General features: G+C 72.4%; 51 protein-coding genes. 28 read left to right on the forward strand and 23 right to left on the reverse strand.

All coding sequences use genetic code 11. The annotated features are described in order from the left end of the window. On the reverse strand, positions 1-292 hold a 292-nt coding region (locus IF28_RS36695; RefSeq protein WP_037894654.1), incomplete at its 3' end, for a cbb3-type cytochrome c oxidase subunit I. Further along, positions 289-1,281: a cytochrome c oxidase subunit II gene (coxB, locus tag IF28_RS0134215; RefSeq protein ID WP_394818134.1), complete on the reverse strand. Its 993-nt coding sequence runs from the start codon at positions 1,279-1,281 to the stop codon at positions 289-291. The genes coxB and IF28_RS36695, both read right to left, overlap by 4 nt. 295 nt (positions 1,282-1,576) lie before the next feature. Here coxB and IF28_RS0134220 point away from each other — a divergent pair, with 295 nt between their 5' ends. Further along, the gene (locus tag IF28_RS0134220; RefSeq protein ID WP_030228936.1) at positions 1,577-2,965 is read left to right on the forward strand and encodes a cysteine desulfurase/sulfurtransferase TusA family protein; all 1,389 of its coding nucleotides are present in this window, start codon (positions 1,577-1,579) and stop codon (positions 2,963-2,965) included. Positions 2,966-3,492: 527 nt separating this feature from the next. On the opposite strand, the gene IF28_RS0134225 is transcribed toward IF28_RS0134220, so the two are convergent. Then, on the reverse strand, positions 3,493-4,467 hold the full coding sequence (locus tag IF28_RS0134225; protein ID WP_030228939.1) for a carbohydrate kinase family protein: 975 nt from the start codon (positions 4,465-4,467) through the stop codon (positions 3,493-3,495). Between the two features lie 129 nt (positions 4,468-4,596). On the opposite strand from IF28_RS0134225, the gene IF28_RS0134230 reads away from it, so the two are divergent. Both IF28_RS0134230 and IF28_RS0134235 read left to right on the forward strand, forming a co-directional pair. Then, complete coding sequence (locus IF28_RS0134230; protein WP_030228941.1) at positions 4,597-4,806, forward strand: hypothetical protein; 210 nt, start codon at positions 4,597-4,599, stop codon at positions 4,804-4,806. Between the two features lie 150 nt (positions 4,807-4,956). Next, a complete protein-coding gene (locus IF28_RS0134235) occupies positions 4,957-6,840 on the forward strand; it encodes a hypothetical protein (RefSeq protein ID WP_030228942.1) in 1,884 nt (627 codons plus the stop codon). Between the two features lie 79 nt (positions 6,841-6,919). Here the strand turns inward: IF28_RS0134235 and erpA are convergent, their stop codons facing one another. After that, positions 6,920-7,276 carry an iron-sulfur cluster insertion protein ErpA gene (erpA, locus tag IF28_RS0134240; protein ID WP_030228943.1) on the reverse strand — a complete coding sequence of 119 codons (357 nt, stop codon included), beginning with the start codon at positions 7,274-7,276 and terminating at the stop codon, positions 6,920-6,922. 287 nt (positions 7,277-7,563) lie between these two features. Between erpA and nadA the strand changes: the two genes are divergently transcribed. Continuing rightward, positions 7,564-8,748 carry a quinolinate synthase NadA gene (gene nadA, locus IF28_RS0134245; RefSeq protein ID WP_030228946.1) on the forward strand — a complete coding sequence of 395 codons (1,185 nt, stop codon included), beginning with the start codon at positions 7,564-7,566 and terminating at the stop codon, positions 8,746-8,748. A 69-nt stretch (positions 8,749-8,817) separates the two neighbouring features. On the opposite strand, the gene IF28_RS0134250 is transcribed toward nadA, so the two are convergent. From IF28_RS0134250 to IF28_RS0134270, 5 genes are all read right to left on the reverse strand, one after another. Continuing rightward, positions 8,818-11,934: an efflux RND transporter permease subunit gene (locus IF28_RS0134250; RefSeq protein ID WP_030228947.1), complete on the reverse strand. Its 3,117-nt coding sequence runs from the start codon at positions 11,932-11,934 to the stop codon at positions 8,818-8,820. 177 nt (positions 11,935-12,111) lie between these two features. Beyond that, the gene (locus IF28_RS0134255; protein ID WP_030228949.1) at positions 12,112-12,798 is read right to left on the reverse strand and encodes a response regulator; all 687 of its coding nucleotides are present in this window, start codon (positions 12,796-12,798) and stop codon (positions 12,112-12,114) included. Positions 12,799-12,829: 31 nt separating this feature from the next. Continuing rightward, complete coding sequence (locus IF28_RS0134260; RefSeq protein WP_030228951.1) at positions 12,830-14,053, reverse strand: sensor histidine kinase; 1,224 nt, start codon at positions 14,051-14,053, stop codon at positions 12,830-12,832. 81 nt (positions 14,054-14,134) lie between these two features. Then, positions 14,135-14,419, reverse strand: coding sequence for a PspA-associated protein PspAA (gene pspAA / locus IF28_RS0134265; RefSeq protein ID WP_030228954.1), 285 nt, complete (start codon positions 14,417-14,419; stop codon positions 14,135-14,137). Positions 14,420-14,439: 20 nt separating this feature from the next. Beyond that, positions 14,440-15,225, reverse strand: coding sequence for a PspA/IM30 family protein (locus IF28_RS0134270; RefSeq protein WP_267883080.1), 786 nt, complete (start codon positions 15,223-15,225; stop codon positions 14,440-14,442). A 262-nt stretch (positions 15,226-15,487) separates the two neighbouring features. Between IF28_RS0134270 and IF28_RS0134275 the strand changes: the two genes are divergently transcribed. Further along, positions 15,488-16,132 carry a DUF3043 domain-containing protein gene (locus tag IF28_RS0134275; RefSeq protein ID WP_078621636.1) on the forward strand — a complete coding sequence of 215 codons (645 nt, stop codon included), beginning with the start codon at positions 15,488-15,490 and terminating at the stop codon, positions 16,130-16,132. A gap of 86 nt (positions 16,133-16,218) precedes the next feature. Beyond that, a complete protein-coding gene (locus IF28_RS0134280) occupies positions 16,219-16,887 on the forward strand; it encodes a methyltransferase domain-containing protein (RefSeq protein WP_030228961.1) in 669 nt (222 codons plus the stop codon). Between the two features lie 123 nt (positions 16,888-17,010). Here IF28_RS0134280 and IF28_RS0134285 read toward each other — a convergent pair whose 3' ends face one another. Next, a complete protein-coding gene (locus tag IF28_RS0134285) occupies positions 17,011-17,223 on the reverse strand; it encodes a hypothetical protein (RefSeq protein ID WP_030228963.1) in 213 nt (70 codons plus the stop codon). A gap of 84 nt (positions 17,224-17,307) precedes the next feature. On the opposite strand from IF28_RS0134285, the gene IF28_RS0134290 reads away from it, so the two are divergent. Next, entirely contained in the window at positions 17,308-18,507 is a 1,200-nt protein-coding gene (locus tag IF28_RS0134290; protein WP_030228966.1) for a bifunctional adenosylcobinamide kinase/adenosylcobinamide-phosphate guanylyltransferase, read from the forward strand. An 11-nt stretch (positions 18,508-18,518) separates the two neighbouring features. On the opposite strand, the gene IF28_RS0134295 is transcribed toward IF28_RS0134290, so the two are convergent. Next, positions 18,519-19,568, reverse strand: coding sequence for a class I SAM-dependent methyltransferase (locus IF28_RS0134295; protein ID WP_030228969.1), 1,050 nt, complete (start codon positions 19,566-19,568; stop codon positions 18,519-18,521). 241 nt (positions 19,569-19,809) lie between these two features. On the opposite strand from IF28_RS0134295, the gene cobT reads away from it, so the two are divergent. Further along, positions 19,810-20,868, forward strand: coding sequence for a nicotinate-nucleotide--dimethylbenzimidazole phosphoribosyltransferase (cobT, locus tag IF28_RS0134300; protein ID WP_037894657.1), 1,059 nt, complete (start codon positions 19,810-19,812; stop codon positions 20,866-20,868). A 129-nt stretch (positions 20,869-20,997) separates the two neighbouring features. Here the strand turns inward: cobT and IF28_RS0134305 are convergent, their stop codons facing one another. Further along, positions 20,998-21,747, reverse strand: a complete 750-nt coding sequence (locus IF28_RS0134305) for a hypothetical protein (RefSeq protein WP_030228976.1) — start codon at positions 21,745-21,747, stop codon at positions 20,998-21,000. A 60-nt stretch (positions 21,748-21,807) separates the two neighbouring features. Here IF28_RS0134305 and IF28_RS0134310 point away from each other — a divergent pair, with 60 nt between their 5' ends. Together IF28_RS0134310 and IF28_RS0134315 are read left to right on the forward strand one after the other, a co-directional pair. Then, positions 21,808-22,593, forward strand: coding sequence for an adenosylcobinamide-GDP ribazoletransferase (locus tag IF28_RS0134310; RefSeq protein ID WP_030228978.1), 786 nt, complete (start codon positions 21,808-21,810; stop codon positions 22,591-22,593). A gap of 92 nt (positions 22,594-22,685) precedes the next feature. Then, positions 22,686-23,291, forward strand: a complete 606-nt coding sequence (locus IF28_RS0134315; RefSeq protein ID WP_234325405.1) for an RDD family protein — start codon at positions 22,686-22,688, stop codon at positions 23,289-23,291. On the opposite strand, the gene IF28_RS0134320 is transcribed toward IF28_RS0134315, so the two are convergent. Continuing rightward, on the reverse strand, positions 23,251-24,060 hold the full coding sequence (locus IF28_RS0134320) for an endo alpha-1,4 polygalactosaminidase (RefSeq protein ID WP_030228983.1): 810 nt from the start codon (positions 24,058-24,060) through the stop codon (positions 23,251-23,253). The two genes, IF28_RS0134315 and IF28_RS0134320, sit on opposite strands and share 41 nt — an antisense overlap. Positions 24,061-24,386: 326 nt before the next feature. Between IF28_RS0134320 and IF28_RS0134325 the strand changes: the two genes are divergently transcribed. From IF28_RS0134325 to IF28_RS0134355, 7 genes are all read left to right on the forward strand, one after another. Further along, complete coding sequence (locus tag IF28_RS0134325) at positions 24,387-25,913, forward strand: leucyl aminopeptidase (RefSeq protein ID WP_030228986.1); 1,527 nt, start codon at positions 24,387-24,389, stop codon at positions 25,911-25,913. A gap of 526 nt (positions 25,914-26,439) precedes the next feature. Beyond that, positions 26,440-27,828 carry a dihydrolipoyl dehydrogenase gene (gene lpdA / locus IF28_RS0134330; protein WP_030228989.1) on the forward strand — a complete coding sequence of 463 codons (1,389 nt, stop codon included), beginning with the start codon at positions 26,440-26,442 and terminating at the stop codon, positions 27,826-27,828. Between the two features lie 62 nt (positions 27,829-27,890). Beyond that, the gene (sucB, locus tag IF28_RS0134335) at positions 27,891-29,669 is read left to right on the forward strand and encodes a 2-oxoglutarate dehydrogenase, E2 component, dihydrolipoamide succinyltransferase (RefSeq protein WP_030228991.1); all 1,779 of its coding nucleotides are present in this window, start codon (positions 27,891-27,893) and stop codon (positions 29,667-29,669) included. Positions 29,670-29,888: 219 nt separating this feature from the next. After that, complete coding sequence (locus tag IF28_RS0134340) at positions 29,889-30,512, forward strand: GntR family transcriptional regulator (protein ID WP_030228993.1); 624 nt, start codon at positions 29,889-29,891, stop codon at positions 30,510-30,512. Positions 30,513-30,886: 374 nt separating this feature from the next. Next, positions 30,887-33,592, forward strand: a complete 2,706-nt coding sequence (gene aceE, locus IF28_RS0134345; RefSeq protein WP_030228997.1) for a pyruvate dehydrogenase (acetyl-transferring), homodimeric type — start codon at positions 30,887-30,889, stop codon at positions 33,590-33,592. A gap of 63 nt (positions 33,593-33,655) precedes the next feature. After that, complete coding sequence (locus tag IF28_RS0134350) at positions 33,656-34,663, forward strand: helix-turn-helix transcriptional regulator (protein WP_030228999.1); 1,008 nt, start codon at positions 33,656-33,658, stop codon at positions 34,661-34,663. A gap of 143 nt (positions 34,664-34,806) precedes the next feature. Continuing rightward, complete coding sequence (locus IF28_RS0134355; RefSeq protein ID WP_030229002.1) at positions 34,807-35,325, forward strand: DUF4240 domain-containing protein; 519 nt, start codon at positions 34,807-34,809, stop codon at positions 35,323-35,325. A gap of 15 nt (positions 35,326-35,340) precedes the next feature. Here IF28_RS0134355 and IF28_RS0134360 read toward each other — a convergent pair whose 3' ends face one another. Continuing rightward, positions 35,341-36,153: a peptidoglycan recognition protein gene (locus tag IF28_RS0134360; RefSeq protein WP_234325406.1), complete on the reverse strand. Its 813-nt coding sequence runs from the start codon at positions 36,151-36,153 to the stop codon at positions 35,341-35,343. A gap of 315 nt (positions 36,154-36,468) precedes the next feature. On the opposite strand from IF28_RS0134360, the gene IF28_RS0134365 reads away from it, so the two are divergent. Further along, the gene (locus tag IF28_RS0134365; protein ID WP_030229009.1) at positions 36,469-37,650 is read left to right on the forward strand and encodes a MarP family serine protease; all 1,182 of its coding nucleotides are present in this window, start codon (positions 36,469-36,471) and stop codon (positions 37,648-37,650) included. A 28-nt stretch (positions 37,651-37,678) separates the two neighbouring features. Here IF28_RS0134365 and IF28_RS0134370 read toward each other — a convergent pair whose 3' ends face one another. Continuing rightward, positions 37,679-38,170, reverse strand: a complete 492-nt coding sequence (locus IF28_RS0134370) for a GNAT family N-acetyltransferase (RefSeq protein ID WP_030229011.1) — start codon at positions 38,168-38,170, stop codon at positions 37,679-37,681. A gap of 71 nt (positions 38,171-38,241) precedes the next feature. Between IF28_RS0134370 and IF28_RS0134375 the strand changes: the two genes are divergently transcribed. Continuing rightward, on the forward strand, positions 38,242-39,150 hold the full coding sequence (locus tag IF28_RS0134375; protein WP_030229013.1) for a TIGR01777 family oxidoreductase: 909 nt from the start codon (positions 38,242-38,244) through the stop codon (positions 39,148-39,150). Positions 39,151-39,347: 197 nt separating this feature from the next. Continuing rightward, positions 39,348-40,751, forward strand: a complete 1,404-nt coding sequence (locus IF28_RS0134380; RefSeq protein WP_030229016.1) for an NAD(P)/FAD-dependent oxidoreductase — start codon at positions 39,348-39,350, stop codon at positions 40,749-40,751. A 264-nt stretch (positions 40,752-41,015) separates the two neighbouring features. Here the strand turns inward: IF28_RS0134380 and IF28_RS0134385 are convergent, their stop codons facing one another. Further along, the gene (locus IF28_RS0134385) at positions 41,016-42,473 is read right to left on the reverse strand and encodes a hypothetical protein (protein WP_030229018.1); all 1,458 of its coding nucleotides are present in this window, start codon (positions 42,471-42,473) and stop codon (positions 41,016-41,018) included. 287 nt (positions 42,474-42,760) lie between these two features. On the opposite strand from IF28_RS0134385, the gene lipB reads away from it, so the two are divergent. The 4 genes from lipB (at position 42,761) to IF28_RS0134405 (ending at position 45,903) form a co-directional block, all read left to right on the forward strand. Then, positions 42,761-43,561 (forward strand): lipoyl(octanoyl) transferase LipB, encoded by an 801-nt coding sequence (lipB, locus tag IF28_RS0134390; protein WP_030229021.1) that lies wholly within the window; start codon positions 42,761-42,763, stop codon positions 43,559-43,561. 152 nt (positions 43,562-43,713) lie between these two features. Beyond that, complete coding sequence (gene lipA, locus IF28_RS0134395; protein ID WP_030229025.1) at positions 43,714-44,679, forward strand: lipoyl synthase; 966 nt, start codon at positions 43,714-43,716, stop codon at positions 44,677-44,679. A 266-nt stretch (positions 44,680-44,945) separates the two neighbouring features. Next, entirely contained in the window at positions 44,946-45,161 is a 216-nt protein-coding gene (locus IF28_RS0134400; protein WP_030229027.1) for a hypothetical protein, read from the forward strand. Between the two features lie 37 nt (positions 45,162-45,198). After that, complete coding sequence (locus tag IF28_RS0134405) at positions 45,199-45,903, forward strand: DUF4191 domain-containing protein (RefSeq protein WP_030229030.1); 705 nt, start codon at positions 45,199-45,201, stop codon at positions 45,901-45,903. Positions 45,904-45,987: 84 nt separating this feature from the next. Here IF28_RS0134405 and IF28_RS0134410 read toward each other — a convergent pair whose 3' ends face one another. Then, the gene (locus tag IF28_RS0134410) at positions 45,988-46,458 is read right to left on the reverse strand and encodes an RDD family protein (RefSeq protein ID WP_030229033.1); all 471 of its coding nucleotides are present in this window, start codon (positions 46,456-46,458) and stop codon (positions 45,988-45,990) included. Positions 46,459-46,668: 210 nt separating this feature from the next. On the opposite strand from IF28_RS0134410, the gene glnA reads away from it, so the two are divergent. Continuing rightward, complete coding sequence (gene glnA / locus IF28_RS0134415; protein ID WP_030229035.1) at positions 46,669-48,078, forward strand: type I glutamate--ammonia ligase; 1,410 nt, start codon at positions 46,669-46,671, stop codon at positions 48,076-48,078. A 184-nt stretch (positions 48,079-48,262) separates the two neighbouring features. Continuing rightward, entirely contained in the window at positions 48,263-48,520 is a 258-nt protein-coding gene (locus tag IF28_RS0134420) for a hypothetical protein (RefSeq protein ID WP_030229037.1), read from the forward strand. 83 nt (positions 48,521-48,603) lie between these two features. Here IF28_RS0134420 and IF28_RS0134425 read toward each other — a convergent pair whose 3' ends face one another. From IF28_RS0134425 to IF28_RS0134450, 6 genes are all read right to left on the reverse strand, one after another. Further along, positions 48,604-51,168: an FtsX-like permease family protein gene (locus IF28_RS0134425; RefSeq protein ID WP_030229040.1), complete on the reverse strand. Its 2,565-nt coding sequence runs from the start codon at positions 51,166-51,168 to the stop codon at positions 48,604-48,606. Further along, positions 51,165-51,935: an ABC transporter ATP-binding protein gene (locus IF28_RS0134430; protein ID WP_051713978.1), complete on the reverse strand. Its 771-nt coding sequence runs from the start codon at positions 51,933-51,935 to the stop codon at positions 51,165-51,167. The genes IF28_RS0134425 and IF28_RS0134430 overlap by 4 nt, the downstream gene beginning before the upstream one ends. Positions 51,936-51,958: 23 nt before the next feature. Then, complete coding sequence (locus IF28_RS0134435) at positions 51,959-52,390, reverse strand: hypothetical protein (RefSeq protein WP_030229044.1); 432 nt, start codon at positions 52,388-52,390, stop codon at positions 51,959-51,961. A gap of 169 nt (positions 52,391-52,559) precedes the next feature. Beyond that, on the reverse strand, positions 52,560-53,234 hold the full coding sequence (locus tag IF28_RS0134440) for a response regulator (protein ID WP_030229046.1): 675 nt from the start codon (positions 53,232-53,234) through the stop codon (positions 52,560-52,562). After that, on the reverse strand, positions 53,234-54,481 hold the full coding sequence (locus IF28_RS0134445; RefSeq protein WP_030229049.1) for a sensor histidine kinase: 1,248 nt from the start codon (positions 54,479-54,481) through the stop codon (positions 53,234-53,236). Before IF28_RS0134445 ends, IF28_RS0134440 begins: the two co-directional genes overlap by 1 nt. 181 nt (positions 54,482-54,662) lie before the next feature. After that, positions 54,663-54,971, reverse strand: coding sequence for a hypothetical protein (locus IF28_RS0134450; protein ID WP_030229051.1), 309 nt, complete (start codon positions 54,969-54,971; stop codon positions 54,663-54,665). Positions 54,972-55,203: 232 nt separating this feature from the next. Here IF28_RS0134450 and IF28_RS0134455 point away from each other — a divergent pair, with 232 nt between their 5' ends. Both IF28_RS0134455 and IF28_RS0134460 read left to right on the forward strand, forming a co-directional pair. Next, positions 55,204-55,575, forward strand: coding sequence for an arsenate reductase family protein (locus IF28_RS0134455; protein WP_030229055.1), 372 nt, complete (start codon positions 55,204-55,206; stop codon positions 55,573-55,575). A gap of 99 nt (positions 55,576-55,674) precedes the next feature. Further along, positions 55,675-56,334: a hypothetical protein gene (locus tag IF28_RS0134460; protein ID WP_030229057.1), complete on the forward strand. Its 660-nt coding sequence runs from the start codon at positions 55,675-55,677 to the stop codon at positions 56,332-56,334. The last annotated feature ends 236 nt before the right edge of the window (positions 56,335-56,570 follow it).

Below are 56,570 nucleotides of genomic sequence, written 5' to 3' on the forward strand. Positions count from 1 at the left end.
ACATCAGCAGCATGATCGTGCCGTGCATCGTGAACGCCTGGTTGAACTGCTCGTTCGACATGATCTGCAGGCCCGGACGGGCCAGCTCGGCACGCATCACGAGCGCCATCACGCCACCGATGACGAAGAAGACGAACGACGTCACCAGATACAGCGTGCCGATCGTCTTGTGGTCCGTGGTCGTCAGCCACTTCACCACGACGTTGCCGGGACTCTTGCGCCGTACCGGCAGCTCGTTCTCGTACGAGTCCTCAGCTGCGGCGGCACCCTGGGGTTCGTTGAGGATGCTCACAGGTTGTTCGTCTCCCGGTTCTTCTCGTGGCTCGTCTGCGCGATGCCGGCGGGAACGTAACCGGTCTGCCCCTTCTTCACGAGGTCCTTGAGGTGCTGCTCGTAGCGCTCGGGGGAGACGACCTTCACGTTGAACAGCATCCGGGAGTGGTCGACGCCGCACAGCTCCGCACACTTGCCGAGGAAGGTGCCCTCACGGCTGGGGGTCACCTCGAAGGCGTTGGTGTGGCCCGGGATGACGTCCTGCTTCATCAGGAACGGCACCACCCAGAAGGAGTGGATGACGTCGCGCGAGGTCAGCACGAAGCGGACCCGCTTGCCCTCGGGCAGCCACAGGGTGGGGCCCGGGTTGTTGGTCTGCGGGTTCCGCGTGCCGGGCGTACCGCAGTCGTAGACACCGCCGGCGTCGGCCGGGAAGGCGTCCTTGTAGCGGTCCGGGATCGCCTCGAGTTCCTCGGACTTCTTCGCGTCGCCCGTGGAACCGTCGACGTTCTCGACGTAGTTGAAGCACCAGCTCCACTGGAAGCCGACCACGTTGACCGTGACGTCGGGGTTCTTCTCGAGCTTCATCAGCTCGGATTCGTCACGGGCCGTGAAGTAGAAGAACACCGAGACGATGATGAGTGGGACCACGGTGTACAACGCCTCGATGGGCATGTTGTACCGGGTCTGCGGAGGTACCTCGACCTTGGTGCGGCTGCGCCGGTGGAAGAAAGCACTCCACAGGATCAGGCCCCACACCAGCACGCCGACGGCGAGCGCGGCAGCCCAGGAACCCTGCCACAGGGAGAGGATCCGCGGAGCCTCTTCCGTGGTCGGGGTGGGCATACCGAGGCGGGGGAAGTCCTCCCATGTGCAACCGGTGGCGGTCGCAAGGACCAGGCCCGCGGTCAGTGCCTGCAGCAGCTTCCGCCGCATGGGGCGCCGCGGCTTGGGGGTACCGCCCACGCCCTTCAGGCCGTGGGGGAGGTCGGAGCCGTTGGGACTCACGTAGCGCCTTCCCGAGAGTCTCGCCCGCGCTGATTGGCTGCGGCCTGCCTTCTCGCTGGTCGGTCGCCGCCCTGCGTCGGGCAGGGGTTTGGATGTTTATGCGGACCAAACCCTAGCCGACGCCCTCCGGGGGGTTACGGGGAGGGGGGCCATACGCGCCGCGGGTTAGACCGAGCGCCTCAACACCCGGGGTGTGCGGGTGCGCACGGCGGCCGCGCCGCCGTCGTATCGCGCCCGCGCGGCGGAGCCGCACATCGGCACGGCCCCGCGTCCCCGGGGGCGTTAGCGTTGCCGTGTGCCCTATTTCGACGCCGCTTCGGCCGCCCCTCTTCATCCCGTTGCCCGGCAGGCTCTGATGGCCTCTCTGGACGAGGGGTGGGCGGATCCGGGCCGGCTGTACCGGGAGGGGCGGCGGGCCCGGTTGTTGCTGGACGCCGCTCGGGAGGCGGCTGCCGACGTGGTGGGGTGCCGGGCGGACGAGTTGGTGTTCACCGGGTCCGGCACCGGTGCGGTGCACTCGGGGATCGCGGGGGCGCTGGCGGGGCGGCGGCGCACCGGGCCTCACCTGATCGTGTCAGCGGTCGAACACTCTTCTGTACTCCATGCGGCGGAAGTTCACCGGGACGGCGGAGGATCGGTCACCGAGGTCGCGGTGGAGCGTACGGGTGCCGTGCGTCCGTCCGGTTACGCCGAGGCGCTGCGGCCGGACACCGCGCTGGCGTGTCTGCAGTCGGCCAACCATGAGGTGGGGACGGTGCAGCCGGTGGCCGAGGTGGCCGAGGTGTGCCGGGCGGCGGGGGTGCCGTTGCTGGTGGACGCGGCGCAGTCGCTGGGGTGGGGGCCGGTGGAGGGCGGCTGGTCGCTGCTGGCGGCGAGCGCGCACAAGTGGGGCGGTCCGTCGGGGGTGGGGCTGCTCGTCGTACGCAAGGGGGTGCGGTTCGCGCCCCAGGGGCCCCGGGACGAGCGGGAGTCGGGGCGGGCGGCCGGGTTCGAGAACCTGCCGGCGATCGTGGCGGCGGCGGCTTCGCTGCGGGCGGTACGGGCGGAGGCGGCCGAGCAGGCGGTACGGCTGCGGGAACTGACGGAACGGATCCGGGCGCGGGTGCCCGGGCTGGTGCCGGACGTGGAGGTGGTCGGGGACCCGGAGCGGCGGCTGCCCGGGATCGTCACGTTCTCCTGTCTCTACGTCGACGGGGAGACGGTGCTGCACGAACTGGACCGGGCCGGCTTCTCGGTGTCGTCCGGGTCGTCGTGTACGAGCAGCACGCTGACGCCGAGCCATGTGCTGAGGGCGATGGGGGTGCTCAGCGAGGGCAATGTCCGGGTGTCGCTGCCGCCGGGCACACGGGAGGAGGACGTCGAGCGCTTCCTGTCCGTGCTGCCGGAGGTGGTGGCGGGGGTGCGGGAGAAGCTGGGCGCACCGGCGTCCCCGCCCCCCGCCCCGGCGGAGGAAGGGACCGAAACCCTGGTGATCGACGCGGTGGGCCGCCGCTGCCCGATCCCGGTCATCGAACTGGCCAAGGCCATCGGAACGGTCCCCGTCGGCGCCACGATCCGAGTCCTGGCGGACGACGAAGCGGCCCGCCTGGACATCCCGGCCTGGTGCGAAATGCGCAACCAGGAGTACAGCGGCGAAGAACCGACCCCCCAGGGAACGGCCTACCTGATCCGCAGAACCAACTGAACCCCCTGGGGCCGCGGGCAACAGCGCGTTTCCAGGGCCGCGGGGAGCAGCACGTCTTCCAGGACCGCGGGAACGGCGCGTCTCTTCTGGGGCCGCGGGGAACAGCGCGTCTCTTCCAGGACCGCGGGAACGGCGCGTCTCTTCTGGGGCCGCGGGGAACAGCGCGTCTCTTCCAGGACCGCGGGGAACAGCGCGTCTCTTCCAGGACCGCGGGGAACAGCGCGTCTCTTCCAGGACCGCGTCTCTTCTGGGGGCGCGGGGAACTGCGCAACGTCCAGAGAAGCGAGGCCCGGCCTCACCAGGGGCCGCGGGGAACAGCGCGTCTTTTCAGGGGCGCGGGGAACTGCGCGACGCCCACAGAAGCGAGGCCCAGCCTCACCAGGGGCCGCGGGGAACAGCGCGAGCACCCACAGAAGCGAGGCCCGGCCTCACCAAGGGGCGCGGGGAACTGCGCACCCCCGAAGGGCAGGGGGCCGCACTCCACCGCGTGGGCCAGCCGACCCCACCCCACCTCACCCCCGGAGGGCTCAGCCGAGGTGCCCCCGGACCTCCTCCGCCGCCTCATCCCCGTACGCCTTCATGAACCGCTCCATGAAGTGCCCCCGCCGCAACTGATACTCCTGCGTCCCCACCGTCTCGATGACGAGAGTCGCCAGCATGCACCCCACCTGCGCGGCCCGCTCCAGCGAAACCCCCCACGCCAGCCCCGACAGGAACCCCGCCCGGAACGCGTCACCGACACCCGTCGGATCGGCCTTGCGCTCCTCGTCCGGGCACCCGACCTCGATCGGCTCCTCGCCCGCCCGCTCGATACGGACGCCGCGCGCCCCGAGCGTGGTGACCCGGTGGCCGACCTTGCCCAGGATCTCCTCGTCGCTCCAGCCGGTCTTCGTCTCGATGAGCCCCTTCTCGTACTCGTTGGAGAAGAGGTAGGTCGCCCCGTCCAGCAGTATCCGGATCTCCTCGCCGTTCATCCGGGCGATCTGCTGGGAGAAGTCGGCGGCGAAGGGGATGCCGCGCGAGCGGCACTCCTCGGTGTGCCGGAGCATGCCCTCCGGGTCGTCGGCGCCGATGGAGACCAGGTCGAGGCCGCCGACCCGGTCGGCGACGGTCTTCAGCTCGATCAGCCGGGCCTCGCTCATCGCGCCCGTGTAGAAGGAGCCGATCTGGTTGTGGTCGGAGTCCGTGGTGCACACGAAACGGGCGGTGTGCAGCGTGTCGGAGATCCGGACGGACTCGGTGTCGACGCCGTGCCGGTCCAGCCAGGCCCGGTACTCGTCGAAGTCGAAGCCGGCGGCGCCGACAAGGATCGGCCGGGTGCCGAGCTGGCCCATGCCGAAGGCGATGTTCGCGCCCACGCCGCCCCTGCGCACGTCGAGGTTGTCGACCAGGAAGGACAGCGAGACCGTGTGCAGCTGGTCCGCGACGAACTGGTCGGCGAAGCGTCCGGGGAAGGTCATGAGGTGGTCGGTGGCGATGGAGCCGGTGACTGCGATGCGCACGGCGTCGATACTCCTGAGGGAGGGGGTCTGACCCTTCACGCTACCGGCTGGGACGGGCCCGTAGAAGCAGCCGGAACTACCCGATAGTAGGTCTTTCTTCGTGACCTTGGACGTGCATACGGTGCCGGTATGACGAACCTCAAGGTCCACTCCCCCGCTCCCGGGGACCTCGAAGGCGGCCTGGCGTCGCTGCGCGGCGACTGTGCCCGGATGGTCCCCCACTGGGCGGCCCCCGACCGGGTGACCGCCCGGCCGGTCCCCCCGTCCTCGATCCACGGCGTGACCGTTCCGCCCGGATCGGCGCGGCTGCTGGACGCGATGTCGGAGTACGGCGACTGAGCCGTCGCGGCCCCCGGGGAACCGCGCGCTCCTCCGCTGCGTCCCATCGCCGTCCCCCGTAAAGGGGATGCGGGATACGACCCCGAGCAGTCCCGGCACGACCGGGAAAGGGTCCTTCCGGGACAGCTGCGCAGCCGAAGGAGCGATGCGGTGAACACCGAGCGACCCGACAACGACGACGAGGCGCGCCCGCCCACGGGCGGCGCGCCCGGCTCCGGGGGCGCATCGGAGGAGCCGACGGCAACCGGACCCGAGCCGGACCGGTCCGACGCCTCCGAGCCCGGCACCGGGAGCGCTGGTGAGGAGCGGAAGGAACACCAGGACCCGGTGGCGTCCGGGCCCGGCCCGGACGCCGCCCCGGCCTCCGACCGGCCCCACGACACCACGCCCGACGCCGCTGCCGGCAGGCCGGCCGAGCCGGTGGCCCGGGGGCCCCGTGCCGTGGACGGGCGTCCCGGTGGCGCCCGCGAGGACACCGAGGCTTCCTCCCCCGACGGGCCCGGGGACGCCACGCCGGGCCCCGAAGCCGCCCCCGAGCCGGACCCGGTACCCGACGAGCCGGTGGTCGGGGCGTCCCCCGCTCCCCGCCCGGACGGGGCCGGGCCGTCCCCCCGGCGCCGCTCCCCCGTCCTCATCGCCTCCGTCGCCGCGGCCGTACTGCTGGTCGGAGGGGGCGGGGCCTATCTCGCCGTCGGTGCCTCCGGTGGTTCCGACGGTTCCGGCGGCGGTACGACGCCGGGGGCGAACGGGGACACCTCTCCCCCGCCGCTCGCCCTGGACGGCTACTCCGAGGACGCCTCGAACGGGATCGCGCCCGGCGAGCCCAACCCGTACGGCGCCGTCTACCGCGCCGACGGCACGCTCCCGGACGGTCCCGGCGCGGCGCCGGTGTACCGGATCCGGGGGGAGGTGTCCCGGGAGCAGGTGGTGACGCTGGCGGAGTCCCTCGGGATGGAGGGCGAGCCGGTCGCGGAGGGCGGGTCCTGGCGGATCGGCGGCAAGGACGGTTCCGGGCCCACGCTGCGGGTCGACCGGGACGCCCCGGGCGCCTGGACGTTCAGCCGGAACACTCCCGGCACCGACAACTGCAAGGGCGCGACCTGCAAGGCCCCGTCCGGCGGCGACGGACCGGTGGTGAGCGAGGACGCCGCGAAGAAGGCCGCCGCGCCCGTGCTGAAGGCGGCGGGCCAGGACGAGTCGAAACTCGACACGGGCCAGGTCATGGGCGGCACCCGTGTGGTGAACGCCGATCCGCGGGTCGGCGGGCTGCCCACGTACGGCTGGACGACCGGGGTGGTCGTCGGCGCCAAGGGCGAGGTGGTCGGCGGAAACGGCCGGCTCGGGGAGCCCGTGAAGGGCGACAGCTATCCGGTGGTGAGCGCCGCCGACGCGCTGAAGCGGATGAACGAGGCGCCGGGCGCGGGCGACCGCGCGGAGATCGGCGGCTGCGCGAGCCCCGTACCGCTGGGCGGGGAGTCGTGCGCGACGCCCGAGCCGCCGAAGGGCGACACCGTCACGGTCGGCGACGCGGTGTTCGGGCTGGCCTCGCACTCGGTGGACGGGCGTCCGGCGCTCGTACCGTCCTGGCTGTTCGAGGTACGGCCCGAGGGCACGGAGAGCACCTTCACGGTGACGTATCCGGCGGTCGATCCGGAGTTCCTGGCGCCGCGGGCGGGGTCCGGTGAGGCCAGCCCGGCGCCCACGAAGCCCGGTGACGAGCCGACGGCGGCCCCGTCGGCCCGGGACGTCGACGTCGAGGGCTACACCGCCGAGGGCGACGAGCTGACCGTGACCTTCACCGGCGGTGTGTGCGCCGACTACAAGGTGACGGCGCGCGAGGACGGCGGCCGGGTGACGGTGCGGGTGACCGAGACGCCGTGGCCGGACAAGGTGTGCATCATGATCGCCAAGGGGTACCAGCAGACGGTACGGCTGGACACCCCGCTGGGCGACCGTGAGGTCGTGGGCACGGACGGCGATCCGGTCCCGCTGCACAAGGACGGCGCCCGGCTCCCGGCACCGCCCACCCGCTGAACGACGAGGAAGGCGGCGGCCCCCTTCATGGGGACCGCCGCCTTCTTCCTGTCCTGCCGGCCTGGTGGAAGGGCCCGGCTCAGCTGAAGGAGTCGCCGCAGGCGCAGGAGCCCGTGGCGTTCGGGTTGTCGATCGTGAAGCCCTGCTTCTCGATGGAGTCGACGAAGTCGACGGTGGCGCCGCCCAGGTACGGGGCGCTCATACGGTCGGTGACGACCTTGACACCGCCGAAGTCCTTCACCACGTCGCCGTCGAGCGAGCGCTCGTCGAAGAAGAGCTGGTAGCGCAGGCCGGAGCAGCCGCCGGGCTGGACGGCGACGCGCAGGGCGAGGTCGTCACGGCCTTCCTGGTCGAGCAGGGCCTTGACCTTGGACGCGGCGGCGTCGGTCAGGACGATGCCGTCGGTGACGGTGGTGGTCTCGTCCGATACGGACATCTACATCTCTCCCGGGTTGTACGGAGACTGCTTGCCGACGGTTGCAACCGGCGGGACCGCGGATTCATTCCGGGCCGGGCGCGTGGATTCCTCGCCTCCCTCCTCATGCTCGCACACGCGGTCCGGCGCGGAAACCGGCCCTTGTGGGGGCCTTCCGGGAACGCGTCACCGGGCGGCGGGATTCACGTCACATGGACGCTATGGCCGTCGTCAAAGTGACGTGAACCGGTTATGATAGATAGCGTCATTTCGACGAGAAGTCGCCAGAAACAGAAAGGGTGCGTGCCGTGACCACCGCCCAGACCCAGGAGCTCGACGTACAGCCGACGCCCCTCGCCCTGCTGCTCCTCGGCCGTGAGGCCGACCCGAGGAGCGAGCGCGGAGTGGAGTGTCCCGGCGACCTCCCCTCGCCGTCCGACCCGAACCTGGTGGAGCGGGCCCGCGCCGCCAAGGAGAAGCTCGGGGACAAGGTCTTCGTGCTCGGCCACCACTACCAGCGTGACGAGGTCATCCAGTTCGCGGACGTCACGGGCGACTCCTTCAAGCTGGCCCGCGACGCCGCCGCCCGGCCTCAGGCCGAGTACATCGTGTTCTGCGGTGTGCACTTCATGGCCGAGTCCGCGGACATCCTCACCGGCGACGACCAGAAGGTCGTCCTGCCCGACCTCGCGGCCGGCTGCTCCATGGCGGACATGGCCACCGCCGAGCAGGTCGCCGAGTGCTGGGACGTCCTCACCGAGGCCGGGGTGGCCGAGCAGGTCGTCCCCGTCTCGTACATGAACTCCTCGGCCGACATCAAGGCCTTCACCGGCAAGCACGGCGGCACCATCTGTACGTCGTCCAACGCGAAGCGGGCCCTCGACTGGGCCTTCGAGCAGGGCGAGAAGGTCCTCTTCCTCCCGGACCAGCACCTGGGCCGGAACACCGCCGTCCGCGACATGGGCATGTCCCTGGAGGACTGCGTCCTCTACAACCCGCACAAGCCGAACGGCGGGCTGACGGCGGACGAACTGCGCGCCGCGAAGATGATCCTGTGGCGCGGCCACTGCTCGGTGCACGGCCGCTTCAGCCTGGACTCGGTCGACGACGTGCGCGCCCGCATACCGGGCGTGAACGTGCTGGTGCACCCCGAGTGCCGGCACGAGGTCGTCGCCGCCGCGGACTACGTCGGCTCGACGGAGTACATCATCAGGACGCTGGAGGCCGCCCCGGCCGGCTCCAAGTGGGCCATCGGCACCGAACTGAACCTGGTCCGCCGCCTGGCGAACCGTTTCGCGTCCGAGGACAAGGAAATCGTCTTCCTCGACAAGACGGTCTGCTTCTGCTCCACGATGAACCGCATCGACCTCCCCCACCTGGTCTGGGCGCTCGAGTCGCTCGCCGAGGGCAACCTGGTCAACCGCATCGAGGTGGACAAGGAGACGGAGGCGTTCGCGAAGCTGGCCCTGGAGCGCATGCTGGCGCTGCCGTAGGACCGCACCACATGAAGGGGCGCCCCCGTGACGGCTTCACGGGGGCGCCCCTTCGTCGTGCGACGGCTGTCAGACCTCGACCGGCTTCGGCTCCTGGGGAGTCCCGGCCTGTGCGGCCGCTTCCCTCTTCGCCGCCCGCTTCTTCGCGCGCCGCTCCTTGCGGAGTTCCAGCATCGCGTAGAGCGTCGGGACCAGGAGGAGGGTGAGCAGGGTCGACGTGATCAGACCGCCGATCACCACGACCGCCAGAGGCTGGGCGATGAAGCCGCCCTCGCCGGTGACGCCGAGGGCCATCGGGAGCAGGGCGAAGATGGTCGCCAGCGCCGTCATGAGGATCGGCCGCAGACGGTGGCGGCCACCCTCGAGCACGGCCTCGACGACGCCGTAGCCCTGCTTGCGGTACTGGTTGATCAGGTCGATCAGCACGATCGCGTTGGTGACCACGATGCCGATCAGCATCAGCATGCCGATCATCGCCGGGACACCCATCGGGGTGCCGGTGACCAGCAGCAGACCGATGGCGCCGGTCGCCGCGAACGGGATGGAGACCAGCAGGATCAGCGGCTGGGCGAGCGAGCGGAAGGTGCCGACCAGCAGCATGAAGACGATCGCGATCGCGGCCAGCATCGCCAGGCCCAGGTTGACGAACGCCTCGTCCTGGTCGGAGGTGACGCCGCCGATCTCCGCCGTCGCGCCCGCCGGGAGGGTCAGCGCGTCGATCTTCTTCTGCAGGTCCGCGCCGACGGCGCCCGTGTTGTCACCGGTCGGCTTCGCCGTGACGGTGGCGGCGCGCTGGCCGTCGATCCGGGTCATGGAGACGGGGCCGTCCACCACCTCGACGGTGGCGATGTCACCCAGCTTCACCGGGCCGAGGGCGAGGTTCTTCAGCTGGTCCACGGTGGTGGCCGGCTTCGCCGAGCGGATGACGACGTCGCGCTCGGTGTCGTCGAGGACCGCCTTGGCGGCCGGGGTGCCCTTCACCGACTGGGCGACGGCCGCACCGAGGGTCTGGTCGGTGAAGCCGGCCGCGGCGGCCTTGTCGTTGGCCTTGACCGAGATACGGGGCACGCTCTGCGCGAGGTCGCTGGTGACGTCCGTGACGTCGTCCAGGGAGGCCACCGCGTTCTGGACCTGGTCCGCGGCCTTGCGCAGCGCCTGCGCGTCGGCCGCCTTGACGACGACGCTCAGGTCCTGGCTGCCGAAGCCGTCACCGGCCGCGATGGTGGTGGTGCCGAGGCCGTCGAGCTTCTCCAGCCCCTTCTCGAGGCTGTCCTGGACGTCCTCGGAGGACGCGTCGTCCTCCAGCATCACCTGGTAGGTGGCCTGGTTGGTGTCCGTACCGCCGCCGAAGGCCGCCATCCAGCCGGACGAGCCGATGGTGACCTGGAAGTCCTTGACGCCCTCGGTGTCGCCGAGGAGGTTCTCGACCTTCTTCGCCTGGGCGTCGGTCGCGGCCAGGCTGGTGCCGGGCTTCAGCTCCTGCTGGACGGTGAGGACCTGCTGCTCGCCGGCGTCGAAGAAGTTGGTCTTCAGCAGCGGCGCCATGGCGAACGTGACGATCAGGACGACGACCGCGATGGCCACGCTGGTCAGCCTGCGCCGGGTGGCGAAGCGCAGCACGGGCACGTAGGCGCGCTGGAGGCGGCTCTTCGCCTCCTTCTCCTCGGCGATCCTGCGTGCTTCCTCCGCGTCCTCGGGGGTGCCCTTGGGGGCGCGCAGGAACCAGTACGACAGGACGGGCACGACCGTCAGCGACACCAGCAGGGACGCCAGCAGCGCCGCCGTGACGGTGAGGCTGAAGGAGCCGAACAGCTCGCCCACCATGCCGCCGACCAGGCCGATCGGCAGGAACACGGCGACCGTGGTGAGCGTCGAGGACGTCACCGCCCCCGCGACCTCACGTACCGCGTTCATGATCGCGGAGTGGCGCTCCTCGCCGTAGCCGAGGTGCCGCTTGATGTTCTCCAGGACCACGATCGAGTCGTCGACGACCCGGCCGATGGCGATGGTCAGCGCGCCCAGCGTCAGCATGTTCAGCGACAGGTCGCGCGTCCAGAGCACGATCAGGGCGAGGACCACGGACAGCGGGATGGAGACCGCGGTGACGAGGGTCGAGCGGATCGACGCCAGGAAGACGAGGATGACGAGGACGGCGAAGACCAGACCGAGGGCGCCCTCGGTGGTCAGGCCCTCGATGGCCTTGGAGACCGCCGGGCCCTGGTCGCTGACGACGGTGAGGGTGGCGCCGTCGCCGAGGTCCTTGCGCAGGTCGGGCAGCTTGTCCGCGACGGCCTCGGAGATCGCGACGGCGCTGCCGTCGTGGTCCATGGTCGCCATCACGGCGAGGCTGGGCTCGCCGTTGGTGCGGGTGAGGGAGTCGGCCCTGGCCTCCTGCTGCCGCACCGTGGCGACGTCACCGAGGCGGGTGGGCTTCCCCTGGCCGGGCTCGCCGGCGACCATCAGGTCCTCGATCTGCCCGAGCGAGGTGAAGCCGCCGCCGACCTGGACGGTGCGGTTGGCGCCGTCCTCGTCGAAGGAGCCGGCCGGGACGGTCGCGCCGCCGGCCTGGAGGGCCGCGGCGAGGGACTGGGTGGTGAGGCCGGCCTTCGTCAGCTTCGCGGTGTCGGGGGTGACGGTGACCTGGAGGTCGCGTACGCCGTCCACGGTGACCTGGCCGACGCCGTCGATGCCCTCCAGCGCGGGCACCACGGTCCGGTCCAGCTGGTCGGCGAGCGCCTGCTGGTCCTTGCCGGAGGTGACGGCGAGCACCACGGCCGGGATGTCGTCCGTGGAACCGGCGACGACCTGCGGGTCGACGCCGTCCGGGAGGCGGGCCCCGGCCCGGTTGACGGCCTGCTGGACGTCGGCGACGAGCTGCTGGGTGCCGTTGCCGTAGTCGAAGGACGCCATGATGACGGCGTTGCCCTCGCTCGCCGTCGAGGTGACGCCGGAGATGCCGTCGACGGCCTCCAGGCTGTCCTCGATGGGTTCGACGACCTGCTTCTCGACCACCTCCGGGGACGCGCCCTGGTACGGCGCGATCACGGACACCATGGGCAGTTCGATGGTCGGCAGCAGCTGCTGCTTGAGCTGGGGTATCGCGATCGCCCCGAACACGAGCGCGATGATCGACATCAGTCCGATCAGCGCCCGTTGCGCGAGGCTGAATCTGGACAGCCAGGACATGGTCAGGGTCTCTTTTCCGTGGAGCGGCAGAAGTCCGGCAAGCGAGTCCGGCAAGCGGGCGGGCGCACAAGTGAGCGCCCGCTCTACACCTTGAGCCATGGAAGAGGGCCGATCCGTAGCCCCGAGGTGCCATCCCTTATTCGGCGCCTACTCCCGCCGCAGTACGCCCCGCGGAGCTCACTCCACCCTTGGACGGACCAGCCCCGACTCGTATGCGGTGACGACCAGCTGGGCCCGGTCGCGGGCGCCCAGCTTGGCCATGGCCCGGTTGACGTGGGTCTTCACGGTGAGCGGGCTGACCTCGAGGCGTTCGGCGATCTCGTCGTTGGAGTGGCCGCCGGCGACCTGCACCAGCACCTCGCGTTCGCGCACGGTGAGCGAGCCGAGCCGCTCGGCGCGGGCCGGGTCGCGGTCGGCGTCGCCGCCCGGGCCCTCCTGGGCGAGGAAGCGGGCGATCAGGCCCTTGGTGGCCACCGGGGAGAGCAGGGCCTCGCCGCCGGCGGCGATCCGGATGGCGTTCAGCATCTCGTCGGGTTCGGAGCCCTTGCCGAGGAAGCCGGAGGCTCCGGCGCGCAGCGACTGCACCACGTAGTCGTCGACCTCGAACGTCGTCAGTATGACCACCCGGACCCCGGCGAGTTCCGGGTCCGCGCTGATCAGACGGGTGGCGGCGAGTCCGTCGGTGCCGGGCATCCGGATGTCCATCAGGACGACGTCGGCGCGCTGCTCGCGGGCCAGCCGGACCGCCTCCGCGCCGTCGGACGCCTCGCCCACCACCTCCATGTCCGGCTCGGAGTCGACGAGCACCCGGAAGGCGCTGCGCAGCAGTGCCTGGTCGTCGGCGAGCAGGACGCGGATCGTCATACGGGCTCCAAGGGCTCCGACGGGGCGGCGGTCACGGGGTGTTGTCCCGGGCGGCGGAGGCGCGGGTCTTGACGGGCAGGATCGCATGGACGCGGAAGCCGCCGCCGTAGCGGGGGCCGGTGGTGAGGGTGCCGCGCAGGGCGGTGACGCGTTCGCGCATGCCGAGCAGTCCGTGTCCGCCGCCGGGGGCGTGCTCCCGGTCCTCGCCGGTGCCGTCGTCGAGGACGGTGACCTCGATGTGCGGTCCCACCCGGACGACGCTGACCTCGGCCCGCGCCGAGGTGCCGGCGTGCTTCTGCACGTTGGTCAGGGCCTCCTGGATGATCCGGTACGCGGCCAGGTCCACGGCGGCGGGGAGGGCGGTGCCCTCGTCGGTGCGGGCGACCTCGACGCGCAGTCCGGCGCTGCGGAAGGTTCCGGCGAGTTCGTCGAGACGGTCGAGGCCGGGGGCGGGTTCGGTGGGGGCCTCCGGGTCGCCGGACTGGCGCAGCAGGCCGACGGTGGCGCGCAGCTCGCCGAGGGCGGAACGGCTGGCCTCGCGGACATGGGCGAGGGCCTCTTTCGCCTGGTCGGGGCGTTTGTCCATGACGTGGGCGGCGACTCCGGCCTGGACGTTGACCAGGGCGATGTGGTGGGCGACGACGTCGTGCAGATCGCGGGCGATGCGCAGGCGTTCCTCGGCGACCCGGCGGCGGGCCTCCTCCTCGCGGGTGCGTTCGGCCTTCTCGGCGCGCTCGCGGATGGCCTGGACGAAGGCGCGGCGGCTGCGGACGGCGTCCCCAAGGGTGGCGCCGATGCCGGTCCAGGCGAAGATCGCCAGGTTCTCCTGGGCGTACCAGGGCAGGGGGCCGGCCACCATCGCCGCGCCGGTGAGGACGGTCATGGTGAGCAGGCCGATCCGCCAGGTGGTGGGGCGGTCGGTGGTGGAGGCGACGGTGTACAGGGCGATCACGGCGCACATGGCGACGGGGGCGCGGGGGTCGCCGGTGACGGACTCCGCGACGGAGAGGGCGCCGGCGAGGGCGAGGACGGTACGGGGGGCCCGGCGGCGGAACACGAGTGCGGCGGCGCCGAGGGTCATGAGGACGAGGCTGAGCGGGTCGGGGGTGCGCAGGCCCCATCTGACGCCGTCGGGGCCGTGGGGGTCGACGAAGGAGCCGGCGACCATGCAGATGAGGACGCCTGCGGCGAGGGCTGCGTCCAGAGCGGTGGGGTGGGCCTGGAGGCGGCAGCGGGCTCGGGTCAGGGTGCTCACGGGTGTTCACGGTAGCTGTCGGGGGGCGGCGCCCCGATGTGTGTGGTGTGCGGCACGACTGCCCGCGGTTACGGGGGTGTTTCAGGGGGCTTCTGGGATCAGGCCGTTTTCCTGGAGGAGGTTCTGGACCTCCTCCAGGGTGGCCTCGGGGGACGGGAGGATCAGGTCGGAGGGTTCGAGGGAGTCGTCGGGGAGGGGCTCGCCGAGGTCGCGGACCCTGGTCAGCAGGGCCTGCAGGGTGGCCCGGAAGCCCGGGCCGTCGCCGTTCTCCATCTCGGCGAGCAGTTCCTCGTCCAGTTCGTTCAGCTCGGCGAGCCGGCTCTCGGCCAGCGTCACCTGCCCCTCCCCCATGATCCGTACGATCATGTCGCCCTCCTCGGCGTGGGCTACTGCTTGTCGAAGCGCGGAGTGTCCTGCGGCTGCTGGGACTGCTGCTGCTGGCCGTTGCCGCCCTCGATGGCCTGCTGGCCACCCGACGGTCCGCCGGCCAGTTCGGCCTTCATGCGCTGCAGTTCCAGCTCTACATCCGTACCACCGGAGAGCCGGTCGAGCTCGGCCTGGATGTCGTCCTTGTGCATACCGGACTGGTCGTCGAGGGCTCCGGAGGCGAGCAGTTCGTCGATCGCGCCGGCCCGCGCCTGCAGCTGGGCCGTCTTGTCCTCGGCGCGCTGGATCGCCATCCCCACGTCGCCCATCTCCTCGGAGATGCCGGAGAAGGCCTCCCCGATCCGGGTCTGCGCCTGGGCCGCCGTGTACGTGGCCTTGATGGTCTCCTTCTTCGTACGGAAGGCGTCCACCTTGGCCTGGAGGCGCTGGGCCGCGAGGGTGAGCTTCTCCTCCTCGCCCTGGAGCGTGGCGTGCTGCGTCTCCAGGTCCGTCACCTGCTGCTGCAGCGCCGCGCGGCGGGAGAGCGCCTCACGGGCCAGGTCCTCGCGGCCGAGCGCGAGCGCCTTGCGGCCCTGGTCCTCCAGCTTGCCCGACTGGGACTGCAGCTGGTTGAGCTGGAGCTCCAGCCGCTTGCGCGAGGTGGCCACGTCGGCGACGCCGCGGCGGACCTTCTGGAGCAGCTCCAGCTGCTTCTGGTACGAGTAATCGAGGGTTTCGCGCGGGTCCTCGGCCCTGTCCAGGGCCTTGTTCGCCTTCGCGCGGAAGATCATCCCCATACGCTTCATGACACCGCTCATGGGCTTCGCGCGCCCCCTTCTGACCGACTCCAGCTCCAGCACCTGCGACAGAACCCACAGTACGGGCCCTGCATCCATTACCGCACTGTTCGGGGACGGATGCGCTCATCCCCAAGGACGAGTGACTACCCTCCCGCTCCGGCGTAGGGAGTAGGTGGTCCCCGGGGACGGCCGGCCGGACCACCCCGAGAACCGCACAACGTCCCCCTCTGTCCTATTGGAGACGTCCGGTGTTGCCGGATCGTTCCCCATGCGGCTGGGGTCCAACCCCGGGCACCCCGTACCCTTGGGTTTTGTGTTCCGTAGCCGCGCCAAGGAAGAGAAGGCATCGGTCGCCGACAAGGCGACGGTGACCGACTCCACGCAGACCCGTCACCCAGAGGCCCCGAAGGGCCGCCCCACACCCAAGCGCAGCGAGGCCCAGTCGCAGCGCCGCAGCGTCGCCAATACGTCGATGTCGCGCAAGGACGCCGCCAAGCGGCAGCGCGAGGAGCGCCGTGCCGCGATGGAGCGTCAGCGCCAGGCGCTGGCCAGCGGCGACGAGCGCTATCTGCCCACGCGTGACAAGGGGCCGGTGCGCCGGTTCGCGCGTGACTACGTGGACTCGCGGTTCAACATCGCGGAGTACTTCCTCCCGATGGCCGTGATCATCCTGGTGCTGAGCATGGTCCAGGTGGCGCAGCTGCAGAACGTCGCGCTGCTGCTGTGGCTCGTGGTGATCGTGATGATCGTGCTCGACTCGATCGTCACCGGGTTCCGGCTGAAGAAGCGGCTGGCGGAGCGCTTCCCCGACGAGGGCCGTCGCGGTGCGGTGGCCTACGCGCTGATGCGCTCGCTCCAGATGCGCCGGCTGCGGCTGCCCAAGCCCCAGGTCAAGCGCGGGGAGCGGCCCTGAGCGCCACGTCGTTGACGGACGACGGCACGGCAGCCGGTTTGCCGGGCGGGCCCGGCGGTCTGCGTGATGTCGTCCGTCAGGAGCTGGTGGCCCGCCAGCTGGAGGAGCAGATAGTGGGGCGCTTCCCGGTGGGGAGGCGCCTGCGGGTGCTGGACGTGGGCATGGGCCGGGGAGCGCAGGCGCTGCGGCTGGCGCGGGCCGGTCATCAGGTGACCGGTGTCGAGCAGGACGCGACGCTGATCGCGTCCGCGCGGGAGGCGTTCGCGGAGGAGCCCGAGGGCATCCGGGAGCGGTTGCGGATCGTCGAGGGGCAGGCCGGGGACACCGGGGTGCACTTCGTGCCGGGCAGCTTCGACGTCGTGTTGTGTCATGGCGTGCTCATGGATGTCGAGGAGCCCGACGCGTTGCTGGCGGGGGTGGCGCGGATGCTGGCCCCCGGGGGGCTGCTGTCGCTGCTGGTGCGCAATGGGGACGCGCCGGCGATGCGGGCGGGGTTGTGCGGGGAGTGGGGGGCCGCGCTGGAGGCGTTCTGTACGTCGGCGTACGGGCTGAAGCGGTTGACGGCGACGCTGGCGGGGATCGGGGCGCCGTTGCGTGCGTGGTACGGGGTGCGGGTCTTCACCGACGCGGTGGGGGACGAGTCGGCCGTGCCGGGGGATCTGGACGCGCTGCTGTCGGTCGAGGACCGGGCGGGGCGTACGGATCCCTATCGGGGGGTGGCGGGGTTGCTGCATCTGTGCGGGGTTCGGGGCTGAGGTTTTTCCGCCCCCGCCGCCCCTTCCCGTCCCGTCCCTGGGGGCGCTGCCCCCAGACCCCCGTTCGCGCGGTTCCTCGCGCCCCTTCACAGGGGCGCGAGGAACCGCGCGAACGGGCCGGATTCAGGCCTCTTCCGCGTGGAGGCTCATCGGGCCGTAGATCTCCGTCGTGTCCTCCGACAGCCGGACCTGGTCCGCGCCGCCCTCCGCCAGTTCCTTCCAGTGCTCCCCGAGCCAGGACTCGGCGTCCCCCTGTGTGGGGAACTCCTCCGGCGGCACCGCGGGCTCGACCTGCGTCCCGTCGGCCTTCTCGAACCGCCACGTCCATGCCGCCATGTACGCCTCCCAGAGAGTGTGATCACACCGCGCCCAAGCCTAGTCGGACGCGCACCCGTCGTGGGGAGGGGTGAAAATCGGGGCGTGGAACTGACACTGCTCGGCACCGGCGCCCCCGCGGGACTGCCCCGCCCCGACTGCCCCTGCGCGGCCTGCGCGTCCGCCCTCGGCGTGGACGCCCGCGCGGCGACCTCGCTGCTCGTGGACGGGACGCTGCTGCTCGATCTGACGCCGGGCGGCGCGTTCGCGGCCGCCCGCGCGGGGCGTTCGCTGAGCGGCGTACGGCAGGTGCTGCTGTCGCATCCGCACGACGGCCCGGCGCTCGAGGTGCCCGCCGGGCTGCCGCAGCCGGGCCGGGTGCCGGACGGGCGCGAGCTGGCCCTGCTGACGGGGCACCGGGTGCGGGCGGTGGCGCTGGACGCGCCCGGTACGGGGTACGCGGTGACCGGCCCGGACGGGCAGCGGCTGCTGTATCTGCCGCCGGGCGGGGCGCCCGCGGGGCTCGAGGAGCCGGCCGAGTCGTACGCCATGGTGCTGCTGGACGTCGTGGGGCGGCCGGACGCGCTCGCGCGGCTGCGGGAGGTGGGGGCGGTGGGCCCGGCCACGGACGTCGTCGCCGTCCACCTCGGCCACGACGTGCCGCCCGGCGCGGAGTTGCGGCGCCGGCTCGCGGCGGCCGGGGCGCGCGCCGTGCCGGACGGGACCACGCTGGAGGTCGGCGCCTACGAGGACGTGCCCGACGTACCGCGCCGGACGCTGGTGCTGGGCGGGGCGCGCTCGGGCAAGTCGGTGGAGGCGGAGCGGCGGATGGAGTCGTTCCCCGAGGTGCTGTACGTGGCGACCGGCGGGTCGCGGAGCGGGGACACCGAGTGGGCGGCGCGGGTGTCGGCGCACCAGGAGCGGCGGCCCGGGTCGTGGCGCACCGTCGAGACCTGTGATCTGGTGCCGCTGCTGAAGGACGACGGGCCCCCGCTGCTGATCGACTGTCTGTCGCTGTGGCTGACGGACGCCATGGACGCCGTGGGGGCGTGGGACGACGCGGAGTGGGCGGACGGCGGGGAACGGGCGCTGCGCGTCCGGGTGCGGGCGCTGACGGACGCGGTGCGCGAGACCCGGCGGACGCTGGTCGCCGTGTCCAACGAGGTCGGCTCGGGCATCGTCCCCGCCACCGCCTCCGGCCGCCGCTACCGTGACGAACTCGGCCGCCTGAACGCGGCGTTCGCGCAGGAGTGCGAGCAGGTGCTGCTGGTGGTGGCGGGCCAGGCGGTCGTGCTGCGGGGGTGATTCCGCGGGCCCTACGGTTTCGGCTTGCGCGCGATGATCCGGTACGCGTTGGCGAACGGGGTGTGGCGGAGCACGGGGGCGAGGGCCAGGTCCGTCGCCGCCGCCGCGACGACCAGGGGGGTGCCCGCGCGGAGCAGGACCGTGCGCAGTCGGCGCTGGAACGGGGTGGGCGGGATAGCGCGCCAGGGGGTGTCCGGGGCGGGGAGGGTGTGGGAGAGGGCCAGGGCGGTCAGGCCGGCCAGATCGTGCGGCACGTGTGCGGTGCGGTTCCCGCCGGTGACGATCGCGCAGCCGCGTCCCTCGAGTTCCGCGCGCAGGTTGCGGCGGGGCAGCAGATGCAGCCGGCGGGGCTGGTCGTAGGGCAGCCACCAGCGGCCGAACAGGGCGGCGAAGGCGCAGCGGGGGTCCAGGGTCTCGATGAGCAGATGGCCGCCGGGGCGCAGGGCGTCGAGGGCGGCGTGGAGCTCCGCGCGGGGGTCGGTGGTGTGCTCCAGGTGGTGCAGCAGACTGACGACGTCGTAGCGGCCCGCCAGCCGGGCCAGCACTCCCGGGTCGGTGAGCGGCCCGATGTGGGCCTCCTCGACCCGGCCGAGCGTACGGGCCCGTTCCACGCGCGCGGTGAGGTCGGTGCCGTCGAAGGCGGTGTACGGGAAGAACTCCCGCGCGGTGAGCGGGAAGCGGGCGAGTCCGGTGCCGACGTCCAGCCAGCTCTCCGGTTCGCCGAAGGGGAGCATCGCGCGGGCGGCGCCCCTGCGGCGGTGCCGTACGGCGTGCAGGGCGAGGACGCGTTCGGTGGCCGGGTCGCGGGGGGCTCCGCGCACGGTCCGCCGGTAGAGGGCGAGGCCCTCGGCGGTGAGGCGGGGGTTCTGGAAGGTGTGGCCGCAGTCCCGGCACTCGTCGACGGTGAACAGGCCCGGCCGGTGCCGGCGCAGATCGCCGGTTCTCAGCCGGTTGCGCAGCCGCGCGGAGCCGCACCAGGGGCAGTCCTCGCGGCGCGGCTCGTGCACCCGGGCCGAGGCGTGGGGGGCCGGGGTCGCACGGGCTGGGTCGGTTGCGGACATGGGCGGCTCCCGGCGTGAGGGCGTACGGCGCCCGGGTGGTGACCCGGCGTACGGGACGGACAGGACGTACGGGATGGTCGGGGCGAACGGTCGGATGTCCGGCGTTCCATGGCAAAACGTTACGGACGGGAAGGCGTTGTGGGGTGGACCGCCGCCGGGGTGGCGTGGTGGGGGTGAGGTCCCGCGTGTGAGGCCGACCGGCGCTCCGTCGTGTTCGATCGGGGCCGGTACTGTTCGGCGAATGAGCTCGCTTGATATCGACGACTTCACCGATCTGATCGAGCGTCCGGACGGCGGGGTGCGCCGTGACGCGGAGGCGCGCCGGGAGCGGCTGGCCGTGCCGCCCGGATCGCTGGGCCGCCTGGACGACCTGGGCGAGTGGCTGGCGGCGGCGCAGTCCGCGGTGCCGGTGCGGCCGGTCGAACGGCCGCGGGTCGTACTGTTCGCCGGCGATCACGGGATCGCCGCACTGGGTGTCTCCGCGCGGGCCGCGGGCAGCGCCGTGGAGCTGGTGCGGGAGGTGCTGGAGGGCGGCCGTCCGGTGTCCGTGCTCGCCCGCCGGCAGGGGGTGCCGGTACGGGTCGTCGACATGTCCCTGGACTGCGATCCGGAAACGCTGCCCGAGGACGTCGTACGGCACCGGGTGCGGCGCGGCAGCGGCCGTATCGACATCGAGGACGCGCTGACGGCGGAGGAGACGGAGGCGGCGTTCCGCGCGGGGATGGCCGTCGCCGACGAGGAGGCCGACTCCGGTACGGATCTGGTGGTGCTGGGCGATGTGAGCGTGGGCGGCACCACGGCGGCCGGTGTGCTGGTGGCGGCGCTGTGCGGCACGGACGCGTCGGTGGTGACCGGGCGCGGGGGGCTGGCGATCGACGACCTGGCGTGGATGCGCAAGTGTGCGGCGATCCGGGACGGGTTGCGGCGGGCGCGGCCGGTGCTCGGGGATCAGCTGCGGCTGCTGGCGACGGTGGGCGGGGCGGATCTCACCGCCATGACGGGGTTTCTGCTGCAGGCGGCCGTACGGAAGCTGCCGGTGGTGCTGGACGGTGTGGTGGGCGCGGCGTGTGCGCTGGTGGCGCAGCGGGTGGCGTTCCGGGCGCCGGACTGGTGGGTGGCGTCGCACGACAGCGGGGAGCCGGGGCAGGCGAAGGCGCTGGACCGGATGGCGCTGGATCCTGTGCTGGCGCACGGGGTCCGGGTGGGGGAAGGGGTGGGTGGGCTGCTGGCCCTGCCGCTGATCCAGGCCGCGGCGGCGTTGGCGGCGGAGCTGCCGGAGGTCGTGGCCGCGGCGGAGTGAGGCGGCGGCCGGGGGGTGGGGTTTTCCTCGCCCCCGCCGCCCCTTCCCGTCCCGTCCCTGGGGGCTGCGCCCCCAGACCCCGTGCGCAGTTCCCCGCGCCCCTGAAGGGGCGCGGGGGCGAGAACCCTCTCAGGGCCGCCCCGCCGGGTCGGGTTTGCCGCCCAGCCAGTTCTCCACCGTCCGGCGAGGGCCGGACCAGCGGCGGTCGTGGCGGTAGGCGCGCAGGAACGCGCGGGCCCGCGCACGGGGCCGGCGACGATAGAAACGGCGCGCCCACAGCGAGCCCGGCCGGGCCAGGCGGAGCGACCCGACGACCGCGACCACCGGAATGATCACCCCGAACACCGCCACCCTCCCCTTCCCCTTGCTCAGCGCGATCAGCGCGAACAGGAAGTTCACCCCCACACTCGCCGCCACCCCCGCCCGGTTCTGCAGTTCCTCCCGCGACAGGTCGTTGACCCCGAACGGCGCGAACCCCGCCAGCAGCAGCCCGACCAGCGCGGCGGTCAGCACGACCGCCTCCACGCTCTTGCGGCCCGCCTCGGTCCAGTACACGTCGTCGAGGTGCAGGATCAGCGCGAACTCGTCCAGGACCAGCCCCGCGCCGATCCCGAACAGCACCGCGGCGAAGGCCGAACCCGGCCCGTCCCCGCCGCTCGCCACCGAGCCGAAACCCCCGATGACGGTGAGGATGACGCCGGGCACCACATGGTGGATGTGCACCGAGCCCGCCGTGACATTGCCGAACGGTCCCTTCCCGGCCCGGATCAGCCGGGTGATGACCCGGGTGATCAGGAAGGTGAGGACGAAGGCGCCGAGCGCGAGAAGCAGCGGAAGCTTGCCCGGCTCGATGATGTTCCGGTCCAGCCAATGTCCCATAAGCGCACTTTATCCAGGGTGGCCGGGGGCGCCCCGGTGACCGCCCGGTAATCTACGGCGGTGCCCGCACCGCCCTCCCTCACCGACGGTCTCCGCTTCGCCTTCGGCACCCTCACCGCGCTGCCGGTCCGGCTCACCCGCTGGGACCGCCCGGCCGCCCGCGCCGGCATGCTGTGCGCCCCGCTCGCCGGGCTGGTGGTCGGCGCCCTCGCCGCCGTGACCGGGCTCCTCCTGCTGTTCCTCGGCGCGGGCGCGCCGCTCGCCGCCGTGGCCACGGTCGCCGTACCGGCCGTACTCACCCGGGGTCTGCATCTGGACGGGCTCGCCGACACCGCGGACGGGCTCGGCAGCGGCAAGCCCGCCGAGGACGCGCTGCGGATCATGAAGCAGTCGGACATCGGCCCGTTCGGGGTCATCACGCTCGTCCTCGTCCTGCTCGCCCAGGTGGCCGCGCTGGCACAGGCGTACGACGGCGGCTGGGCGGGGGGCGCGTGCGCGGCCGTCGTGGCGGCGGCCGCGGCACGGCTGGCGCTCACCCTGGCGGCCCGCACCGGTGTGCCGCCCGCCCGTCCGGAGGGCCTCGGCGCGGCGGTAGCGGGCGTAGTGCCGGTGCCGGGCGCGGTGGCCGCCGCGCTCGCCGTCGCCGGGCTCGCGGCGGCCGGGGGCGCGTTCCTGGGGACGTACGGCATCCTGCGGGCGGTGCTCGCGGTGGTCCTGGCCGTCGTTGTCGCCGAACTGCTGCTGCGGCACTGCGTCCGCCGCTTCGGCGGGGTGACGGGCGATGTGTTCGGCGGGCTCGCGGAGACGGCGGCGACGACCGCGCTCGTCGTCATGTCACTGGGCTGAAACGATCTCCCGCCGCCCCTCGTGACCACCGGACCGCACCGCTAGCCTGAGCGGCCGGACAGTGGTAACAACGGGGTATTCGGGGGACGTTCATGCCCACAACGCGGCGCGCCATGGCCTGGTTCATCGACTTCGGGCTGGTGGTGGCACTGGCCTCCCTGCTCGCGGTGCTCACCTTCAACCGGATATCCGCCCTGGTCACCGACGTACCGGAACTGGCCGCGCGCGGCGGCCTCGACCTGCTGACGTCACGCGGTGACGTGCTCGGCGCCTCCGGGGACGTCGGCCAGTCCCTGTGGAACAAGTCGGTGCTCTACGTCGAGCAGGCCTTCGGTCTGCTGATCGTCGTCACGTTCCTCTACCAGTGGGCGTGCCTGGCCCTGGCCGGGCGCACGGTCGGCAAGGCGCTGACCGGGCTGCGGATCACACCGCGCGGCCGGGGTGCGGCGGCGCGCAGGGCGGCGGTGACCACGGCGGCGGACGTGGCCGTGTACGCCGTGGCCTGTGTGCTGCTGATCGAGGGTCAGTGGGCGCTGTCGGTGCTGGTGTGGCTGGTCGCGGTGGCCCTGTTCCTGGTGAACGCGCTGCCCGTGTTCGGCCCCCGCCGCCGCTCCCTCGCCGACCGGATGGCGGGGACGACGGTGACCGGGCTGGGGCTCAGCACGCCTGACGCCATGCGTCCAGTTCGTACCGCTTGAGCAGGGAACTCAGTTCCAGCCGCCGGGAGTCGGCGCAGAAGCGGTCGGTGGAGAGCTCGTACTCGACGTGGAAGACGGCCTTGTCCGCCTCGACGAACGGGGTCAGCCGCGCGCATTCGCCGTACTGGGCGCACTGTTCGTTGACCGCGAAGTCGAAGTCGCCGACGAGTTCGGGGATCTGGTCGAGGTCGTTCTTCAAGCCGACGGACATGCCGCGTTCGTGGGTGAGCCGGGCGATCAGCCGGTTGTAGCGGAGCTGGTCGGCGGCGGTGAGCGGAAAGCCGGTGCGGTTGCGGTAGCCGTCCATGTTGTCCGGCTCCACCGCGTCGAAGCCCTTGTCCCGGCACATGTCGAGGCGTTCGGCCATCAGCGGTTCCAGTACGTCGGTACGGCGGATGTCGAGCCAGCGCTCACCCTCCCAGCCGTTGCCGCGGCCGATCACCGACTTCGGGAAGTCGTCGGCGTCCGGGCGGAAGTCCTCCCAGGCGCCGGTGGAGAGGTAGCAGATGACCTTCCGGCCGTCGCGGTGCAGCGCGGTGACGGTCTCCTCCGGGTGGTCGAAGCCGTCGATGTCGTACACGGGGACGTCCACGGAGGTGTCGAGCCGCCCGCTGAGCTGCCACTGCCAGTCCGTGCCGGGCCGGGGCCTCCAGCGGTCGGCGGACGGCGACTTCGCGTCGCCGGTGTCCTTCGCGTCGGGGCCGGGCGCGGTCGTACAGGCCGCGAGCAGCAGGGCGAGCAGGGCGACGAGGAGGGACGGTCGTCTCACCGGGCGGTCTCCGTAAGAGAGGGGGGCGGTGTGGTCGGCACCGCGGGAACACACAGGAACCTCAAGGATGATCCTCGCCGGTTCCGGGTGCGGCGGCGGGGCACGGAAGGTGGCCGCGGTGTCTCGGCGGGGTGAACGCCCGCGGGAGTCCCGTGGGCGTGAGGAGACGCGCACACGCGCGTAGTCTCGTGCCGAGTGTTCGCCGTCCGGGGACGACCCCCGAAGGCACCCCGTCCGTATGTCGCAATTAGGGTCGGCTGCGGGGCCCGGTCGACCCACACCTTTCGGCCATCGCAACTTCACATCGGAAGCGAGATTTCACCACCGTGACTGCTCTCACTCTCAGCACCGCCGCGGTCCCCGGCCTGCGGGCCGACGCGATCGTGATCGGTGTCGCCAAGGGCACTGCGTCAAAGCCCGCCGGTCCGGTCGTCGCACCGGGCGCCGAGGCCGTGGACCAGGCGTACGACGGCGGCCTCGCCGGCGTCCTGGAGACTCTCGGCGCGTCCGGTGCCGAGGGCGAGGTGACGAAGCTGCCCGCGCCGGCCGGCTTCAAGGCGCCGCTCGTGGTGGCGGTGGGCCTCGGCGCCCAGCCCGGCAAGGACGCCGGCTACGACACGGAGGTGCTGCGCAGGGCCGCCGGTGTCGCCGCCCGCACCCTCGCCGGTGTCAAGAAGGCCGCGTTCGCCCTCCCCCTCACGGACGCCGCCGCCGACGCCGGCGCGGTCGCCGAGGGCGTGCTGCTCGGCGCGTACACCTTCGACGCCTACAAGGACCGCGGCAAGAACGGCAAGGCGCCGCTCGCCGAGGCCGCGCTGCTCGGCGGCAAGCCCCGCGACAAGGCGTTCAAGGCCGCGCTCGAGCGTGCCGTCGCCGTCGCCGAGGAGCTCAACCGCGCCCGCGACCTCATCAACACCCCGCCGAACGACCTCAACCCCGAGGCGTTCGCCGCGGTCGCCCAGGTGGCGGCCAAGGAGCACGGCGTCAAGGTGCAGGTGCTCGACGAGAAGGCCCTGGTCAAGGGCGGCTACGGCGGCATCCTCGGGGTCGGCGCCGGGTCGGCGGCGGGGCCGCGGCTGGTGAAGCTGTCGTACACCTCGTCCAAGGCGAAGAAGCATCTCGCGCTGGTCGGCAAGGGCATCACCTACGACTCGGGCGGCATCTCGCTGAAGCCGGCCGGGCACAACGAGACGATGAAGTGCGACATGAGCGGCGCCGCCGCCGTGTTCGCGGCGGTCGTCGCCGCCGCGCGCCTCGGGCTCCAGGTCAATGTGACGGGCTGGCTGGCACTGGCCGAGAACATGCCGTCCGGCTCGGCGACGCGCCCGGGTGACGTGCTGCGCATGTACAGCGGCAAGACCGTGGAGGTGCTCAACACGGACGCCGAGGGCCGGCTGGTGCTCGCGGACGCGCTGTGGGCGGCCTCGCAGGAGAAGCCGGACGCGATCGTGGACGTCGCGACGCTGACCGGGGCGATGGTGCTGGCGCTGGGCGACCGTACGTTCGGGATCATGGCGAACGACGACGCGTTCCGCTCCGCGGTGCACGAGGCGGCGGAGGAGGTCGGTGAGCCGGCGTGGCAGATGCCGCTGCCGGAGCACCTGCGCAAGGGGATGGACTCGCCGACCGCCGACATCGCCAACATGGGTGAGCGGATGGGCGGCGGGCTGGTCGCCGGGCTGTTCCTGCGCGAGTTCGTGGGCGAGGGCATCACCTGGGCGCACCTCGACATCGCGGGTCCGGCGTTCAACGAGGGCGCGCCGTTCGGGTACACGCCGAAGGGCGGGACGGGGTCGGCGGTTCGCACGCTGGTGCGGCTTGCCGAGCTGGCGGCTTCGGGTGACCTCGCGTAAGGGCACCTGATCGGCCGGGGGCGCGGGACGTCACGCGACGGCGGGGCCGTCGTGGGCCGGCCGCGCCTCCGCATGGCTCGGCCGCAGCCACCTCTTCGTCGGCTGCGGGTCCGTCGTGGCTGGTCGCGCAGTTCCCCGCGCCCCTTTCGAGTCGGCTGCGGCTCACCTCTCTTGCAGGTACCGCCGGCCGGTCGCGCCCGTCAGGGGCGCGGGGAACTGCGCGGGCAGCCCCCACCGGCCCGCACGGACCAAGGGGCGCGGGGAACTGCGCGACCCACCCCCACCGGCCCGCACGGACGGAAGCACACGGGGCAACACCCCTTCGGGGGGTGAAAGGGGAGCCCCCCTTCGCAGACGTGGGGTGTCTCACACCGCGGCCCGGCGTCTCGTACGGGGCGCGCAAGTGCGAAGATGGGGCACGGCAGGACAGGGCCCCACCCAAGGGCCGAGAACATTGAGCGGCCGGACACCAGCCGCCGACCGGTCACTGGAGACCGGCGTGGCGCACATGCATGGAGGACGTGACGTGGCGAACGACGCCAGCACCGTTTTCGACCTAGTGATCCTCGGCGGTGGCAGCGGTGGGTACGCCGCGGCCCTGCGCGGGGCGCAGCTGGGCCTGGACGTCGCCCTGATCGAGAAGAACAAGCTGGGCGGCACCTGCCTGCACAACGGCTGCATTCCCACCAAAGCCCTGCTCCACGCGGGCGAGATCGCCGACCAGGCCCGCGAGAGCGAGCAGTTCGGCATCAAGACGACCTTCGAGGGCGTCGACATGGCGGGCGTGCACAAGTACAAGGACGAGGTGATCGCCGGCCTGTACAAGGGCCTGCAGGGCCTGGTCGCCTCCCGCAAGGTCACCTACATCGAGGGTGAGGGCCGGCTGTCCTCCCCCACCTCCGTCGACGTCGGCGGCCGGCGTGTCCAGGGCCGCCACGTCCTGCTGGCGACCGGCTCCGTGCCGAAGTCGCTGCCGGGCCTGGAGATCGACGGCAACCGGATCATCTCCTCCGACCACGCCCTCGTCCTGGACCGCGTGCCGAAGTCCGCGATCGTCCTGGGCGGCGGCGTCATCGGCGTCGAGTTCGCCTCCGCGTGGAAGTCCTTCGGCACCGACATCACGATCGTCGAGGGCCTCAAGCACCTCGTCCCGGTGGAGGACGAGAACAGCTCCAAGCTGCTCGAGCGCGCCTTCCGCAAGCGCGGCATCAAGTTCAACCTGGGCACCTTCTTCCAGAAGGCCGAGTACACCCAGGACGGTGTCAAGGTCACCCTGGCCGACGGCAAGGAGTTCGAGGCCGAGGTCCTGCTCGTCGCCATCGGCCGCGGCCCGGTCTCCCAGGGCCTGGGCTACGAGGAGCAGGGCGTCGCGATGGACCGCGGCTACGTCCTGGTCGACGAGTACATGCGCACCAACGTGCCGACCATCTCCGCCGTCGGTGACCTGGTCCCGACCCTCCAGCTCGCGCACGTCGGCTTCGCCGAGGGCATCCTGGTGGCGGAGCGTCTGGCCGGCCTGAAGACCGTTCCGGTCGACTACGACGGTGTCCCGCGGGTGACGTACTGCCACCCGGAGGTCGCCTCCGTCGGCATCACCGAGGCCAAGGCCAAGGAGATCTACGGTGCGGACAAGGTCGTCGCTCTGAAGTACAACCTGGCGGGCAACGGCAAGAGCAAGATCCTGAAGACCGCGGGCGAGATCAAGCTCGTCCAGGTCAAGGACGGAGCCGTCGTCGGCGTCCACATGGTCGGCGACCGCATGGGTGAGCAGGTCGGCGAAGCCCAGCTGATCTACAACTGGGAGGCGCTGCCGGCCGAGGTCGCCCAGCTCATCCACGCCCACCCGACGCAGAACGAGGCGATGGGCGAGGCCCACCTGGCCCTGGCCGGGAAGCCCCTCCACTCCCACGACTGACGCTCTCGGTCATCGGGCGCGACGACACAGACTTCCGCACTTTTAAAGGAGCAACCGAAACCATGGCGGTTTCCGTAACCCTTCCGGCGCTCGGCGAGAGCGTCACCGAGGGCACTGTCACCCGCTGGCTGAAGGCCGAGGGTGAGCGCGTCGAGGCCGACGAGCCGCTGCTCGAGGTCTCCACCGACAAGGTCGACACCGAGATCCCCTCCCCCGTCTCGGGCGTGCTGTCCTCCATCAAGGTCGCCGAGGACGAGACCGTCGAGGTCGGCGCCGAGCTGGCGCTGATCGACGACGGCAGCGGCGCGCCCGCGGCCGCCCCGGCCCCGGCCGCCGAGCAGGCGGCCCCGCCGGCTCCCGCCCCGGAGCCGCAGGCCCAGCCCTCCACCGAGCAGGCCGCTCCGGCCCCGGCGCCCACCGCCGAGGCCACGGCCGGCGGCGGTTCCGCCGAGGGCACGGACGTGGTCCTGCCCGCGCTGGGCGAGTCCGTCACCGAGGGCACCGTCACCCGCTGGCTGAAGTCGGTCGGTGACAGCGTCGAGGCCGACGAGCCGCTGCTGGAGGTGTCGACGGACAAGGTCGACACCGAGATTCCGGCGCCCGCCTCCGGCACGCTGCTGGAGATCGTGGTCGGCGAGGACGAGACGGCCGAGGTCGGCGCGAAGCTCGCCGTCATCGGCGTCGCGGGTGCCGCTCCGGCGGCCGCCCCTGCCCCGGCCGCCCCGGAACCGGCGCCCGCCGCTCCGGCTCCGGCGCCCACCCCGGCCCCGGCTGCCCCGGCACCGGCTCCCGCTGCCCCGGCTCCGGCGCCCGCCGCTCCGGCTCCGCAGCAGGCCGCTCCGGCTGCCCCGGCGCCCGCTCCGGCCGCCCCGGCCCCGCAGGCCCCCGCCGCTCCCGCCGCCGCCCAGGCGACGGACGACGGTGCCTACGTGACCCCGCTGGTGCGCAAGCTCGCCGCCGAGAACGGCGTCGACCTGTCCACCGTCAAGGGCACCGGCGTCGGCGGCCGTATCCGCAAGCAGGACGTCCTCGCCGCCGCCGAGGCCGCGAAGGCCGCCGCGCCGGCTCCCGCCGCCGCCGCGCCCGCCGCGAAGAAGGCCCCGGTCCTCGAGGCCTCCCCGCTGCGCGGCCAGACCGTGAAGATGCCGCGGATCCGCAAGGTCATCGGCGACAACATGGTCAAGGCCCTGCGCGAGCAGGCCCAGCTGTCCTCGGTGGTCGAGGTCGACGTGACCCGGCTGATGAAGCTGCGCGCCCGCGCCAAGGACGCGTTCGCGGCCCGCGAGGGCGTCAAGCTCTCCCCGATGCCGTTCTTCGTCAAGGCCGCCGCCCAGGCGCTGAAGGCGCACGCGCCGGTCAACGCCAAGATCAACGAGGCCGAGGGGACCATCACCTACTTCGACACCGAGAACATCGGTATCGCGGTGGACTCCGAGAAGGGCCTGATGACCCCGGTCATCAAGAACGCCGGTGACCTCAACCTGGCCGGCATCGCCAAGGCGACCGCCGACCTGGCGGGCAAGGTCCGGGCCAGCAAGATCAGCCCGGACGAGCTGGCCGGCGCCACCTTCACCATCTCCAACACCGGTTCGCGCGGCGCGCTGTTCGACACGATCATCGTGCCGCCGGGCCAGGTCGCCATCCTCGGCATCGGTGCCACGGTCAAGCGTCCGGCCGTCATCGAGACGGAGGACGGCCCGGTCATCGGCGTCCGCGACATGACGTACCTGACCCTGTCCTACGACCACCGCCTGGTGGACGGTGCCGACGCGGCCCGTTACCTGACGGCGGTCAAGGCGATCCTGGAGGCGGGCGAGTTCGAGGTCGAGCTCGGTCTGTGAACTCCTGATCCCGTGATCGGCTGATCCGCGGTCGTACGGTGCCCCCGTCGGGGAAGTCCTTGAGGCTTCCCGGGCGGGGGCATCGGCGTATGGAGCGTGTAAGTCTCGTCTCACCTGGGGGAAAGCGCCCCCGTGCGCCCCTCCCGGGCGGGCCGGCCGCCGTATTGTCTAAGCGTCAAAGCCCCCCGGGGGCCCGTGGGCCCCGCTAAGGAGCCCCTCATGACCGCGCCCGTCGTCCACTCGCTGCGCGAACAGATCCGCGAGCACATCCTGGAAGGGATCATCAGCGGACGCTGGCAGCCGGGCGAGCGGATCGTGGAGCGGCGGATCGCGACCGAGCTGGAGGTCAGCCAGACGCCCGTACGGGAGGCGCTGCGCGAGCTGGAGTCGCTGCGGCTGATCGAGTCGGCGCCGAACAAGGGTGTACGGGTGCGGAATCTGACGGCCGCCGATCTGGAGGAGAGCTACCCCGTACGGGCCGGGCTGGAGGCGATCGCGGCGGAGCTGGCGGCGGGGCGGCTGGCGGAGGACTGCTCGGCGCTGGAGCCGCATGTGGCCGCGCTGTACGAGGCGGACCGGTTGTCGGACGGGACGGGGCAGGTGCGGCACACCGTGGGGTTCCACCGGGAGTTGGTGCGGGCCGCGGGGAACTCGGTGCTGCTGCACACGTGGGAGGGGCTGGGGATCGAGGTGTTCACCGCGTTGTCGATACGGTGGCTGGGGACGGTGCAGCAGTCCTATGCGGAGGAGCATGAGGAGCTGGTCGCGGCGTTTCGGCGGCGGGATCCGTTGATCGCGGATCTGGTGAAGGCGCATGTGCTGGGGTGCGCGCCTCGGGCGTAGCGCCGGGACTTCTTTCGCCCCCGCCGCCCCTTCCCGTTCCCGTCCCTGGGGGCTGCGCCCCCAGACCCCCGTTCGCGCAGTTCCCCGCGCCCCCTTTGGCGGCACCGTCCGTCGCGCCCACCCGGCGCAGCCGCCCGGGCTCATCCGCGCCCACACCCCCTCACCTGCGCAAACCCCCGGAAGGACAGTCACCCCGTGCCACCGCCGGAGGCACCCCGTGCCGACTTTCTCCATATCGAGAGATTTTGCCCCTCAACCCTTTGATCGATCATCGATCAGCGAGTTATTGTCGCCAGCGGGTTCTACCCGAGCCCTCCGCCCTGTCCTGCCAAAGACACAAGGGCACCCCCCCTTCGACTGAGGAAGGCGGCGACATGACGACCGACCCCAACGCCATCCAGCCGAGCGAGCTCGACCAGCTCCCGGACCGCGACCCCGAGGAGACCGCCGAGTGGCAGGCCTCCCTGGACGCCGTCACCAAGGCGGCCGGGCCGCACCGTGCCGCGTACCTGATGCGCCGCACGCTGGAGCGTGCCGAGGGAGCCGGCCTCGCGCTGCCGAAGCTCCTCGAGACGGACTACGTCAACACCATCCCCACCTCCGCCGAGCCCGCCGTGGACGGCGACGAGGCGCTGGAGCAGCGGATCACCGCCTGGAACCGCTGGAACGCGGCGGCCATGGTGACCCGCGGCAGCAAATACGGCGTCGGCGGCCACATCGCCACCTTCGCCTCCGCGGCCTGGCTGTACGAGACCGGGTTCAACCACTTCTTCCACGGCAAGGAGGGTGACGGGTCCGGCGACCAGCTCTACATCCAGGGCCACGCCTCCCCCGGCATCTACGCCCGTGCCTTCCTCGACGGCCGCATCGGCGAGGAGCAGCTGGACAACTTCCGCCGTGAGGCGGGCGGCAACGGTCTGCCGTCGTACCCGCACCCGCGGCGGCTGCCGTGGCTGTGGGAGTTCCCGACCGTGTCGATGGGCCTCGGGCCGATCTCCGCGATCTACCAGGCGCGGTTCAACCGCTATCTGACCAGCCGCGGCATCAAGGACGTCTCCGACTCCCACGTCTGGGCGTTCCTCGGTGACGGCGAGATGGACGAGCCCGAGTCGACGACCGCGCTCACCCTCGCCTCCCGCGAGCAGCTGGACAACCTGACCTTCGTCATCAACTGCAACCTGCAGCGCCTCGACGGTCCGGTCCGCGCCAACTTCAAGATCGTGCAGGAGCTGGAGGCCCAGTTCCGCGGCGCCGGCTGGAACGTCATCAAGACGCTCTGGGGCACGGCGTGGGACGAGCTGTTCCGGCTCGACACCACCGGCGCGCTCGTACGCCGCCTGCGCGAGGTACCGGACGCCCAGGTGCAGACGTACCAGACGCGTGACGCGGCCTACATCCGCCAGGACTTCTTCGGCAAGGACCCGGCGCTCGCCGAGATGGCGAAGCTGCTGAGCGACGACAAGATCCTCGAGTGCTTCCACCTCTCGCGCGGCGGCCACGAGTCCCGCAAGGTGTACGCCGCGTACAAGGCCGCGCTCGCCCACAAGGGCGCGCCGACCGTGATCCTGGCGCAGACGGTCAAGGGGCACACCCTCGGTGAGGGCTTCGCCTCCAAGAACGCCAACCACCAGATGAAGAAGCTCTCGGTGGACGAGTTCAAGGCGATGCGTGACCGCCTCGAACTGCCGATCTCCGACGCGCAGTTCGTCGACGGCCAGGTTCCCTACGTCCACCCGGGCGCCGACTCCCCCGAGGTGCGCTACCTCCAGGAGCGCCGTGCCGCCCTCGGCGGTCCGGCCCCGGCCCGCCGGGTGCACCCGGTGGCGCCGCTGCCGCAGCCCGCGGACAAGGCGTTCACCGCCTTCGACAAGGGTTCCGGCTCGCAGAACGTGGCCACCACCATGGCGTTCGTCCGCCTGGTCAAGGACCTGGTCCGCGACAAGGAGACCGGCAAGCGCTGGGTGCCGATCGTCCCCGACGAGGCGCGCACCTTCGGTATGGAGAGCCTCTTCCCGTCCCTCGGCATCTACTCGCCGATGGGGCAGACGTACGAGCCGGTCGACCGCGACCAGCTGATGTACTACAAGGAAGCCAAGAACGGCCAGATCTTCAACGAGGGCATCACCGAGGCCGGTGCCATGGCCGAGTTCGTCGCCGCCTCGACGTCGTACGCGACGCACGGCGAGACGATGATCCCGTTCTACATCTACTACTCGATGTTCGGTTGGCAGCGCACCGGCGACCAGATGTGGCAGGCCGGCGACCAGCTGGCCCGCGGCTTCCTCGTCGGCGCCACGGCCGGCCGTACGACGCTGACGGGCGAGGGCCTGCAGCACGCCGACGGTCACTCGCCGGTCATCGCGTCGACCAACCCGGCGGCGCTGACGTACGACCCGGCGTTCGCGTACGAGCTCGGGGTCATCGTCAAGGAGGGTCTGCGCCGGATGTTCGGCGAGGGCAGGCCGGGCGAGGACCAGGACGTCTTCTACTACCTGACGGTCTACAACGAGCCGCTGCCGCAGCCCGCGAAGCCGTCGGCCGCCAGTGTCGACGAGGGCATCGTCAAGGGTCTGTACCGCTTCAACACGGCGGAGACGGCGGGCCTGTCCCCTGCCGCCAACGCCCCGCGGATCCAGCTGCTCGGCTCCGGTACGGCGATCCACTGGGCGCTGAAGGCGCAGCGGCTGCTCGCCGAGGAGTGGGGTGTGGCCGCCGACGTGTGGTCCGCGACCTCGTGGACCGAGCTGCGCCGGGACGCCATGGAGGCGGACGAGGCGCTGCTGCGCGGCGAGGAGCGGGTGCCGTTCGTCCGGCAGGCGCTGCAGGGCGCCGAGGGTCCGGTGCTGGCGGTCTCCGACTACATGCGCCAGGTCCCGGACCAGATCGCGCAGTGGGTCGAGCAGGACTACACGTCGCTGGGCGCCGACGGCTTCGGTCTGTCGGACACCCGTGACGCGGCCCGCCGCCACTTCGGTGTCGACGCCGAGTCGATCGTCGTCGCCGCGCTGGCGCAGCTCGCCCGGCGTGGTGAGGTGCAGGCCGCGGCGGTGAAGGAAGCGCGCGCGAAGTACGGCCTGTAAGGGCCGGTTGTTCCGGGAGACCCCCGCCGTTCTTCGGCGGGGGTCTCTTGCATGATGTGGCGCATGCGTGCTGCCCGGCTGATCAAGATGGTGTTGCTGCTCCAGTCCCGGCCCTCGATGACGGCCGCCGAACTGGCATCCGAGCTGGAGGTGTCGGAGCGGACGGTGACCCGGGACGCGCAGGCGCTGTCGGAGGCCGGGGTGCCGGTGTACGCGGACCGGGGGCGCATCGGCGGGTACCGGCTGATCGGCGGTTACCGGACGCGGCTGACGGGGCTGGCGCGCGGTGAGGCGGAGGCGCTGTTCCTGTCCGGGGTGCCGGTGGCGCTGCGCGAGATGGGGCTGGAGGACGCGGCCTCGGCGGCCCGGCTGAAGGTGTCGGCGGCGTTGTCGCCGTCGCTGCGGGATGCGCCTCGTACGGCGGCGCAGCGGTTTCATCTGGATGCGCCGGGGTGGTTTCGTGAGGCGGTCACGCCGGAGTTGTTGCCGGTGCTGGCCGGGGCGGTGTGGGGGGATCTGCGGGTCGTCGCGCGTTATCGGCGGGGCGCGGGTCCCGGCTCGGATACCGGCTCGGGGGCGGGCTCGGGTGTCGTGGAGCGGGAGTTGGAGCCGTACGGGCTCGTGCTGAAGGCGGGGGTCTGGTATCTGTGCGCGCGGGTTCCCGGGGGCGGGGGGTTTCGGGTGTACCGGGTGGATCGGTTCACCGGGGTGGCGGTGGGCGGGGAGGGGTTCGAGCGGGAGGCGTCGTTCGATCTGCCGGGGTTCTGGGAGGAGCGGGCGGAGGGGTTCGCGCGGTCGCTGTTGCGGGGGGAGGTGGTGGTGCGGTTGTCGGAGGAAGGGGTGCGGCGGTTGGGGCAGGTGGTGGATCCGGTGGCTGCGCGGGAGGCGGTGGCGGGGGCGGAGGCCGATGGGGAGGGGTGGGTGCGGCTGGTGTTGGGGGTGGAGTCGGAGGAGGTCGCGTTCACGCAGTTGACCGCGTTGGGGGCGGAGGTGGAGGTGCTGGCTCCGGTGTCCTTGCGGGAGCGGTTCGCGGGGGAGGCCGTGCGGTTGGCTTCGCTGTATCGGGGGTGAGCGGGGTTCTCCTGGTCTTCTTTCGCCCCCGCCGCCCCTTCCCGTCCCTGGGGGCTCCGCCCCCGGACCCCCTTTTCGCGCCCACGCGGCGGAGCGTACTGCGGGTGCGTCGGTGGGTCGTAGGGCCGATGCTTGGTCTCGTGATGGATGAGACGGAGTTCTGGGAGCTGGTGGACACCGCCCGCGAGGACGCCGGGGGTGATCCGGAGGAGCAGGCCGACCTGCTGGTGGAGCGACTCGTACGGCTGGATCCCGAGGCGGTCCTGGACTTCGCCCGTCATTTCGAGTCGCGGTACCACCGGGCGTATCGCTGGGACCTGTGGGGCGCCGCCTGGGTGCTGCTGGACGGGGCCAGCGACGACGCGTTCGACTACTTCCGGTGCTGGCTGATCGGCCAGGGGCGGGAGGTGTTCGAGGGCGCGCTGCACGATCCGGACGCGCTCGCGGATCTGCTGGGCGACTTCGACGAGGAGATCGACGGCGACGGCGAGGACCTCGGCTACGCGGCGGACGAGGCGTACGAGCAGCTCACCGGCACGGTGGCGCCGGACCTCGAGCTGCCCCCGCCCCCGGCGGAGCCGGAGGGCACGCCGCTCGACTTCGAGAACGAGGCCCTGCTCGCCGAACGCTGTCCCCGGCTCTGGGACCGGTTCCGGCCCTGAGCCCCGGGGAACCGCTCACCTCGCGGCCCCCGCGATCCGGCTGTTCTCCTCCTGCGCCTTCTCCTGCTGCTCCTGCCGGCGTTCGGCGTCCGGCCGGCGGTCCTGGAGCTCCGCCGCCATCTCCCTGATCCTCGGCAGACGGGCTTGCAGGGCGGCACCGGGGCAACTGGTCATGAAACCGTCGCTGTGGCCCGCCAGGGCGGGCAGCATGGCGGTGGCGCCGACCGCGTACCGGCTGCCGCCGTTGCTGGAGACCAGCCGGACGTCGGATCGCGGGTCGGTGCCGGACAGACCGAGCTTCCAGGCGGCCAGCTCGGCGATCGCGCGCTCCATCGCGGGCGGTACGGGAACCCCGGCGGTGAAGGTGCCGAGCGCGGCTATGCCGGTGGTGCGGTGGTTGAAGCCCAGGGTGTGCGCGCCGGTGACGGGGCGGCCCGGGCCGCCCGCGCGGCCTTCGTAGATGGTGCCGCAGCGGTCGACGAGGAAGTTGTAGCCGATGTCGTCCCAGTCCCGAGCGCTGGTCTGGCCCTCGTAGAGGTTGCGTATCTGGGCGGGGGCCTCGGCGCAGTCGTAGTCGTTGGGCGAGTCGGTGTGGTGGACGAAGACGGCCACGACCTTGTCGTCGTAGCGCGGGGGCGGCTGTTCGCGGCGGGCGTCGCCCACCCAGACCTCTCTCGGCACGATGGGCGGCCTGGGCGCCGTGTGGGCGGCCGTGTTGCGTGCGGGGACGGGGGCGGCGGCCGAGGACTCCGCGGCCCGCTCGACGCCGTACGCGCACAGCACGAGGGCGACCGCCGCGGCGACGCCCGGGACGCAGCCGAGCGGCACCCTGACGCTTCTGGGCAGGTCCGTGCCGCCGATTCTGCGGGATATTCGGGAAGGATGGCGCGGCCGCGCTCCCCTTGGTCTCGTGAATACACGCATGCCTTCACTGTGGGTCCGATCGGGGGAGCCCGCGACGTGGCCGCGCCAACCGGTGGACCCGCCGTACGGTCCGCGGCGGAACCATCGTCCGGCTCCCCGGCGTTCTTCCGGGTACACGCGCGTGCGGCCGCTTCCCGGTGGTCACCCGCGCGTGGCTGATCACCGGGCCCCTCCCCCACGTATGTATGGGCCGGTGGTTCCGAGAGAAAGGCGGCGTGCGTGGACCTGCTCGACATCCTGCTGTTGCTGGTCGTCCTGGCCTACGCGGCGTCCGGGTACCGGCGCGGGCTGCTGGCCGGCTGTGTGTCGCTGGCCGGTTTCGTGGGCGGTGCGGTCGTCGGCGTGTGGATCCTGCCGTGGGTGATGGACCTGGTGACGCCGGGGACGACCCGGGCGACGGTGACGGCGGTGTTCACGGTGCTGCTGCCGGCCGTGGCGGGCCATGAGCTGGCGGGGCGGCTGGCGCTCAGGCTGCGGCGGGAGCTGGACCGGGGCCCGCTGCGGGTGGCGGACGGGGTCGGCGGGGCGGCGGCCAACTCGGTGGCGGTGCTGATCGTGGCGTGGGTGGTGGCGAGCGTGCTGGGCGCGTCCTCGTCGCCGCTGGTGACGTCGGCGATCCGGGACTCCCGGCTGCTGGGGGCGGTGCAGGACACGATGCCGGACACCACGCCGGGCTGGTTCTCGCGGGCCACGTCGGCGCTGACGGAGGCGGGTTTCCCGCAGGTCTTCAACCCGTTCGAGAACGAGTCGACGGCCGAGGTCGCCGCGCCCACCGGGGACAGCGTCACCGCGGCCGCCACCCGGGCCGCGCAGCGCAGCACGGTGAAGGTGGAGGGGGTGGCGGGCGCGCAGGGCCGCGAGGGCAGCGGTTTCGTGTACGCGGCCGAGCATGTGATGACCAACGCGCATGTGGTGGCCGGCATCGACGAGCCGACCGTACGCGTGGGCGGGGTCGGGCAGGTGTACGAGGCACGGGTGGTGCTCTTCGATCCGCGCAAGGACGTGGCCGTGCTGTATGTGCCGGATCTGCGCGCTCCGGTGCTGGACTTCGACGACGACGCGGACCGCGGCGACTCGGCGGTCGTCGCCGGCTATCCGCAGGACGGCGATCTGAATCTGCAGGCGGCGACGGTCGCCAACCGGGTGCGGGCCCGGGGGCAGAACATCTACAACGACGCGACCGTCACGCGCGAGATCTACTCGATCCGCTCCACGGTCCGGCCCGGCAACTCCGGCGGCCCGCTGCTGACGGCCGACGGCCGGGTGTACGGGGTGGTGTTCGCGCGGTCCACGTCGGACGCCGAGACGGGGTACGTCCTGACGGCGGACGAGGTGGCCGAGGACGCCGAGCGCGCGGCGGACGCGACGGCGCCGGTGGACACCGGGGAGCCGACGGCGTAGGGGGTGCCCGGCACCCCCTGGGGCCCCGTCAGACCAGCGACTGCCCCATGAGCACGTCGTCGACGTACGTACCCCCGACGAAGAACTCCTCCGGCTGGACGCCTTCCACGGCGAAGCCCCCGGACTCGTACAGCCTGCGGGCGGCGGTGTTGTGACCGAGCACGCGCAGGGTGATCCGGCGGGCGCCTGCTTCCCGCGCCTGGGCGACGGCGGCCCGCACCAGGGCGCGGCCCACGCCCAGTCCACGTGCCTCCTCGGCGACGGCGAGGCCGCGGATCTGCCGTACGTGCGCGTTGGAGGCGAGTTCGGTGGGGAAGCCGAGGCGGACGTAGCCCACGATCCGCCCCCGGTGCTCGGCGACGTGGTGGTCCCGGGGACCGGAGCGTTCGCTGAAGAAGGTGTCGTACGGCGGCTGCGGCGGCGGGGTGACGGCGTGCAGGGTGGACCAGGTCGCCCGGTCGAGGAGGGCCAGCTCCCCCTCGTCGTCGAAGCGGGCGACGCGTATGAACGGCTCGGACATGGGCGCCACCTTACGGGCGGATCGGCGCTCCCAGCCGTGAATTTCGTGGCGCGCGGGGCAGGATGGACGCCATGGAACGTTCCCGAATCGCGGTGGCCGGTGCGTCCGGGCTCATCGGAGACGCGCTCGCGCGGTCTCTCACGGCGGACGGGCACGAGGTGGTCCGGCTGGTACGGCGCGCGCCCCGGGCGGCGGACGAGGTCCGCTGGGACCCGGAGCGCGGGTCGGTCGACGCGGCCGGTCTCGCCGGATGCGACGCGGTGGTGAACCTGGCGGGCGCCGGGGTCGGCGACCGGCGCTGGACGGCGGAGTACAAGGCGCGGATCAGGAGCAGCCGGGTCGGCGGCACGCAGGCGCTCGCGCGGGCCGTCGCGGGTCTGCCCGAGGACGTACGGCCGCGGGTGTTCCTCAACGGCAGTGCGATCGGCTACTACGGCGAGACCGGCGACCGGACGGTGGACGAGAGCGCCCCGCCGGGCGAGGGCTTCCTGCCGGAGCTGTGCGTCGAGTGGGAGGCGGCCGCCGCGCCGGCCCGGGAGGCGGGCGTACGGACGGTGTTCTCGCGCACCGGCCTGGTGGTGGCGCGCGGAGGCGGCGCGTGGGGCCGGCTCTTCCCGCTGTTCCGGGCCGGGCTGGGCGGGCGGATGGGTGACGGAAGCCAGTACTGGTCGTTCGTGGCGCTGCACGACGAGGTGGCCGCGCTGCGCCATCTCCTGGACACCGAGGGGCTGTCCGGGCCGTTCAACGTGACCGCGCCGCAGCCCGCGACCAACCGTGAGGTCACCGAGGCGATGTCGCGCGTACTGCGCCGGCCGGCGCTGTTCGCGGTGCCGGCGCCGGTGCTGCGGACGGTGCTCGGGGAGATGTCCGGGGATGTCCTCGGCAGCGCCCGTGTGCTGCCGGCGCGGCTGCTGGAATCCGGCTTCCGGTTCGCGTTCCCCGGGATCGAGGGGGCGATCAGGGCGGCGGCTGCCCGCTGACCCTCGCCCGCGGACCGTCCGGCACCCCGGGGTGCCCGTCCGGCACGCGCATGCGACCTTCGTGCGCCCGTGCTCTGCCCGTGCGCGACTGACCGGGTGACCGGGCACGGACCTACCCTCGACCAGAACTCGGGTATCCCTGGGGCCTGTTGAGGGCATGAAGTCTCCAGCGCCCGCGCAACCTCGAGGAGGTGCACGTGCTTGAGCCCACGTACCAGGCGGACGTCGTCATCGTGGGGGCCGGGGTCGCCGGACTCTCCGCCGCACGACGACTGACCAGCGCAGGAGTCACCACGATGGTTCTGGAGGCCGCCCAGGAGGTGGGCGGCCGGATGGCCACCGAGAAGGTCGACGGCTTCCGGCTCGACCGGATCGGACGGCTGCTGTCCACGGCGTATCCCGAGCTACGGCCGGACGGGGGCCTCGACGGGCTGGTGCTGCGTCCGTTCGCACCCGGCGTCCTGCTGCACAGCGACGGACGGCACCATCGTGCGGGCGTGCAGCCGGGCGCGAGAGGGGCGCGGAGCGCGAGGGGCGCACTGTATGCGGTGCGCGCCCTGGCGAGCGCCCCACGGGCGGGCGGGGGGCCGCGCAGGCCGGTGGCGGTGCCCGGCCGGCAGGTGTCGGTGCCCCGCAGCCGTACGGGCGCGCCGCTGGGCACGGCGGTCGACCAGGCGCGGCTGGGGGCCGCGTTCAGCAAGCTCGCGGGTACGCCGGTGGAACGGCTGCTGGCGCGGCCCGAGACGACGGCGGCGGAGGCGCTGCCGGGCCGGGGGCTGCCGGCCCGCACGATCGACGGTTTTCTGCGTCCGCTGCTGGCCGCGCTGCTGTGCGATCCGGAGCTCACCACGTCCAGCCGGTGCGCGGATCTGGCGCTCCGGGCGTTCGCGAGCGGGCGGCTGTGTGTGCCGGAGGGCGGCGCCGAGGCGCTGCCGCGGCGACTGGAGCGGGGGCTGCCGGCGGGGACGGTGCACACGGGGGTGCGGGTCACGTCCGTGTCGACGACCTCGGTGACCACCGCGGAGCACGGGGAGTTCCGGTGCGGCGCGGTACTGGTCGCGACGGGTGCGCGGGAGGCGGCGGAGCTGCTGCCGGGGCTGCGGGTGCCGGACTTCCACCCGGTGACCGTGCTGCACCACACCACCGACGAGGCGCCGGGGACGGGGGCGTCGCTGCTGCTGGACGCGGAGCGGGGCGGGCCGGTGGCGCACACGGCGGTCGTCAGCCGGGTCGACCCCTCCCGCGCCCCGGCGGGGCGCACGCTGGTCAGCTCGACGGTCCTGGGGCCGCCGGTGCCGGGCGTCGACACCGCCGTACGCATGCATCTGGCGCGGCTGTACGGCGTGCCGACGGGGCGGTGGGAGACGGTGGGTGTGTACCACTCGCCGGAGGCGGTGCCCGCGATGCGGCCGCCGCACGATCTGCGGCGGCCGGTGCGGTTGCTGGCGGGGCTGTACGTGTGCGGCGATCACCGGGACACGGGGACCGTGCAGGGGGCGTTGCACTCGGCTCATCGGGCGGCGGGGGCGATATTGGCGGACCTGGGGGCGGATCGGTCGCTGCACCGGGCGGAACCGGCCCCGACCGCCCGGGCGGCCTGACCTGCCGGCCGGTGCGTGTGCCGTGCGCGCGGGGGCGCGTTTTTCGCGCCCCCCCCGGCGCCTGCGAGGGTGCTCCGCGTCTGATGCGGACCGGGGGTGTTCGCGCGGCCCGGCGCTTACGGGGTGCCGTCGCGCCCACCCGTGCCGCCCCAGCGGCACGACTGCCCGCGGAGTGCGGAGGGCGCGGCCGGGGCCGGGGTCAGCCGTAGGCCGCGACCTTGTCGCGGTACGCGCGGAGTGCGGAGGGCGCGGCCGGGGCCGAGGTCAGCCGTAGGCCGCGACCTTGTCGCGGTACGTGCGGACCGGGGTCGCGTCGCGGTATGGCTCGAGCTTGCGTTCGAAGTCGCGTACGTATTCGACCGCTCGTACCGAGCGCATCTCCGCCGCCTGGGCGGCCGCCTCGGCGCCCAGTTGGCATGCCTGGTCGAGTTCGCCGAGGGCGAGGCGGGCGGTCGCCAGGACCACCCGGCAGAACAGCCGGCTGCGCGCGTACCCCGCCGCGCGCAACCGCAGCGAGCGTTCCGCGTGCTGCGCCGCCGCCCGGAACTGCTGAAGGTCCCGGTGGCAGTGCGAGAACTCGTCCGCCAGCTGCGCCTCGTCGAAGCAGCGCGCCCAGTACGGCACGTCGTCACCCGCCCGCGCCCCCTCCAGCGCGCGCTCCGCGCGGACCAGCGCGGCCGTGCAGGACCGCACCTCCCCCAGCACCCCGTGCCCCCGCGCCTCGGCGGCCTGCAGCAGCGCCTGCACGACCGGCGGAACGGACCCGCCCGCCCCCTGCTGGGCCACCCGCGCCAGCTGGACGGCCTCGCGCCCGTGCCCGAGGTACACCGCCTGCCTGCTCATCGTGACCAGCACGTACGCGCCGTACGGCCGGTCCCCCGCCGCCTGCGCGAGCCGCAGTGCCTGTACGAAGTACCGCTGCGCGAGCCCGTGCGCGGCGATGTCGTACGACGTCCAGCCCGCCAGCCGGGTCAGGTCCGCGGCGGCCGCGAACAGCCGCCGCCCGGTCTGTTCGCCGTACGTGCCGCGCAGCATGGGCTCGCACTCGTGCTCCAGGTACCGCACGAGGGCCTGGCGGGCGTGCCCGCCGCCGTACGCGTCGTCGAGGGTGCGGAACAGTTCGCCGACCGAGCGCAGCGCGGAGATGTCGCCGCCGGTGACCCGGTGGCCGGGCCCGCGTTCGGCGGTGGCGCGGCGGCGGGCAAGCAGTTCGGCCGGGCGGGGCAGGGCCGTCCGCGCCTGGGCCGGTACCCGCGGCGGGGGTTCCGTGCGGGCCACCTTCTCGTCCGCCCGTCCGATCAGCCAGTCCCGGCTCGGCACGACCAGGCCCGCCGAGGTGAAGGCGATCTTCCGCAGCTCGGCATGGCTGCCGGAGTCCTTGCGCCACAGGCCGCTGACGATGTCGACGGCCTCCTCGGGGCTCGCGGCGAACTCCAGGCCCGCGTAGACGGGGGCGCAGGCGTCCAGTCCCAGGTCCTGGGCGGTCAGGCGCCGGCCGAGGCGGCGGGTGAAGACCTCGGCGATCAGCGCCGGTGTCGTACCGCGCGGCTGCTGTCCGCGCAGCCAGCGGGTGACGGAGGTCTTGTCGTATCTCAGGTCGAGCCCGTGTTCGAGACCGAGCTGGTCCACGCGACGGGCGAGTCCCGCGTTGGAGAACCCCGCTTCTGCGATGAGCGCGGCGAGCTGGCGGTTGGGGGTGCGCTGCGCGGGTCGTTCCGTCATCGGTGGTGCGGTCTCCTGCCTTCCGGCTGAGCGAGGTGCCACGACGTGCCTGTGAGCAGCCCGTTTGGGCGTACGGACGGCGCGAATGTAGCGGAGAGTAAGCGGCCGGTCGCAGATTTCGGGCGGCATTCATCCGATCGTGTGAGAATTGCCCGAATGCTGACATTCCCTGCCGGACCTCAGCCCGGCAGCACCCCGGGCGGCCCCCGAAGGTCCCGCGCTCGAACGGTCGTACAGTGGCGTGGGCGCGTTTCGTGTCCGACTGACCTTCTAGGGAGGCGCTTGCCGTGAGCGAGTTGCGGTTCGTGCGGATGGGTTTCGGGGCCGAGGCCGTGGACTATCAGGTGGCCTGGGACGAGCAGCGCCGGGTGCACGCGGCGCGGTTCGCCGACGAGGTGCCCGACACCGTGATCCTCCTGGAACACCCCCCGGTCTACACGGCCGGCCGCCGCACCGAGGCGAGCGAGCGCCCCCTCGACGGCACCCCGGTCATCGACGTGGACCGCGGCGGCAAGATCACCTGGCACGGCCCCGGCCAGCTGGTCGGCTACCCGATCCAGAAGCTGCCCCGCCCGGTGGACGTGGTCGCGCACGTACGGCGCCTGGAGGAGGCCCTGATCCGGGCCTGCGCGGAGTTCGGCCTGGAGACCACCCGGGTGGAGGGCCGCAGCGGGGTGTGGGTGCTGGGCGACCCGGTGGAGCGGCGCCCGGCGCTCGGCGGGCTCTCCCTGGACTTCGACCCCCGGCTCACCGACGACGAGTTCGACCCCCGCCTCAACGGCCCGGAGTACGCCCCGTCCAACGCCGGCCAGCGCCGCGAGGACCGCAAGATCGCCGCGATCGGCATCCGGGTCGCCAAGGGCGTCACGATGCACGGCTTCGCCCTCAACGTGAACCCCGACAACAAGTGGTTCGACCGGATCATCCCGTGCGGCATCCGGGACGCCGGCGTCGCCTCCCTGGCGAACGAGCTGGGCCGCGACATCACCATCGCCGAGGTGCTCCCCGTCGTGGAGCGCCACCTCCGGGACGTCGTGGAGAACGCGGAGCTGAGGCCCCGGGTGATCGAAGAGGCACCGGCGGCATAAACCGGCCGCGTCCGGTGTTGGCGGTCGTGGTGACACAGGCCGCATCGGGGGTCGCGGCCGGGCAGCAGTCAGCAGGCGGACACCCCGCCGGACGTTCAAATCAACGGGCGTACCCTTGAGCACGCCGAGGAATCAATCGCTAGGAGCCGGTCGTGTCCGCAGTCGCACCCGACGGACGCAAGATGCTGCGCCTGGAGGTCCGCAACAGCCAGACCCCCATCGAGCGCAAGCCCGAGTGGATCAAGACCCGGGCGAAAATGGGCCCCGAGTACTCCAAGATGCAGAACCTCGTGAAGAGCGAGGGGCTGCACACGGTCTGCCAGGAAGCCGGCTGTCCGAACATCTACGAGTGCTGGGAGGACCGCGAGGCGACCTTCCTCATCGGTGGCGACCAGTGCACCCGGCGCTGTGACTTCTGCCAGATCGACACCGGCAAGCCCGAGGCGCTGGACCGTGACGAGCCGCGCCGGGTGGGCGAGTCGGTCGTCACCATGGACCTGAACTACGCCACGATCACCGGCGTCGCGCGCGACGACCTGGAGGACGGCGGCGCCTGGCTGTACGCGGAGACCGTGCGCCAGATCCACGCGCAGACCGCCGAGCGCGCGGACGGCCGTACCAAGGTCGAACTGCTGGCCCCCGACTTCAACGCGGTCCCCGAGCAGCTGGCGGAGGTCTTCTCCTCCCGCCCCGAGGTGTTCGCGCACAACGTGGAGACGGTCCCCCGGATCTTCAAGCGGATCCGCCCCGGCTTCCGCTACGAGCGTTCCCTGAAGGTCATCACGGACGCCCGCGACTACGGTCTGGTCACGAAGTCGAACCTGATCCTCGGCATGGGCGAGACCCGTGAGGAGGTCGGCGACGCTCTCAGGCAGCTGCACGAGGCGGGCTGCGAGCTGATCACCATCACCCAGTATCTGCGGCCCTCCGTGCGCCATCACCCGGTCGAGCGCTGGGTGAAGCCGCACGAGTTCGTGGAGCTGAAGGAGGAGGCCGAGCAGATCGGCTTCTCCGGTGTGATGTCCGGCCCGCTGGTCCGCTCCTCGTACCGCGCCGGCCGCCTCTACGGGATGGCGATCGAGAAGCGTGGCGCGTACGCGGCCTCGCAGGCCGTCTGACCCTGCCCGCAGCCGTCCCCGGCACACCGCCCACCGCGTGTGAATTCACGCACAAGGCCCTACCGGCCGGTAATGGCCGATACGACGCGGTCCCGACCGTCCTCGCAGATGAGGGCACAGGTCGGGACCGCGTCGGCGTTCCGGGCCCCTCATCCGAGGCTTCATGCCCGTTTGACCGGTCGGTCACGCACTGGTAACACCAGTCGGTGAGCCTGGAATCACCGCACGTACTCCGCTACCCGCCGGCACCGAGAGGGATCTCCACCATGCAGGCCGCGCCCGTCCGCGCCACCGCCATCCCGTCCTTCACCACGGCGCTGCGCGCCGTCGAGTCGCTGCTGATGAGCGGCGGTCAGCGCACCGCCCGCCGCAACGCCTGGTCGTCGGTCCTCGAGGACCGCCGCCGCGCCAGGGACCGGGTCGAGGCGCAGCGCGTGCTCGACCTGGCCGGGATCGCCCCGTCCCCGGCCACCCGCCCCTGACCCTCCGCCCCCTCCGGGGACACGTAGACTTCATGTCATGGCGAGGAAGGAAACCGCAGCGGACGCTGCGAACCCCGGGCGACTGAAACAGATCGCCCTGACCTACAAGATGACCCGCAGGGCCGACAAGAAGATCGGTCTTGTACTCGCGGCTGTCGGAATCGTCACCTTCGGTGTCTTCCTCGCGATCGGTTTCTTGCTCGGATACCCCATCTATCTCGGCATCCTGGGCCTCCTGTTCGCCTTCCTCGCGACGGCGATCGTGTTCGGGCGCCGGGCCGAGCGGGCCGCCTTCGGGCAGATGGAGGGACAGCCGGGCGCCGCTGCGGCCGTGCTCGACAACATCGGCCGGGGCTGGACGACGACTCCGGCGGTGGCGATGAACCGCAGCCAGGACGTGGTGCACCGCGCGGTCGGCAAGGCCGGCATCGTGCTGGTCGCCGAGGGCAACCCGAACCGGGTGAAGAGCCTGCTGGCCGCCGAGAAGAAGAAGATGAACCGCATCGTCGCGGACGTCCCGGTGCACGACCTGATCGTGGGCACGGGCGAGGGCCGGGTCGAGCTGAAGAAGGTCCGTACGACCATGCTCAAGCTGCCCCGCGTGCTCACCGGCCCGCAGGTCACCGCGACCAACGACCGGCTGCGCGCCCTGGGCGACCTGATGAGCAACATGCCGCTGCCGAAGGGCCCGATGCCCAAGGGCATGCGGCTCCCGAAGAGCGGCGGCCAGCGCGGCCGCTGACCCCCACCCCTTCTCCGTTACGACGACGGGGGCGCCGGAATCACTTCCGGCGCCCCCGTCGTCGTAGCGACGCGTGGACGGGTGTCAGACGCGGACCTCGACCGTGCGGGCCAGCCGGTCGTGCAGTCCGCGGCCGTCACGGTCCCAGACGAGGGCGGGGACGGCGAGGCACAGCAGCACCGTGCGCGCCAGTGCGCGCAGCGGCTGGACCCGGCCGGTGTCCAGGGCCACGACCCGCAGCCCGAACAGCCGCTTGCCGGGGGTGAAGCCGAGGGTGCCGACGGTGAGGACACTCAGCACCAGGAACACCAGCAGCGCCCAGTTGCCGGTCGACTGTCCGTCGTAGCCCTCGGTGATCAGGCCGTATGCGATCAGCATGCACAGACCCCAGTCCACGGCGAGGGCGCCGAGCCTGCGGCCGGGGCGTGCGATCGAGCCCGGTCCGTCCTCCGGCAGCCCCAGCTGCTCGCCCCGGTAGCCGAACTCGGCACCGGCGTCCTCCAGGGCCGCGCGGGGCCCGGAGAGCCATGATCCGATTGCTTGCCTGTTGTCCACCCGTCCACGGTACTGCGCCCGGATATGACCACAGGACGGCGGGGTGCGTCGGGGCTACCGTGGGAGAGGGGCCGGTTAACTTGTGCGAAACAAATGGGTCACGCCCGAGAAATGACCCGTCCCTAGGGTCGAGTGCAGCGTGTGCCACCCGCACTGGCCGCACGAACGATCTACCACCCCGGCGGGACGGTCGGGAGTAGGAGGAGCTGGATGTTCCAGAACGCCGACGAGGCCAAGAAGTTCATCGCGGACGAGGACGTCAAGTTCATCGACGTCCGGTTCTGCGACCTCCCGGGTGTGATGCAGCACGTCACGGTGCCTGCGGAGGCGTTCGACCCGGACGAGGAGCTGGCCTTCGACGGGTCCTCGATCCGCGGCTTCCAGGCCATCCACGAGTCCGACATGTCGCTGCGCGCGGACCTGTCCACGGCGCGTGTCGACCCGTTCCGCCGCGACAAGACGCTGAACGTCAACTTCTTCATCCACGACCCGATCACGGGCGAGGCCTACTCCCGCGACCCGCGCAACGTGGCCCGCAAGGCCGAGGCCTACCTCGCCTCCACAGGCATCGCGGACACCGCGTTCTTCGGCCCGGAGGCCGAGTTCTACGTCTTCGACAGCGTGCGCTTCAAGACCTCGGAGAACGAGTCCTTCTACCACATCGACTCCGAGGCGGGCGCCTGGAACACCGGTGCGCTGGAGGACAACCGCGGTTACAAGGTCCGCTACAAGGGCGGCTACTTCCCGGTCCCGCCGGTCGACCACTTCGCCGACCTGCGTGCCGAGATCTCCCTGGAACTGGTCAAGTCGGGCCTTCAGGTCGAGCGCCAGCACCACGAGGTGGGCACGGCCGGCCAGGCGGAGATCAACTACAAGTTCAACACCCTGCTCGCCGCCGCCGACGACCTGCAGCTCTTCAAGTACATCGTGAAGAACGTGGCCTGGCGCAACGGCAAGACCGCGACCTTCATGCCGAAGCCGATCTTCGGTGACAACGGTTCGGGCATGCACGTCCACCAGTCGCTGTGGACGGGCGGCGAGCCGCTCTTCTACGACGAGCAGGGCTACGCCGGCCTGTCGGACACGGCCCGCTACTACATCGGCGGCATCCTGCGGCACGCCCCGTCGCTGCTGGCCTTCACCAACCCGACGGTGAACTCGTACCACCGTCTGGTGCCGGGCTTCGAGGCGCCGGTGAACCTGGTGTACTCGCAGCGCAACCGCTCCGCCGCGATGCGTATCCCGATCACGGGCTCGAACCCGAAGGCCAAGCGCGTCGAGTTCCGCGCCCCGGACGCCTCCGGCAACCCGTACCTGGCCTTCTCGGCGCTGCTCCTGGCCGGTCTGGACGGCATCAAGAACAAGATCGAGCCGGCCGAGCCGATCGACAAGGACCTCTACGAGCTGGCTCCCGAGGAGCACGCGAACGTGGCGCAGGTCCCGACCTCCCTCGGCGCCGTCCTCGACCGCCTCGAGGCCGACCACGAGTTCCTCCTCCAGGGCGACGTCTTCACGCCGGACCTGATCGAGACGTGGATCGACTTCAAGCGCACCAACGAGATCGCGCCGCTCCAGCTCCGCCCGCACCCGCACGAGTTCGAGCTGTACTTCGACGTGTGATCCCGCCCGGGCCGGAGCGGGTGACCGCTCCCCCGGCCGATGACCGGGCCGCCGCCGGCACTCCTGTGGGGAGTGCCGGCGGCGGCTTTTACCCGGCCCGGTCCGGATGACCGGAAAGCTTCCCTCCTCACGGCCGGAGAGAGATCCTGGAACCGACACGGTTGTTCGAGAGAAGGTCACGGGGATGTCCGAAAGGCACGACGACGAGCGCGAGTTCGACATCAAGTGGGCGGACGGCGCCGTGCACAAGGAGCCGTCGGCGCGAGCCAGGATGCTCGCCGCCCGCTGGAAGGACAACCCGCCCGGACCGGTCCCGTTCCGTGGTGAGCCGGAGCACAGGGGATCGGCCGGGCGCTCGTCATGGGTGTCGACGGCCGTGGTGCTCGGGTCCGTCGCCGCGGTGATCGTGCTGCTCGGGTACTTCAACTTCCGGCCGTACTGATCCCCGCGACGCCGCCCGCTCACCGGCCCCGGCGCGCGTACCCCGGCCGTCCGTCTCCCGCCCGGGTCCCCGCCGGACAGGCCCTAGTCGGACCCGGCGACGGCGACCGTCGGTGAGGTCCGGGAGGCGCGGAGGGCGGGCGCCATGCCCGCGGCGGCGGTCACCAGGACGAGGACGGTGAGGACCGCCGCGAGCTGCCCGGCCGGCACACTGAACGGGGCGCCGGTCTCGGCGACACGGACCACCAGCCAGGAGTACGGCAGGGCGAGGGCCAGTCCGAGGACTCCGCCCAGTACGCCGTAGAGCGCGCACTCCAGCGTGACCATGCGGTGCACGGCCGCGCCGCCGAGGCCCAGGGCCCGCAGCAGCCCGAACTCACGTGTGCGTTCGACGACGGTGAGGCTCGCCGTAGTGGCGACTCCGACGACCGCCACCAGGACGGTGAGCCCCAGCACCATGATCACTGTCGTGGCCATCGTCCGCAGGTCGTCCTGCTCACCGCCCTGCCCCGCCGGGTCCTCCGCGATGACCCGCCCCTCGCCGCGCCGCGGACCCGTCAGCGTCTCGGTGATGGCCCGCCGCGCGCGTATCCGGCCCTGGGCGCCGTCCTCGGAGGCGTCGGCGGTGACCGCGGTGGGCGCGGCGTCCGCTCCCATACGGGTGAGGTCCCCGGCGGGGACGAAGAAGTCGCCGCCGTAGGGCCCCGCTCCGGGCAGCGTCGCCGCCACGGTGAGCCGGACGGGGCGTCCCTCGAAGGTCAGCGTCACGCGGTCACCGGCCCGGACGCCGAGCCGGTGGGCGTGGTCGGCGTCCACCACGACGTGGGCGGGTCCGAGGCGGTCGAGGGAGCCAGTGCGGGCGGTCAGGCCCACGCCGGAGCGGACGGCGGTGAGGTCGAGGTCGGAGACCGTCGCGCTGCGGGTGCTCTCGACGACCTCGGCCGTGCGGAACGCGGTCACGTCGACGAGTCCGGGGTGGGAGGCCAGATCGGCGGCCAGCGACCGGTCCAGCGTCCCGCCGTCCCTCGCGTACAGGCGGAAGTCGGCGGGGGCCTCCACCGCCTGCCGGTACCGCTCGTAGGCGTTCAGGGAGGCGAGGCAGGTCAGCGTCGAGCCGACCAGGCAGACGCCGAGGGCGACGACGACCGAGACCGAGGCCGCCCGGCCCGGCGCACCCCCGACGCCCGCGACCGCGAGGCGGCCGGCCGCACCGGTGCGGCGCAACGGGACGGCGACGGCCGACAGCACCGGCCGGACCAGCCGGGGTCCGAGGGCGATCAGGGCCAGGAAGGCCAGCCCGCCCGAGAGCACCACGACGGTCAGCGCGGCGAACCGGTCGTAGTCCGTGTCGCCCGGCCGGGGCAGTGCGGTGTACTGCCGCCAGGCCAGGAGCGCGGCGCCCGCCGCACAGAGCAGTCCCAGCAGGGTCCGGCCGATGCCGTTCGCCGGGCCCTCCCCGGACGCCGCGCTGCGCAGGGCCTGCAGCGGGGAGACCCGGGAGGCGGTCAGGGACGGGGCCAGGACGGCGAGGACCGCGAGGAGACCGGTGCCGAGCACGGTGAGCACGGCCTCGGCCGGCGGGAGGTGGGACGGGACGGACAGATCGTGCCCGAACCGTCCGGCGACCGCGGGGACGAGCAGCCCGCAGCCCCAGGCCGCCGACACACCGGTCGCGCCGGCCAGCAGTCCGACCACCGCCCCTTCGGTGACGAGCGCGGCGGCGAGCCTGCGCGGGGTCGCCCCGATGGCACGCAGCAGCGCCAGCTGGCGCACGCGCCGTGCGAAGACGATGCGGAAGGTGGAGGTCGCGACGAGCACCGCCGCGCCGACCGCGACGGCGAGGAAGACGTCGACCAGTTCCAGGGTGTCCTTCGCCTCCGCCACCGCCTGGCGGGCCTCCTCCTGCCGCACCTCGTCCCCGGACCGCACCCGCGCTCCGGGCACCGTCTGCCGGATCCGCTCCGCCAGCCGTGCCGGATCCGCCGGCGCGGCGGCCGCGGCGCCGGTGCGGATGTCGACGCGGGAGTAGCCGGACGCGCCGAGCAGCTTCCCGAGCTGAGGGGCGGGGGCGTACCCCGTGGGCTCCGCGTCGTTCGTGGCGGTGCTGCGGACGATGCCGCTGACCCGGACCGTGACACGTCGGGTGATCTCGCCGTCGGGTGCGGGCCGCAGCAGGGTGAGCGGCGAGCCCGGGGCGAGATCGTATTCCCGCGCCGCCCGGGTGTCGACGGCGAGCCGGCCCGGCCCGGAGGGGTAGGTGCCCTCGATCAGGCGGACCTCCGCCAGGGCGCCGGTGCCGGGGTCCGCGGACAGCGCGAGGTAGCGTTCCACGGCGCTGCCGTCCAGCGGGGTGCCTCCGTCGAGCCGGCCGACGGCCTCGGTGACTCCGGGCGTCGCGCGGATCTCGCGGAGGCGGTCCTCGCCGATGCCCTCGCCGCCGCCCGGTTCGACCACCAGCGACACCGCTTCGGGTGTCCCGCGGAAGTTCTCGACGACGGTCGCGGTGATGATCTGCTGGGCCGTGACGGTCCCGAAGACGACGAACGCGGCGATCAGCAGCGACAGTCCGGTCGCCGCGAACCGTCCGGGCCGCCGCAGCAGCTCCGCCACCTGGGAGCCCAGGACGGTCGCGCGCCAGGGGTTCCTCATCGCCGCCCCGCCCCGATGCCGGTGCCGAGTGCGGCGGCCCGCCCGGTGGGGGCGACGTCCTCGTCCTGGACGACTCGTCCGTCCGCGAGGGTCAGCACCCGGTCCGCGTACCGCGCCGCCGCGGGGTCGTGGGTGACCATGACGACCGTCTGGTCGAGCTCGTCCACGGACCGGCGCAGCATGGTGAGGACTTCGGCACCGGCCCGGGAGTCGAGGTTGCCGGTGGGTTCGTCGGCGAAGACCACGGCGGGCCGGGCCACCAGCGCGCGGGCCACGGCGACCCGCTGCTGCTGACCGCCGGACAGTTCGGCGGGCCGGTGCGACATCCGGTGGGCGATGCCGAGGACGTCGCAGAGGTGGTCCACCCGGTCGCGGTCGGGTCGCCCGCCGGACATGGTGACGGGCAGCACGATGTTCTCGTAGGCCGTCAGCTGCGGCAGCAGGTTGAAGGACTGGAAGACGAACCCGACGCGTCTGCGGCGCACCCGGGTCAGCTGCCGGTCGGACAGCCCGGTGATCTCCGTTCCGTCCAGGACGATACTGCCGGAGGTGACGGTGTCGAGTCCGGCGACGCAGTGCATCAGGGTCGACTTGCCCGACCCGGAGGGGCCGACGACGGCGGTGAAGCGGGCGCGCCGGATGCCGACGGACACCCCGTCGAGGGCCCGCACCTCGGTGGTGCCCTGACGGTAGGTCTTCGTCAGGGCGGTGGCGGTGATGACGTCGTCGTCCGGTGCGCGGCCGCGGGCGGCGGTGTGGACGGCCATGGGGGCGGTCTCCGCGATCCGGGTCAGGCGCCGAGCGGCGGCATGGACAGGGTGACGCCGGAGTCCGAGCAGTGGCCCCGCGCCTCTTCCTCGAGGTCTTTCACATCCTTCGCGGACGGCGCCTCGGGGGACTTCTGGGCGGTCGCGAGCGCCCACCCCTCGTAGCGGGAGACCTTGGCCCCGAGGTAGCCGTCCTTCATCTGCGCGCGGCGCTCGTCGCCGGTCTTCTTCCACCACGTCCGCGCGTCCGGCGCGGGGCCGGTGGAGATCTCCTCGGCCTCGGTGATGATGCGCTGCGCCATGCGGCAGTCGGCGGCGGACGCCTGGCTGAGCTCGTCGCGGTCCAGCCACCAGTAGCCCCCGCCGGCGACCAGGGTCCCGGCGATCACGGCGGTGGCCGCGCCGATGACGAGACGGGTCCGCTTGCGCTTCGGGGTGGTGGGCGTGGTGTTCATCGGGTCCTCCGGTGTCTTCTCGGCCGCGTTCGGCGACAGTGAGAAGTCTGGATTCCGGCGGCCCGCCGCACATCGGCCACGGATTCGAGATCGGACACCGCGGATCTGGCACACCGGACCGGGGGATCCTGCGCCCCCGGGTGCAGAAGCCGGGGGCGCTCGTGCACCCTCAGGGGGAGGGACGGACCAGCCCGGACTCATAGGCGAACACGACGGCCTGGGCACGGTCCCGCAGGTGCAGTTTGGCCATGAGGTTGCCCAGGTGCGTCTTCACCGTGGCCTCCGCGACGTAGAGGTCCCCCGCGATCTCGGCGTTGGACCGCCCCCGGGCGACCAGGGCGAGCACGTCGCGCTCGCGCGCGGTGAGGGCGTCCAGCCGTTCGGCCTGTCCGTTCGCCGGCGCGAGCCGTTCCGAGACCCGGTCGAGGAGCAGCCGGGTGATGCGCGGCGCCACCACCGACTCCCCCGCGGCCAGGACCCGGATGGCGTTCACGACCTCCGCGGCCGGGGCGTTCTTCAGCAGGAAGCCGCCGGCTCCGGCGCGCAGCGCCGCGAAGGCGTCCTCGTCGTTGTCGAAGGTGGTCAGCACCAGCACGCCGGGCGGAGTGTCCCACCGCATCAGCTGTTCCGTGGCCTGGATGCCGTCCATGACGGGCATGCGGATGTCCATGATGACGACGTCCGCATCGACCTTCCGCAGCAGGTCGAGGGCGTCCGCCCCGTTCTCCGCCTCTCCGACGACGTCGATGTCGTCCTGGCCGGCCAGGACCATGGAGAAGCCGGCCCGGATCAGGGGCTGGTCGTCCACGACGACCACGCGGATCGGTCCGTCTGCCTGTGCCATCATGCCGTCCTTGTCGGGATCGAGGCGTGTACGTGCCATCCGCTGCCGAGCCGGGGGCCGGCCTCGAAGGTGCCGCCGGCGAGTTCCGCCCGCTCCCGCATCCCCACGAGTCCGTTCCCCCCGGTGCGGCCGCCGACGCCGCTGCCCGCGAGGGTGCCCGCTCCGTCGTCGGTCACGTCGACCAGCAGTGCGCCCCGCTCCTCGCGGAGCCGGATGTCGACCCCGGCCCCGGCTCCGGCGTGGCGGAGCACGTTGGTGAGGCACTCCTGGACGATGCGGAAGGCCGTCATCTCCTCCGCCGGCGACAGCCGTCCCTCACCGACCTCGACCGACACGTCCACGGTCAGCCCGGCGGCCCGTGCGCGGTCGGCGACGACCTTGATCTCGTCGAGGGTGATCAGGCGCCGTGGCGGTCCGCCGTCGGCGGGGTCCGGGGTGCCGGAGTCCGGGTTTCCCTCGCGCAGTACCCGGACGATGCGGTGCATGTCGTCGATGGCGTCCCGGCCCGTGGCGGCGATCGTCCTCAGCGCGGATTCGGCCATGTCCGGCGACTTGCGCAGCACGGATCCGGCGCCGTCGGCCTGAAGGATCATCACGGCCAGGCTGTGTGCCACCACATCGTGCAGTTCACGGGCGATCTCGGCCCGCTCGCGGGTCGCGGCCAGCCGGACCCGCTGCTCCTGTTCCCGCTCGGCGTGCCAGGCGCGGGCCGCCTGGCTCTCGGCGTAGAGGCGCCGTGTGTGCAGGGCGAAGGCCGTGAGCCAGACCGTCAGCGTCAGCCCCCAGTAGATGAGCAGCATCTGGAGGTCGACGAACGGCTCGATGCCGCCGGCGGGTATCCCCACCGTCCCGGCCGCCGGGGCCAGCAGCACCGCGGCGCCCGCGAGGTACGGCATCCAGGTGGTCCGGGAGTGGTGGACGACCGACATCATGGCGAACAGCACGGCCACGTCGTACGAGGCGGGCGCCGAGGCCAGCTCGAAGTCCGGCAGTTCGGACAGGGCGAACTGGACGGCACCCAGCGCCAGCACGACCGCCATCACCGTGCCGGGGAACCGCCTGCGGGCCAGCAAACTCAGGGCCATCAGACCGCCCAGGAGCAGGTCGTGGTCGGCGCTGTAGTACTCCGCCGCCACCAGGACCACCAGGGCGATACCGAGGTCGCACGCCCGGGCGACGGCGCGGCCGTACCGGCCGGACGGCGTCATCCAGGACGACGGGACCGAAACCGTCCTCTGCTCAGCCAACCGTCGTGCCTTTCGTCTCCGGCGGGGCGTGTCCGCGCGGCCCTTCCGGTACAAGTACCGCCCGCGCGAGCCGACTTCGGGGAAGAGGGTGGTGCGCCCCCACCCGCCCATACTGCCTCAGCGCGCGGCACGGCGGTGCCGGGCGCCCCCGAGGGGAAAGCGCCCGGCACCGGTTCCGCTCTCAGCGGTTGTAACGCATGAAGGCGCGGACCATGTGGCAGGTGGTGTCCGACGGGGGGTGGACGCCTATCAGGGCCGCCGTGGTGCGGATCCTGTCGTTGCGGGCCTGGGTGGGCAGGTAGACGCCGGAGTCGAGCAGGGCGATGGCGAGGCGCATCGCCTTCAGGCGGCGGTTGTGTGTGACGTACCAGTCGCGCGGGCGGCCGGCGGGCAGCGCGCGCTTCTCCACCGGGGCGCAGGGCAGTTCGAGCAGGACCGGGCGCTTCGCGGTGGACTGGGTGGGCTTCGGCTTCAGTGCGGCAGCGGGCACGGACATCCTCCTGTCGCGGTCGGGGCGGTCCGCCGGGGCCCCCTGTGGCCCCGCCGCCGCCCTCGAACACTGATTACAGTCTACTGCCCGCCACTGACAATCAGCAGGTCCGTTCCGGACGATGAATGCGCTGGTGGGCGCGGGTTTTGACGTTTCGTCACAGGGGTCACGGGAGACACCCGCGCGAGGACCTGGAATTCGAACAGCGGGGTGGCGGCGTACGGTGTCCGTCATGGAGATCTGGATCAATCCGGCCTGTTCCAAGTGCCGTAGCGCCATCAGTCTGCTCGACGCGGAGGGGGCCGAGTACACCGTCCGCCGGTATCTGGAGGAGGTGCCGGGCGAGGACGAGATCCGGGAGGTGCTTCAGCGGCTGGGCCTGGAGCCGTGGGACATCACGCGGACCCAGGAGGCGGAGGCGAAGGAGCTGGGGCTCGGGGAGTGGGCGCGGGACGCCGGCGCGCGGGACCGGTGGGTGGCGGCGCTCGCCGCGCATCCGCGGCTGATCCAGCGGCCGATCATCACGGCGGACGACGGTACGGCGGTCGTGGGCCGCACCGAGGACGCGGTGCGGGACGCCCTCTCCCGCCGAACCTCCGTGTGACGCAGGCCACTTCGGCGAACTGGGCCGACCGATGAGTAACTCCGTTCGGTATCTCGTACATAGCGGCGTACGCCCCCCTATCGCTTCGAGGAGGCGCGCATGTCGCGCAGGAGAAGTCTCGGTCCGAAGAAGAAGCTCGCACTGTTGCTGAGCGCCGCGACGGTGGCGGGAGGCGGCGCCTTCGTCATGGCGACCACGTCGAACGCCACCCCGCCGGCGGCCACCACCAAGTCCGCGGCGGACTCGACCGTCTGTCAGGGCCTGGCCACCGCGCTCGGCAACAACGAGAAGTTCATCGAGGGCCAGCGGGCCGCGCCCGACGCGCAGTCGCAGGCGCGGATCGCCAACCGCGAGGCGGTCATCGCCCAGATCCGGGTCCAGCAGGAGGCGTCCGGGTGCACGGTGGGGGAGTCGGCTCAGGGCTCCCAGCCGCAGCAGCCCGCACAGCCGGAGCAGCCCGCCCCCTCGCAGCCGGCGGCGGAGGAGAACGGCGGGGCGGCGCAGGCCTCCGGTGAGCAGGTGTGCAACGGGTCGACCGTCACCCTCTCCGGTGAGGACGGCGCCCCTGCCGCGTCCAGCAACCAGTTCCCGGCCGGGACGAAGCTGAAGGTCACCAACCTGGACAACAACAAGTCCACGACGGTGGAGGTCACTTCGGTGTCCGGCAGCTGTGTGCTGCTGAACAACGCGGCCTTCGAGCAGGTCCGGGAGGCGGGCAAGTTCCTGATCCGCCGGGCGGTGATCGAGAAGGTCGGCTGACACCCGGGTTCGTCGCGGATTCCCAGGGCCCGCCGCTCCCCCACGGGGCGGCGGGCCCGTCCGTGTCCCCGGCGGCCGGGGCACCCGGTGCGGCGGGACACGGCGGTGGCAGGTAACACGGGGTTCACACGCGGGCAACGGCCGGGAAATCGCCTGTTGACAGGCTGCGTGGCATCGACGGCGGCGCCCCAGTGCCGCAGCACCCGCACCAGCGCCCAGACCCACCCCCGAAGGAT

The sequence above is a fragment of the Streptomyces sp. NRRL WC-3626 genome (assembly GCF_000718785.1).
Lineage (GTDB): Bacteria > Actinomycetota > Actinomycetes > Streptomycetales > Streptomycetaceae > Streptomyces > Streptomyces edwardsiae.

What these genes read in the sequence shown, in the direction of transcription:
- IF28_RS0134230 (WP_030228941.1), top strand. Translation starts at nt 4,597, where the DNA reads ATGACGAACCTCAAGGTCCACTCCCCCGCTCCCGGGGACCTCGAAGGC.
- erpA (WP_030228943.1), bottom strand. Translation starts at nt 7,276, where the DNA reads ATGTCCGTATCGGACGAGACCACCACCGTCACCGACGGCATCGTCCTG.
- IF28_RS0134250 (WP_030228947.1), bottom strand. Translation starts at nt 11,934, where the DNA reads ATGTCCTGGCTGTCCAGATTCAGCCTCGCGCAACGGGCGCTGATCGGA.
- IF28_RS0134255 (WP_030228949.1), bottom strand. Translation starts at nt 12,798, where the DNA reads ATGACGATCCGCGTCCTGCTCGCCGACGACCAGGCACTGCTGCGCAGC.
- pspAA (WP_030228954.1), bottom strand. Translation starts at nt 14,419, where the DNA reads ATGATCGTACGGATCATGGGGGAGGGGCAGGTGACGCTGGCCGAGAGC.
- IF28_RS0134270 (WP_267883080.1), bottom strand. Translation starts at nt 15,225, where the DNA reads ATGAAGCGTATGGGGATGATCTTCCGCGCGAAGGCGAACAAGGCCCTG.
- IF28_RS0134275 (WP_078621636.1), top strand. Translation starts at nt 15,488, where the DNA reads ATGCGGCTGGGGTCCAACCCCGGGCACCCCGTACCCTTGGGTTTTGTG.
- IF28_RS0134285 (WP_030228963.1), bottom strand. Translation starts at nt 17,223, where the DNA reads ATGGCGGCATGGACGTGGCGGTTCGAGAAGGCCGACGGGACGCAGGTC.
- IF28_RS0134295 (WP_030228969.1), bottom strand. Translation starts at nt 19,568, where the DNA reads ATGTCCGCAACCGACCCAGCCCGTGCGACCCCGGCCCCCCACGCCTCG.
- cobT (WP_037894657.1), top strand. Translation starts at nt 19,810, where the DNA reads ATGAGCTCGCTTGATATCGACGACTTCACCGATCTGATCGAGCGTCCG.
- IF28_RS0134305 (WP_030228976.1), bottom strand. Translation starts at nt 21,747, where the DNA reads ATGGGACATTGGCTGGACCGGAACATCATCGAGCCGGGCAAGCTTCCG.
- IF28_RS0134315 (WP_234325405.1), top strand. Translation starts at nt 22,686, where the DNA reads ATGCCCACAACGCGGCGCGCCATGGCCTGGTTCATCGACTTCGGGCTG.
- sucB (WP_030228991.1), top strand. Translation starts at nt 27,891, where the DNA reads ATGGCGGTTTCCGTAACCCTTCCGGCGCTCGGCGAGAGCGTCACCGAG.
- IF28_RS0134340 (WP_030228993.1), top strand. Translation starts at nt 29,889, where the DNA reads ATGACCGCGCCCGTCGTCCACTCGCTGCGCGAACAGATCCGCGAGCAC.
- aceE (WP_030228997.1), top strand. Translation starts at nt 30,887, where the DNA reads ATGACGACCGACCCCAACGCCATCCAGCCGAGCGAGCTCGACCAGCTC.
- IF28_RS0134350 (WP_030228999.1), top strand. Translation starts at nt 33,656, where the DNA reads ATGCGTGCTGCCCGGCTGATCAAGATGGTGTTGCTGCTCCAGTCCCGG.
- IF28_RS0134355 (WP_030229002.1), top strand. Translation starts at nt 34,807, where the DNA reads ATGGATGAGACGGAGTTCTGGGAGCTGGTGGACACCGCCCGCGAGGAC.
- IF28_RS0134370 (WP_030229011.1), bottom strand. Translation starts at nt 38,170, where the DNA reads ATGTCCGAGCCGTTCATACGCGTCGCCCGCTTCGACGACGAGGGGGAG.
- IF28_RS0134375 (WP_030229013.1), top strand. Translation starts at nt 38,242, where the DNA reads ATGGAACGTTCCCGAATCGCGGTGGCCGGTGCGTCCGGGCTCATCGGA.
- IF28_RS0134385 (WP_030229018.1), bottom strand. Translation starts at nt 42,473, where the DNA reads ATGACGGAACGACCCGCGCAGCGCACCCCCAACCGCCAGCTCGCCGCG.
- IF28_RS0134400 (WP_030229027.1), top strand. Translation starts at nt 44,946, where the DNA reads ATGCAGGCCGCGCCCGTCCGCGCCACCGCCATCCCGTCCTTCACCACG.
- IF28_RS0134405 (WP_030229030.1), top strand. Translation starts at nt 45,199, where the DNA reads ATGGCGAGGAAGGAAACCGCAGCGGACGCTGCGAACCCCGGGCGACTG.
- glnA (WP_030229035.1), top strand. Translation starts at nt 46,669, where the DNA reads ATGTTCCAGAACGCCGACGAGGCCAAGAAGTTCATCGCGGACGAGGAC.
- IF28_RS0134420 (WP_030229037.1), top strand. Translation starts at nt 48,263, where the DNA reads ATGTCCGAAAGGCACGACGACGAGCGCGAGTTCGACATCAAGTGGGCG.
- IF28_RS0134425 (WP_030229040.1), bottom strand. Translation starts at nt 51,168, where the DNA reads ATGAGGAACCCCTGGCGCGCGACCGTCCTGGGCTCCCAGGTGGCGGAG.
- IF28_RS0134430 (WP_051713978.1), bottom strand. Translation starts at nt 51,935, where the DNA reads ATGGCCGTCCACACCGCCGCCCGCGGCCGCGCACCGGACGACGACGTC.
- IF28_RS0134435 (WP_030229044.1), bottom strand. Translation starts at nt 52,390, where the DNA reads ATGAACACCACGCCCACCACCCCGAAGCGCAAGCGGACCCGTCTCGTC.
- IF28_RS0134440 (WP_030229046.1), bottom strand. Translation starts at nt 53,234, where the DNA reads ATGGCACAGGCAGACGGACCGATCCGCGTGGTCGTCGTGGACGACCAG.
- IF28_RS0134455 (WP_030229055.1), top strand. Translation starts at nt 55,204, where the DNA reads ATGGAGATCTGGATCAATCCGGCCTGTTCCAAGTGCCGTAGCGCCATC.
- IF28_RS0134460 (WP_030229057.1), top strand. Translation starts at nt 55,675, where the DNA reads ATGTCGCGCAGGAGAAGTCTCGGTCCGAAGAAGAAGCTCGCACTGTTG.